Source organism: Mycolicibacterium insubricum (assembly GCF_010731615.1).
GTDB classification, from domain to species: domain Bacteria; phylum Actinomycetota; class Actinomycetes; order Mycobacteriales; family Mycobacteriaceae; genus Mycobacterium; species Mycobacterium insubricum.
In genome coordinates, this window is the sequence record NZ_AP022618.1 from 3,774,277 (window position 1) to 3,831,354 (window position 57,078).

Annotated in this window: 56 protein-coding genes, 1 tRNA gene and 1 pseudogene (2 of these 58 cut by a window edge); 26 read left to right on the plus strand and 32 right to left on the minus strand. The window is 69.6% G+C overall.

From position 1 onward, the window contains the following. A protein-coding gene (locus tag G6N16_RS17750; RefSeq protein ID WP_133052971.1) for a DUF7064 domain-containing protein crosses the window boundary here: on the minus strand, positions 1-260 show its 5' portion. It extends 685 nt beyond the left edge of the window; the window shows 260 of its 945 coding nt (coding positions 1-260); the start codon lies at positions 258-260; the stop codon falls past the left edge of the window. A gap of 109 nt (positions 261-369) precedes the next feature. Continuing rightward, positions 370-732: a DoxX family protein gene (locus G6N16_RS17755; protein WP_083032303.1), complete on the minus strand. Its 363-nt coding sequence runs from the start codon at positions 730-732 to the stop codon at positions 370-372. 240 nt (positions 733-972) lie between these two features. Between G6N16_RS17755 and G6N16_RS17760 the strand changes: the two genes are divergently transcribed. Continuing rightward, a complete protein-coding gene (locus tag G6N16_RS17760) occupies positions 973-1,770 on the plus strand; it encodes a sigma-70 family RNA polymerase sigma factor (RefSeq protein ID WP_234805945.1) in 798 nt (265 codons plus the stop codon). 17 nt (positions 1,771-1,787) lie between these two features. Here G6N16_RS17760 and G6N16_RS17765 read toward each other — a convergent pair whose 3' ends face one another. From G6N16_RS17765 to G6N16_RS17775, 3 genes are all read right to left on the minus strand, one after another. After that, a complete protein-coding gene (locus G6N16_RS17765; RefSeq protein ID WP_083032301.1) occupies positions 1,788-2,285 on the minus strand; it encodes a hypothetical protein in 498 nt (165 codons plus the stop codon). Continuing rightward, entirely contained in the window at positions 2,282-2,884 is a 603-nt protein-coding gene (locus tag G6N16_RS17770) for a TetR/AcrR family transcriptional regulator (protein ID WP_083032300.1), read from the minus strand. The genes G6N16_RS17765 and G6N16_RS17770 overlap by 4 nt, the downstream gene beginning before the upstream one ends. Positions 2,885-2,999: 115 nt before the next feature. Next, positions 3,000-3,686: a TetR/AcrR family transcriptional regulator gene (locus tag G6N16_RS17775; protein ID WP_083032298.1), complete on the minus strand. Its 687-nt coding sequence runs from the start codon at positions 3,684-3,686 to the stop codon at positions 3,000-3,002. A gap of 178 nt (positions 3,687-3,864) precedes the next feature. Between G6N16_RS17775 and G6N16_RS17780 the strand changes: the two genes are divergently transcribed. Beyond that, complete coding sequence (locus G6N16_RS17780; protein ID WP_083032297.1) at positions 3,865-5,418, plus strand: LVIVD repeat-containing protein; 1,554 nt, start codon at positions 3,865-3,867, stop codon at positions 5,416-5,418. Further along, on the plus strand, positions 5,415-6,068 hold the full coding sequence (locus G6N16_RS17785) for a DUF305 domain-containing protein (protein ID WP_083032295.1): 654 nt from the start codon (positions 5,415-5,417) through the stop codon (positions 6,066-6,068). The genes G6N16_RS17780 and G6N16_RS17785 overlap by 4 nt, the downstream gene beginning before the upstream one ends. Before the next feature lie 4 nt (positions 6,069-6,072). Here the strand turns inward: G6N16_RS17785 and G6N16_RS17790 are convergent, their stop codons facing one another. The 5 genes from G6N16_RS17790 to G6N16_RS17810 all read right to left on the minus strand — a co-directional run bounded on the left by G6N16_RS17790 (position 6,073) and on the right by G6N16_RS17810 (position 12,322). Continuing rightward, on the minus strand, positions 6,073-7,221 hold the full coding sequence (locus G6N16_RS17790; RefSeq protein ID WP_083032294.1) for an acyl-CoA dehydrogenase family protein: 1,149 nt from the start codon (positions 7,219-7,221) through the stop codon (positions 6,073-6,075). Between the two features lie 49 nt (positions 7,222-7,270). After that, entirely contained in the window at positions 7,271-8,401 is a 1,131-nt protein-coding gene (locus G6N16_RS17795) for a thiolase family protein (RefSeq protein WP_083032292.1), read from the minus strand. 52 nt (positions 8,402-8,453) lie between these two features. After that, positions 8,454-9,668: a CaiB/BaiF CoA transferase family protein gene (locus tag G6N16_RS17800; protein ID WP_083032291.1), complete on the minus strand. Its 1,215-nt coding sequence runs from the start codon at positions 9,666-9,668 to the stop codon at positions 8,454-8,456. An 18-nt stretch (positions 9,669-9,686) separates the two neighbouring features. Then, positions 9,687-10,853 (minus strand): acyl-CoA dehydrogenase family protein, encoded by a 1,167-nt coding sequence (locus G6N16_RS17805; RefSeq protein WP_083032289.1) that lies wholly within the window; start codon positions 10,851-10,853, stop codon positions 9,687-9,689. A gap of 173 nt (positions 10,854-11,026) precedes the next feature. Further along, positions 11,027-12,322: an amidohydrolase family protein gene (locus tag G6N16_RS17810; RefSeq protein ID WP_083032288.1), complete on the minus strand. Its 1,296-nt coding sequence runs from the start codon at positions 12,320-12,322 to the stop codon at positions 11,027-11,029. Between the two features lie 278 nt (positions 12,323-12,600). On the opposite strand from G6N16_RS17810, the gene G6N16_RS17815 reads away from it, so the two are divergent. Genes G6N16_RS17815 through G6N16_RS17845 form a run of 7 tightly spaced genes read left to right on the plus strand, consistent with a single transcriptional unit; the run spans position 12,601 to position 18,472 of the window. Then, complete coding sequence (locus tag G6N16_RS17815) at positions 12,601-13,146, plus strand: carboxymuconolactone decarboxylase family protein (protein ID WP_083032286.1); 546 nt, start codon at positions 12,601-12,603, stop codon at positions 13,144-13,146. A 4-nt stretch (positions 13,147-13,150) separates the two neighbouring features. After that, on the plus strand, positions 13,151-14,485 hold the full coding sequence (locus tag G6N16_RS17820; protein ID WP_083032284.1) for an SRPBCC family protein: 1,335 nt from the start codon (positions 13,151-13,153) through the stop codon (positions 14,483-14,485). After that, complete coding sequence (locus tag G6N16_RS17825; RefSeq protein WP_083032283.1) at positions 14,478-14,822, plus strand: hypothetical protein; 345 nt, start codon at positions 14,478-14,480, stop codon at positions 14,820-14,822. Before G6N16_RS17820 ends, G6N16_RS17825 begins: the two co-directional genes overlap by 8 nt. Before the next feature lie 2 nt (positions 14,823-14,824). Continuing rightward, positions 14,825-16,102, plus strand: coding sequence for a metal-dependent hydrolase family protein (locus tag G6N16_RS17830; protein WP_163787918.1), 1,278 nt, complete (start codon positions 14,825-14,827; stop codon positions 16,100-16,102). Further along, positions 16,099-16,542, plus strand: a complete 444-nt coding sequence (locus G6N16_RS17835) for a nuclear transport factor 2 family protein (RefSeq protein WP_083032279.1) — start codon at positions 16,099-16,101, stop codon at positions 16,540-16,542. The genes G6N16_RS17830 and G6N16_RS17835 overlap by 4 nt, the downstream gene beginning before the upstream one ends. Then, positions 16,539-17,663, plus strand: a complete 1,125-nt coding sequence (locus tag G6N16_RS17840; protein ID WP_083032278.1) for an acyl-CoA dehydrogenase family protein — start codon at positions 16,539-16,541, stop codon at positions 17,661-17,663. The genes G6N16_RS17835 and G6N16_RS17840 overlap by 4 nt, the downstream gene beginning before the upstream one ends. Positions 17,664-17,710: 47 nt before the next feature. Further along, positions 17,711-18,472, plus strand: a complete 762-nt coding sequence (locus tag G6N16_RS17845) for an acyl-CoA dehydrogenase family protein (protein WP_083032329.1) — start codon at positions 17,711-17,713, stop codon at positions 18,470-18,472. Between the two features lie 79 nt (positions 18,473-18,551). Here the strand turns inward: G6N16_RS17845 and G6N16_RS17850 are convergent, their stop codons facing one another. Further along, complete coding sequence (locus tag G6N16_RS17850; protein ID WP_163787919.1) at positions 18,552-19,211, minus strand: TetR/AcrR family transcriptional regulator; 660 nt, start codon at positions 19,209-19,211, stop codon at positions 18,552-18,554. Positions 19,212-19,388: 177 nt separating this feature from the next. Here G6N16_RS17850 and G6N16_RS17855 point away from each other — a divergent pair, with 177 nt between their 5' ends. After that, positions 19,389-20,399: an acyl-CoA dehydrogenase family protein gene (locus tag G6N16_RS17855; protein WP_083032921.1), complete on the plus strand. Its 1,011-nt coding sequence runs from the start codon at positions 19,389-19,391 to the stop codon at positions 20,397-20,399. Between the two features lie 3 nt (positions 20,400-20,402). Beyond that, positions 20,403-21,581, plus strand: a complete 1,179-nt coding sequence (locus G6N16_RS17860) for an acyl-CoA dehydrogenase family protein (protein WP_083032919.1) — start codon at positions 20,403-20,405, stop codon at positions 21,579-21,581. Positions 21,582-21,706: 125 nt separating this feature from the next. On the opposite strand, the gene G6N16_RS17865 is transcribed toward G6N16_RS17860, so the two are convergent. Genes G6N16_RS17865 through G6N16_RS17880 form a run of 4 tightly spaced genes read right to left on the minus strand, consistent with a single transcriptional unit; the run spans position 21,707 to position 25,870 of the window. Next, the gene (locus G6N16_RS17865) at positions 21,707-22,471 is read right to left on the minus strand and encodes an enoyl-CoA hydratase/isomerase family protein (protein WP_083032918.1); all 765 of its coding nucleotides are present in this window, start codon (positions 22,469-22,471) and stop codon (positions 21,707-21,709) included. A 1-nt stretch (position 22,472) separates the two neighbouring features. Then, the gene (locus G6N16_RS17870; protein ID WP_083032916.1) at positions 22,473-23,561 is read right to left on the minus strand and encodes an acyl-CoA dehydrogenase family protein; all 1,089 of its coding nucleotides are present in this window, start codon (positions 23,559-23,561) and stop codon (positions 22,473-22,475) included. Continuing rightward, positions 23,548-24,453, minus strand: a complete 906-nt coding sequence (locus G6N16_RS17875) for an acyl-CoA dehydrogenase family protein (protein ID WP_083032915.1) — start codon at positions 24,451-24,453, stop codon at positions 23,548-23,550. Before G6N16_RS17875 ends, G6N16_RS17870 begins: the two co-directional genes overlap by 14 nt. Beyond that, a complete protein-coding gene (locus tag G6N16_RS17880) occupies positions 24,431-25,870 on the minus strand; it encodes a class I adenylate-forming enzyme family protein (RefSeq protein WP_083032913.1) in 1,440 nt (479 codons plus the stop codon). Before G6N16_RS17880 ends, G6N16_RS17875 begins: the two co-directional genes overlap by 23 nt. 177 nt (positions 25,871-26,047) lie before the next feature. Between G6N16_RS17880 and G6N16_RS17885 the strand changes: the two genes are divergently transcribed. Then, a complete protein-coding gene (locus tag G6N16_RS17885; RefSeq protein ID WP_083032911.1) occupies positions 26,048-26,362 on the plus strand; it encodes a 2Fe-2S iron-sulfur cluster-binding protein in 315 nt (104 codons plus the stop codon). Positions 26,363-26,372: 10 nt separating this feature from the next. Here the strand turns inward: G6N16_RS17885 and G6N16_RS17890 are convergent, their stop codons facing one another. After that, positions 26,373-27,404: a CaiB/BaiF CoA transferase family protein gene (locus G6N16_RS17890; RefSeq protein ID WP_083032910.1), complete on the minus strand. Its 1,032-nt coding sequence runs from the start codon at positions 27,402-27,404 to the stop codon at positions 26,373-26,375. 4 nt (positions 27,405-27,408) lie between these two features. Continuing rightward, the gene (locus G6N16_RS17895) at positions 27,409-28,365 is read right to left on the minus strand and encodes an LLM class F420-dependent oxidoreductase (protein ID WP_083032908.1); all 957 of its coding nucleotides are present in this window, start codon (positions 28,363-28,365) and stop codon (positions 27,409-27,411) included. A 162-nt stretch (positions 28,366-28,527) separates the two neighbouring features. Between G6N16_RS17895 and G6N16_RS17900 the strand changes: the two genes are divergently transcribed. From G6N16_RS17900 to G6N16_RS17915, 4 genes are all read left to right on the plus strand, one after another. Continuing rightward, entirely contained in the window at positions 28,528-29,355 is an 828-nt protein-coding gene (locus G6N16_RS17900; protein ID WP_083032907.1) for an SDR family oxidoreductase, read from the plus strand. 70 nt (positions 29,356-29,425) lie between these two features. After that, complete coding sequence (locus tag G6N16_RS17905; RefSeq protein WP_234805983.1) at positions 29,426-30,064, plus strand: TetR/AcrR family transcriptional regulator; 639 nt, start codon at positions 29,426-29,428, stop codon at positions 30,062-30,064. Positions 30,065-30,110: 46 nt separating this feature from the next. Beyond that, complete coding sequence (locus G6N16_RS17910) at positions 30,111-32,555, plus strand: lysylphosphatidylglycerol synthase transmembrane domain-containing protein (protein WP_163787920.1); 2,445 nt, start codon at positions 30,111-30,113, stop codon at positions 32,553-32,555. Between the two features lie 6 nt (positions 32,556-32,561). Continuing rightward, positions 32,562-33,470: an alpha/beta fold hydrolase gene (locus tag G6N16_RS17915; RefSeq protein WP_083032903.1), complete on the plus strand. Its 909-nt coding sequence runs from the start codon at positions 32,562-32,564 to the stop codon at positions 33,468-33,470. Here G6N16_RS17915 and G6N16_RS17920 read toward each other — a convergent pair. Then, positions 33,421-34,644 (minus strand): NAD(P)/FAD-dependent oxidoreductase, encoded by a 1,224-nt coding sequence (locus tag G6N16_RS17920; RefSeq protein WP_083032902.1) that lies wholly within the window; start codon positions 34,642-34,644, stop codon positions 33,421-33,423. The genes G6N16_RS17915 and G6N16_RS17920 overlap by 50 nt on opposite strands. A gap of 141 nt (positions 34,645-34,785) precedes the next feature. Next, positions 34,786-34,866, minus strand: a tRNA-Leu gene (locus tag G6N16_RS17925). A gap of 69 nt (positions 34,867-34,935) precedes the next feature. Here G6N16_RS17925 and G6N16_RS17930 point away from each other — a divergent pair. Next, positions 34,936-35,343: a hypothetical protein gene (locus tag G6N16_RS17930; RefSeq protein ID WP_083032900.1), complete on the plus strand. Its 408-nt coding sequence runs from the start codon at positions 34,936-34,938 to the stop codon at positions 35,341-35,343. Beyond that, positions 35,340-35,693, plus strand: a complete 354-nt coding sequence (locus G6N16_RS17935) for a DUF3817 domain-containing protein (RefSeq protein ID WP_083032899.1) — start codon at positions 35,340-35,342, stop codon at positions 35,691-35,693. The genes G6N16_RS17930 and G6N16_RS17935 overlap by 4 nt, the downstream gene beginning before the upstream one ends. Positions 35,694-35,704: 11 nt before the next feature. On the opposite strand, the gene G6N16_RS17940 is transcribed toward G6N16_RS17935, so the two are convergent. Then, complete coding sequence (locus tag G6N16_RS17940) at positions 35,705-37,132, minus strand: MFS transporter (RefSeq protein WP_268948448.1); 1,428 nt, start codon at positions 37,130-37,132, stop codon at positions 35,705-35,707. A 72-nt stretch (positions 37,133-37,204) separates the two neighbouring features. On the opposite strand from G6N16_RS17940, the pseudogene G6N16_RS17945 reads away from it, so the two are divergent. Continuing rightward, positions 37,205-38,272 (plus strand): annotated as a pseudogene (locus G6N16_RS17945) (acyltransferase family protein); the annotation flags it as partial. Positions 38,273-38,325: 53 nt separating this feature from the next. On the opposite strand, the gene G6N16_RS17950 reads toward G6N16_RS17945, so the two are convergent. From G6N16_RS17950 to clpS, 8 genes are all read right to left on the minus strand, one after another. After that, positions 38,326-38,934, minus strand: coding sequence for a non-canonical purine NTP pyrophosphatase (locus G6N16_RS17950; RefSeq protein ID WP_083032897.1), 609 nt, complete (start codon positions 38,932-38,934; stop codon positions 38,326-38,328). A 4-nt stretch (positions 38,935-38,938) separates the two neighbouring features. Continuing rightward, the gene (gene rph / locus G6N16_RS17955) at positions 38,939-39,718 is read right to left on the minus strand and encodes a ribonuclease PH (RefSeq protein ID WP_083032896.1); all 780 of its coding nucleotides are present in this window, start codon (positions 39,716-39,718) and stop codon (positions 38,939-38,941) included. 32 nt (positions 39,719-39,750) lie between these two features. Beyond that, positions 39,751-40,548, minus strand: a complete 798-nt coding sequence (locus G6N16_RS17960; protein WP_083032894.1) for an MBL fold metallo-hydrolase — start codon at positions 40,546-40,548, stop codon at positions 39,751-39,753. A 67-nt stretch (positions 40,549-40,615) separates the two neighbouring features. Next, positions 40,616-41,437: a glutamate racemase gene (gene murI, locus G6N16_RS17965; protein WP_083032893.1), complete on the minus strand. Its 822-nt coding sequence runs from the start codon at positions 41,435-41,437 to the stop codon at positions 40,616-40,618. Continuing rightward, positions 41,434-42,078: a rhomboid family intramembrane serine protease gene (locus G6N16_RS17970; RefSeq protein WP_083032891.1), complete on the minus strand. Its 645-nt coding sequence runs from the start codon at positions 42,076-42,078 to the stop codon at positions 41,434-41,436. The genes murI and G6N16_RS17970 overlap by 4 nt, the downstream gene beginning before the upstream one ends. A gap of 56 nt (positions 42,079-42,134) precedes the next feature. After that, the gene (locus tag G6N16_RS17975; RefSeq protein WP_234805982.1) at positions 42,135-43,274 is read right to left on the minus strand and encodes a P1 family peptidase; all 1,140 of its coding nucleotides are present in this window, start codon (positions 43,272-43,274) and stop codon (positions 42,135-42,137) included. Then, positions 43,271-43,852: an oxidative stress transcriptional regulator AosR gene (gene aosR / locus G6N16_RS17980; RefSeq protein ID WP_083032890.1), complete on the minus strand. Its 582-nt coding sequence runs from the start codon at positions 43,850-43,852 to the stop codon at positions 43,271-43,273. The genes G6N16_RS17975 and aosR overlap by 4 nt, the downstream gene beginning before the upstream one ends. A 7-nt stretch (positions 43,853-43,859) precedes the next feature. Next, positions 43,860-44,156 (minus strand): ATP-dependent Clp protease adapter ClpS, encoded by a 297-nt coding sequence (clpS, locus tag G6N16_RS17985; protein ID WP_083032888.1) that lies wholly within the window; start codon positions 44,154-44,156, stop codon positions 43,860-43,862. A gap of 154 nt (positions 44,157-44,310) precedes the next feature. Between clpS and G6N16_RS17990 the strand changes: the two genes are divergently transcribed. The 4 genes from G6N16_RS17990 to glgB all read left to right on the plus strand — a co-directional run bounded on the left by G6N16_RS17990 (position 44,311) and on the right by glgB (position 52,157). Continuing rightward, positions 44,311-46,284 (plus strand): ATP-dependent DNA helicase, encoded by a 1,974-nt coding sequence (locus G6N16_RS17990; protein WP_234805981.1) that lies wholly within the window; start codon positions 44,311-44,313, stop codon positions 46,282-46,284. A 62-nt stretch (positions 46,285-46,346) separates the two neighbouring features. Further along, positions 46,347-47,777, plus strand: coding sequence for a neutral zinc metallopeptidase (locus tag G6N16_RS17995; RefSeq protein WP_163787921.1), 1,431 nt, complete (start codon positions 46,347-46,349; stop codon positions 47,775-47,777). Between the two features lie 93 nt (positions 47,778-47,870). Beyond that, the gene (locus G6N16_RS18000; RefSeq protein WP_083033395.1) at positions 47,871-49,946 is read left to right on the plus strand and encodes an alpha-1,4-glucan--maltose-1-phosphate maltosyltransferase; all 2,076 of its coding nucleotides are present in this window, start codon (positions 47,871-47,873) and stop codon (positions 49,944-49,946) included. 9 nt (positions 49,947-49,955) lie between these two features. After that, a complete protein-coding gene (gene glgB / locus G6N16_RS18005) occupies positions 49,956-52,157 on the plus strand; it encodes a 1,4-alpha-glucan branching protein GlgB (RefSeq protein WP_083033397.1) in 2,202 nt (733 codons plus the stop codon). Between the two features lie 75 nt (positions 52,158-52,232). On the opposite strand, the gene G6N16_RS18010 is transcribed toward glgB, so the two are convergent. Both G6N16_RS18010 and G6N16_RS18015 read right to left on the minus strand, forming a co-directional pair. Further along, the gene (locus tag G6N16_RS18010) at positions 52,233-53,150 is read right to left on the minus strand and encodes a tetratricopeptide repeat protein (RefSeq protein ID WP_083033399.1); all 918 of its coding nucleotides are present in this window, start codon (positions 53,148-53,150) and stop codon (positions 52,233-52,235) included. A 66-nt stretch (positions 53,151-53,216) separates the two neighbouring features. After that, the gene (locus tag G6N16_RS18015; protein WP_083033419.1) at positions 53,217-54,395 is read right to left on the minus strand and encodes an acetyl-CoA C-acetyltransferase; all 1,179 of its coding nucleotides are present in this window, start codon (positions 54,393-54,395) and stop codon (positions 53,217-53,219) included. A 90-nt stretch (positions 54,396-54,485) separates the two neighbouring features. On the opposite strand from G6N16_RS18015, the gene mce reads away from it, so the two are divergent. Further along, positions 54,486-54,950, plus strand: a complete 465-nt coding sequence (gene mce, locus G6N16_RS18020) for a methylmalonyl-CoA epimerase (protein ID WP_083033400.1) — start codon at positions 54,486-54,488, stop codon at positions 54,948-54,950. A 44-nt stretch (positions 54,951-54,994) separates the two neighbouring features. Here mce and G6N16_RS18025 read toward each other — a convergent pair whose 3' ends face one another. After that, positions 54,995-55,297 (minus strand): Rv1322 family protein, encoded by a 303-nt coding sequence (locus tag G6N16_RS18025; RefSeq protein ID WP_083033402.1) that lies wholly within the window; start codon positions 55,295-55,297, stop codon positions 54,995-54,997. 85 nt (positions 55,298-55,382) lie between these two features. On the opposite strand from G6N16_RS18025, the gene G6N16_RS18030 reads away from it, so the two are divergent. Then, positions 55,383-57,002 (plus strand): adenylate/guanylate cyclase domain-containing protein, encoded by a 1,620-nt coding sequence (locus G6N16_RS18030; RefSeq protein ID WP_083033403.1) that lies wholly within the window; start codon positions 55,383-55,385, stop codon positions 57,000-57,002. Here G6N16_RS18030 and nucS read toward each other — a convergent pair whose 3' ends face one another. Next, a protein-coding gene (gene nucS / locus G6N16_RS18035; protein WP_083033405.1) for an endonuclease NucS crosses the window boundary here: on the minus strand, positions 57,003-57,078 show its end. Its footprint extends 596 nt past the window's final position; only the last 76 of its 672 coding nucleotides appear in the window; the start codon falls outside the window, past its right edge; it ends in the stop codon at positions 57,003-57,005.

The following is a 57,078-nucleotide window of genomic DNA, read 5'->3' on the forward strand; positions in this document are numbered from 1 at the left end:
TTGGGGTCGTTCGGCACCGCGGCCCGGAAGTCGTTGAGCGCGACGGTCGGCCGTCCGGGACCGCAGATCAGCCCGTTGACCCAGGCCTGACCCTCGTTCGGGTACCAGCCCAGCCGGATCCAGCCACCGATGCCGGCCGCGGGATCGGCGAAGTCGAAATACCAGCTCTCGTTCCACAGTGCGTCGCCGGGCGCCGGATGCGCGAGCTCATCGGTTTCGTTGGGCAGCAACGGTTCATCGGAGTCGACCGGTTCGGTCACAGTGGAGTCCTCCTCGGCCGGGGCAGTTGCGACGCGGCGCAGCACGCGTGACAAATCTAGCGCGGTCTGTCACTGCGGCGTGGCAAGAGGCGCCCGCTGAGCCCCCGACTCAGCGTTCGATGGCCAGCGCTGCCAGGTAGACGGTGGACGCGATCGCGAGCAGTAGGTACAGGCCGGGGAAGGCCATGTTGTAAAAGACGCGGGCCCGGATATGGGTGACAACGGCACCGGTGAAGAACAGGACCAGTCCGGTTCCGGCCGCGACGCCGAGCCACGGAACCGCGAAGAGGCCGACGGTCAGCCCCATGGCCCCGGCCAGCTTCAACGTCGCAAGGTAGGGCAGGGCGCCGACGGGCACGTGCACCTCGGCGGAGTTCTGCAACACGAAGCCGGCCCGACTGTAGTCGGCGACGGCGATGAGCGCGTTGGCGGCGATGCACACGATCGTCGCGACGAACAGCGCCGTGGTCATGCGCTTCGCCTGACCGCGACGGTGTATGAACGAAACATCGGGTCGTGGTCGGCGGAGATTTGTCGGGATGTGCTGCGGAATCGGGTGTTCGGTACGCTCATGGCGGCTGCCTCCTCGGAATTCGGTCCGTCGGAAATGAGATCGGTCGTCTCACCTGTACCGACGTCCCGAACCCCGGAAAGGTGACATGTGGTGGTCCCGGTCTCAGATTTCGAAGCGGTCCGGCCGCAGTTGACCGCGATGGCGTTCCGCATGCTCGGTTGCCTCCAGGACGCGGAGGACGCGGTGCAGAGCACGTGGATCAAGGCGTCCGTCACGGTAGGCGAACGTCCGCGCAACCCCGCCGCATGGTTGACCACCGTGCTGACCAGGGTGTGTCTGGATCAGCTGCGCACCCGTAGCCGGCGGCCGGAGGAGCCCCTGTTCGCGGATTTGCCACCCGCCGAGGTGTTCGCGGCCGACGAGCGCTACCTGCAGCGGGAGTCGGTTTCCCGCGCGCTGATGGTGGTGCTCGACCGGCTGACACCGGCGCAGCGCGTCGCATACGTTCTGCACGACCTGTTCGGTATGACCTTCGCGGAGGTCGCCGACGTTCTCGGCACCAGCCCGGCCAGTGCGAAGAAGCACGCGAGCCGTGCGCGCGGACGACTCCAATCGCCTGCGTCCGCTGCGCCCGCCGCCCCCGCCGTCGTGGACGCGTTCCTCACCGCGGCCGGCGGCGGCGACCTGAACCGGATGATCGCTCTGATGGCGGACGGTTGCGTCCGGGTCGTCGATCCGGCTCTCGTCCCACCCCGCACACCGACCGTCGTCACCGGCGCCCGCGCGATTGCCGAGGAAACCGGACTGTTCGCCGCGCGCATCCGAGCCGGCACCTGGGTCCTCACCGACGGATGCCCGACCTATGTCCTGGCCCCCGGCGGCCACCTGCTCGCCGTCGTCGACATCACGCTGGACGACGAGCGGGTTGTCCGCATCAACATCCGCCGAGCACCCCCGAACGCGGCATTCGCGCTTGCCGCCCCGGGCGACGGGTAGGGGTGATTCAGGAACCGTCAGGCCGGCACCAGGTCCGCGACGACGGGAAAGCACAGGGCGGCGCTGCGGAACGTCTCGACCGATCCGGGCTCGGCCGTGGTGTTGGCCGCGGCCAGCGCCTGGGACTTGAAGGCCTTGGCCGCCACCGTCAGCCGGTGTTCGACCGAGCCCACGCTGCGGTCGAGTTCGCTGGGCCAGAAGTCGCCCCACAGGGTCACCTCGGTGCCGCCGTGCTCGAGCGCCTGGCGCACGCCTTCGCGGATGCGGGCATCCGAGCCATACAGCTCGCCGGCCACAGCCAGCGCATTCGGATGGGTACCGGCCGGCCCGTGGACCAATTCGGTTTCCAGATCGGCGATCTCGGCGCCGAGAATCTCCAGCGGACGCACGTCACCGGCGTCGGCGAGCATCACCCGGACGTCCCAGCCGGCCATCACCCGGTCGAACATCCAGCCACCGGCGGCCGCAACGGCGTCGGCGACCGTGGCGGCGACGACGTCGAGCCGGTACCTCACGATGCGTCCGGTGCGAACTCCCTCGCCAGCGATGTCGCGTACTCCCGCAGTGTTTCCTGCAGCGGAACCGATGGATCGAGCAGCCATGAAATTTCCAATCCGTTGACGAGGGACACAATCTGCACGGCCTTGACGGCCGGGTCGAAATCATTGCGGTAGCGCCCGCTGGCCTGCGCGTCGGCGATCAGGTCGGTGATGATCCGGACGGCGGCGCGCTGACGGGCCAGTAGCCGGTCGTGCAGGGGCGCGTCGGGCATCAGGTTTTCCACCAGCAGCACCGAGTAGGTCCCGACCAATTCGGGAGCCCGTTCCACCCGGTCGCCGGCGCGGGCGATCTGCACCAGCAGATCACCGGACCGGTCCGAGTGCGCGAGGTCGTCGGCGTCGCGGGCGTCGACGACGGCGTGCAGCAGCTGCTCCTTGGAATCGAAGTGGTGCAGCAGTCCGGCCGCGCTCACCCCGGCCTCCCTGGCGATCTGCGCCAGGGTGGTGTTGCGCCACCCGTTGCGGGTGACCAGGCGCTGCGCAACGTCGAGGATCCGCTGTTTGCGGTCCTCACCCTTGGCGAGCAGCGTCGCATAAGGCCTGGCAGAGGTCACGGGGCTGGTTGTCCTCCGGTCGAATGAACCTACTTAATGAACGTACAGTAGGTTAGATCTCCCGTTGTGGCAAGCGTCACTTTCAGCACCGACTTCCCGCCCCTGCTTCCGGAGGCTACGTCCCGCCGGAGCGGAGGATCTGGCGGATCTGCCCGTCGAGTCGGTCGACGTCGGTGACCACCGGCATTCCGTGCACGAAGGTCATCATCACGCCGCTGATGTAGGTGAGTACCAGCACGGCCTGCTCATCGGCCGATGCCACCGGCACCGCCCCGTCGCTCGAACCCTCACCGGCCTGCCACTGAGCCACCGCATCGCGGGCCAGTCCGTAGAGCCGGGTCCCGAAGTCCAGGAATTCCTCGGCCAGGGTGGGGTCGTTGCGGCCCAGCAGCATCAGCTCGAGGCGGGCCCGGGTGCGGGTCAGCCACGGCTCCGTGCCGGACAGCATGACCAGCGCCGCCAACCCGCGGGTTCCCGAGTAGCCCGACGACCCGTCGTCAGCCAAGTTCATTGCGGGCGGTCCCGGCTCCGAACCACCCAGGTCCACCGCGGGCGGTCCCGCCTTCGCTCCGGCTCCGCCGGCACTCGCTACGCTCGCGCCAACTCCGCCTGCGCTCGCCGAACCACCGAGTTCGGTCAGCATCGACAGATCGGCCACGTCGAGTTCGACGACTCGGGCCGCAATGGCGTGCAGCAGCGACTGCCGGGTCCGGAAGTAGTAGGAGGCGGTTCCGGCCGGCAGGCCGGCTTGGGCATCGACCTTCGGATGGCTGAGTCCGCGGGACCCGTGGTTGCCCAGCAATGCGATGCCCGCATCGGCGATCTGACGTCGCCGCTCGGCTGAATTGTATCGTCTACGTGCGGTAATGCGGTCAGTATACGACTCGCGGCCGGCCCGGCCGGGCTCGGCCGGGTGGCGGTGTGCACCGTATTCCGCCGTTGATTCCTCTAATCTTATAGAGGATTGCTATCGTCGGCGGATGCCGACAAACTTCGCGCCGATACCGACGGGGCGACCCGTCGGCGCCGTTCGCACCGTCGCGCTGCGACTGGCGGCGACCATCATGCTGACCGGCTTCGGGACCGGTCTGGCGCACGCCGCACCGGCCGATGATTTCGACGCCGATCACGACATCTGGCCCACCGCGGTCGCCCCCGCGCACTGCCGCAGCACCGACCGCACCGAGACCGGTCTGCAGGGTGAGGTGACGGTGGAAGACCGGGACTCGGGGCGTAGCAAGGCGGGATACAACTGCAACATCGACCTGCTCGGCCAGCTGCAGGGCACCGGCGCGGGGTGGACCAGCACGTCCTACCGCAACTGCATCTACGTCGGGTCGACCTTTCCGCACACCGACGGCGTCGCCGTCATCGACGCCTCCGATCCCGAGCACCCGGTCCAGACCGCGGTACTGACCGAGCCCGCGATGGTCAACGGAACCTGGGAGTCGTTGAAGGTCAACGAGAAACGCGGGCTGCTGGCCGGCACCGGGGTGCCGTTCGTCTTCGGCCTGGGCTACATCTCGATCTACGACATCGCCACCGACTGCGCGCACCCGCGCCTGCTCAACGAGGGCCGCGGATCGCTGCCGGGCGTACGGATCCCGATGTTCACCCACGAGGGCGGCTTCTCCCCCGACGGCAACACCTATTGGGCCTCGGGCCAGGCGTGGGCCAGTGCCGTCGACGTCAGCGACCCCACCGACCCGACCGTGCTGTGGAGCGCGCCCGCCGGCCTGGGCAGCCACGGCATGGATTTTAGCCCCGACGGCGAGACCATGTACATGGCGACGCTGGCCGGGCTGAACATCCTGGACACCAGCGCGATCCAGGACCGGGCCTCCCCCGGGGTGACCATGCACCAGCTGCTGCCGATGCGCGGCTGGAAGCACTGGCACGACGGGATGATCACCCAGCACGCCATCCCGGTCACCTACGACGGCGTGCCGTACCTGTTCGCCACCGACGAGGCCGGCTCGGGCGGCGTCAAACTGTTCGACGCGTCCGACCTCGCGGACCTGCGGCTGCGCAACACCATCAAGCTGGAGATCAACCTGCCGCAGAACGCCGACCGCTGGGCGGCGAGCTCATCGAGCAGCGGGTTCTTCGGCTACGACGCGCACTACTGCAGCGTCGACCGGCGCACCGATCCCCGCGCGCTGGCCTGCGGCTGGGTGCAGTCGGGCATCCGGGTGTTCGACGTCCGCAATCCGGACCGGATCCGGGAGATCGCCTACTTCAACCCGCCGGCCCAGACCGGCCGCAACGACGAGCTGCCCAACTCCCAGCACGTCCGCTTCGGCGGCATCGTGGTGCCCCCGCTGAGCGGGACCGTCGCCATCGCCAAGGCCATCCTCAACGGGGATATCAACGGCGACAACATCGTTCGCGACGGCCGGATCATCGGGCTGGACCTGTCGGCGGACTGGTGCATGTCGCCGCCGGAGTTCCGCGACAACCTGCTCTATGTCACCTGTTCGGACAACGGCTTCCTGGCGTTGCGTCTGGACCCGGCCGTGTACCCGCCGCGGTGAACACCCGCGGCTCGTTGACCCGGCTGCTCGCGCTGCTGGTCGCCGTGGGCCTCGGCGCCGGGGTGACCCTGCTGGTCACCGGAGGACGCGAGACGCCCGCCGCACTGCTGTCGGATACCGATATCGGCTTCGCCCAGGACATGTCCGGGCACCACCAGCAGGCGGTGACGATGTCGGACATGCTCAGCACCGACGCCTCCCCGGACTCCCGGGCACTGGCCGAAGGCATCCGCTTCCAGCAACTCACCGAGATCGGCGTGATGACCGGCTGGCTCCAGATGGCCGGCGCCCCGCCGCAATCACCGCACCCGATGGCGTGGATGCACACCGGCGGCACCGAGCACTCCGGGCACGGCAGCGGCGAACACGGTTCCGGCGCGCACACCATGAGCATGCCCGGACTCGCCTCGGCCGAGGATCTCAAGCGGCTGCAGCGCAGCACCGGCCACGACAACGAGGTGCTGTTCCTTCAGCTGATGAGCCGCCACCATCAGGGCGGGATCGAGATGGCCGGCTATGCGGTCCAGCGCACGCACAACGACGCGGTCCGGCGCGTTGCCGCGGCGATGATCGACGAGCAGACCCAGGAACTGCAGCTGATGGCGATCATGCTGAAAAGCCGTGGCGCCGAGCCACTGGCGTATCCGTGATCGGCTAAAGACCCAGGTCCTTGGCGATCATCACCTTCATCACCTCCGATGTTCCCGCGTAGATGCGGGTGACCCGGGCATCGGTGTAGAGCCGCGCGATCGGGTACTCCATCATGTAGCCGTAGCCGCCGAACAGCTGCAGACAGCGGTCCACCACCCGGGCCTGCATCTCGGTGCAGAACAGCTTCGTACGCGCCGCGTCGGCGCCCGACAGCGCGCCGTCCACATGTTCGGCGACCGCGGCGTCGAGCATGGTCTGGGCCGCCTCCACCTCGGTGGAGCACGCGGCGAGCTCGAACTTGGTGTTCTGGAACGACGCCACCGGCGTCCCGAAGGCGGTGCGGCTCTTGGTGTAGTCGATGGCGGCATGGATGGCCGAGCGGGCCTGGGCCACCGCGCCCACGGCCACGGTCAGCCGCTCCTGAGCGAGGTTGTGGCCCAGGTAACCGAACGCCTCGTCGACCTCACCGAGGACGTTGGCGGCCGGCACCCGGACGTCGGAGAAGGACAACTCGGCGGTGTCCTGGACCTTACAGCCCATCTTGTCGAGCTCGCGTCCGCGTTCGAAGCCCGCCATGCCCTCCTCGACGACCAGCAGGGTCAGCCCCTTTCGCCGGTTGTCCGGATCGGTGGAGGTGCGGGCCACGACGATCACCAGATCGGCCTGCATGCCGCCGGTGATGAAGGTCTTGGCCCCGTTGAGGATGAAGTCGTCGCCGTCGCGTACCGCGGTGGTGCGCATGCCGGCCAAATCCGATCCGGTGCCCGGCTCGGTCATCGCGATCGCGGTGAGCAGGCTGCCGTCGGCGAGGCCGGGAAACCAGCGGCCACGCTGTTCGGCGTTGGCGTAGCGCAGGAAGTACGGGAGGATCACCTCCAGTTGGGTCCGGACCGTCGAAAGGGTGACCAGCGCGCGCGACGCCTCTTCCTGCAGCACCACGTTGTAGCGGTAGTCGTCCTGTCCGCCGCCACCGTATTCCTCCGGGATGGCCATCCCCAGGATGCCGGTCTCGCCGAGCTTGCGGAACGCCTCGCGCGGCATCCGGCCGGTCTTCTCCCACTCGGGGTAGGCCGGCACCACCTCCTTCTCGATGAAGTCGTGGGCGAGCTGCCGGAAGGCCTCGTGGTCCTCGGTGAACAGGGTGCGGCGCATGGCTTCTCCTCGATGCGGGCGGTGGCGAGCGGTTCGGATTCGGCGGGGCTCAGATGAGCTCGACGATGGTGGCGTTGGCCGTCCCGCCGCCCTCGCACATCGTCTGCAGTCCGTAGCGGATGTCGTTGTCGCGCATGTGATGGATCATCCGGGTCATCAGCACCGCGCCGGACGCGCCGAGCGGGTGACCCAGCGCGATCGCACCGCCGAGCGGGTTGAGCCGCTCGGGGTCGGCGCCGGTGTCGGCGAGCCAGGCCATCGGCACCGGCGCAAACGCCTCATTGACCTCGAAGACGCCGATGTCGCCGATGCCCAGACCGGCGCGGGCCAGCGCCTTCCGCGTGGCCGGGATCGGCCCGGTCAGCATCATCACCGGGTCGGCGCCGGTGACCGCGCCGGTGACGTAACGCGCCAGAGGGGTCAGGCCCAGTTCGGCGGCCTTCTCCTCGGTGGTCACCAGCAGGGCGGCGGCCCCGTCGGAGATCTGTGAGGAGTTGCCGGCGTGGATGACGCCGTCCTCGGCGAACGCCGGTTTGAGACCGGCCAGCTTCTCGGCGGTGGTGCCGCGGCGGATGCCCTCGTCGGCGTCGAGTCCGTCGACGGCGACGATCTGCTCGGCGAAGGCACCGCGGTCGGCCGCGGCGGCGGCCAGCTCATGGGAGCGCACCGAGTATTCGTCGACGGCAGCGCGGTCGAAACCCCAGCGCTGGCAGATCAGTTCGGCGCCCAGGCCCTGGTTGAACTGGAATCCGTCGTAGCGGGCCAGCGCCTTGGGGCCGAACGGCATCCCGGTGGACCGGGTCGCCCCCAGCGGTACCCGGCTCATCACCTCGACACCCCCGGCGACCACCACGTCCTGCATGCCGGACATCACCGCGGCGACCGCGAAGTCCAGTGCCTGCTGACTGGAGCCGCAGGCCCGGTTGACCGTCACCCCCGCAATCTCCTCCGGCCAGCCGGCCGCCAGCACCGAGTACCGGGCGATATTGCTCGACTGGTCCCCCACCTGGCCGACGCAACCCCAGACCACGTCGTCCACGACCGCCGGGTCGATGCCGGCGCGGTCGGCCAGCTCGTTCAGCACCAGTGCCGACAGGTCGGCGGCGTGCTGTTCGGCCAGGGCGCCGTTGCGCTTTCCGATGGGTGTCCGCACGGCGGCGGCGATGACGGCTGCTGGCATCAGTTCACTTCGCTTTCAGGAGGATTCGGTCTTGGTCACGCTCTGGATCGGATCAGTGGTAGGCCGGGCCGACGGCGCCGGCGGCGCGCAGCGCGGCGATGCCGTCGTCGTCGAAGCCGAGTTCGGCCAGGATCTCATCGGTGTGCTCACCCAGGCCGGGTACCGGGGCCATGGGATGGGTGAAGTCGCTGATCACCGGTGGCGGCAGCAGCGCGGAGATCGTTCCGTTGGGGGTGTCGACGGGCCGCCAGCGGTCCCGGGCGGCCAACTGCGGATGTTCGATCACCTCGCTGGGCACGTTGTAGCGGGAGTTCCCGATCCCGGCGGCGTCCGCGGTGGTCTGGATCTCGGCGAGATCGTGTTCGGCGCACCAGCTCCGGATCGCCGCATCCAGCTCGTCGCGCCGCGCGCAGCGATCGGAGTTGGTGGCGAACCGTGGATCGTCGGCCAGATCCGGCCGCTCGATGATCTCGCGGGCCAGCCGCTGCCATTCCCGGTCGTTGGTGGTGCCCAGTACGACGGTCTGGCCGTCGCGGGTACCGAACGAACCGTACGGCGCGACCGCCGGGGAACTCATCCCGAGCGGGGTCTGGTCGATACCGGAGTGCTGGGTGTAGGTCAGCGGGTAGCCCATGATGTCGGTCATGGTGTCGAACAGACTGACCGCCACCGACGGCATCGGCGCCCCGGCGGCCGGGAAGCCGCCACGGGCCCGGCCCAGCAGCAGCGCCATGATCGACAACGCCGAGTACAGGCCGGTGGAGATATCGGCAACCGGCGGACCGGGTTTGGCGGGCGCACCGGGGCTTCCGGTCACCGCGCACGCCCCCGACTCGGCCTGCACCAGCAGATCGTAGGCGCGTTTGTGCGAGATCGGGCCGCCGGGCCCATAACCGTCGATCTCGCAGGCGATCAGGTTCGGGTGCCGAGTACGCAGATCCTCGGGGCCCAGGCCCATCCGGGCGGTCGCGCCCGGGGCGAGGTTGGACACCAGGGCGTCGGCTCCGGCCAGCAGCCGGTGCAGGACGTCCCTGCCCTCGGGCGCCTTGAGATTGAGCGTCAGCGACTGCTTGCCGCGGTTGGCCCACACGAAATGCGCGGCCATGCCGTTGACGACGGTGTCGTAGTCGCGGGCGAAGTCCCCGCCGCGCGGGTTCTCCACCTTGATCACCCGGGCGCCGAAGTCGGCGAGCACCCGGGTGCACATGGGCGCGGAGACGGCCTGTTCCAGGGCGACGACGGTGATTCCGGAAAGCGGTGCGGTCACGGTGAACGGCTCCGGCGGTCAGTAGCTGCGGGGCAGGCCGAGCACGTGCTCGCCCAGGAAGTTCAGGATCATCTCCTGGCTGACCGGGGCGATCTTCATCAACCGGGATTCCCGGAAGTAGCGGGACACGTGGTACTCCTCGGAATACCCCATACCTCCGTGCAACTGCAGCGCCCGGTCGGCGGCGCCGAACCCGGCGTCGGCACACAGGTATTTGGCGGTATTGGCCTCGCGCCCACAGGGTTTGCCGTTGTCGTAGAGCCAGGACGCCTTGCGCAGCACGAGTTCCGCGGCGTCGAGGCGGGCCAGTGAATCGGCCAGCGGGAACTGCAGGCCCTGGTTCATGCCGATCGGCCGATTGAACACGTGGCGCTCGTTGCCGTACTTGACCGCCTTCTCCAGCGCGACCCGGCCGATACCGAGCGCCTCGGCCGCGATCAGCATCCGCTCGGGGTTCAGGCCGTCGAGGATGTAGCGGAAACCTTGGCCCTCCTCGCCGACCCGGTGTTCGACCGGCACGATGAGGTCGTCGATGAACACCTCGTTGGAGGCGACGGCGTTGCGGCCCATCTTCTTGATCGGGCGGATGTCGACGTGCTCGGGGTCCAGGTCGGTGAGGAACAGCGTCATGCCGTCGGTCTTCTTCGCGCACTCGTCACGCGGGGTCGTCCGGGTCAGCAGCAGGATCTTCTCCGACTCGCCGGCCTTGCTGATCCAGACCTTGCGCCCGTTTACCCGGTAGTGGTCGCCCTCGCGCTTGGCGAATGTGGTGATCCGCGAAGTATCCAGTCCCGCACCGGGTTCGGTGACACCGAAGCAGACGTGCAGGTCGCCGTTGACGATCCGCGGCAGGGTGGCGGCCTTGAGTTCGTCGGAACCGTGTTTGACGACGGGCTGCATGCCGAAGATGTTCAGGTGGATGGCGCTGGCGCCGTTCATCGCCGCGCCCGAGCGGGCCACCTCCTCCAGCAGCAGGGTGGCCTCGGTGATGCCCATGCCGTGGCCGCCGTATTCCTCGGGGATGGTCATGCCGAGCCAGCCGCCGGCGGCGATGGCGTCGTAGAACTCCCTGGGGAACTCGTGGGCGAGGTCCTTGTCCATCCAGTAGTGGTCGTCGAAGCGGGCGCACAGCTCGGCCACCGACCGACGGATCAGCTCCTGGTCCTCGGTGAGCTCGAAATTCATTCCGCCGGACACTGTCTACTCCTTAATCGTTTCCGCCCCCGACGCACACGCCGGTGAGCCTACTCATGGCGAGCGTGCGCGTCCCCGGGTGTCGTACCGGGGACACGCACGCTCGTACCATCTGGGGCGGCGTGTCGCACCGGGGACACGCACGCTCACGCAAAGACTGTGCGCTACTTGGCCCCGGTGATCGTCTTGGCGTTGACCTGGAAGTCGGCGAAGGTACCGCCGGCACGTTCCTTGTGCTGAGACAGCGCCTGAATCGACACGTCGTGCCCCTCGACCGTGGAGCGCAGCGCACCGACCGTGCACTGCTCGCGCGGGATGTGCGCGAACGGGTCGAAATGGTAGAGCCGCATGGCGTTTTCGTGGGTGATCTTGTTGATCTCGTAGTCGGCGAGATTGTTGTCGCTGAACACCCCCCACAGCTCCTCAGGGGCGTGCGGCCACATCGAGTCGCTGTGCGGGTAGTCCATCTCCCAGCAGATGTTGTCGATGCCGATCAGGTCCCGGTTGGCCACCCCGACCGGATCGGAGATGAAGCAGGTCATGAAGTGCTCACGGAATACCTCCGAGGGCAGCTTGCCGCCGAAGTCCTGATGCGTCCAGGTGGAGTGCATCTCGAAAGTGCGGTCCACCCGGTCCAGGAAGTAGGGGATCCAGCCGGTGCCGCCCTCGCTCAGGGCGATCTTCAGCGTCGGGAAGGCCTTGATCGGTGCCGACCACAACAGGTCGGCGGCGGCCTGCACGATGTTCATCGGCTGCAGGGTGATCAGCACGTCCATCGGGGCGTCCGGGGCGGTGATCGCCAGCTTGCCCGACGAGCCGATGTGCACGTTCATCACGGTCTCGGTGTCCACCAGCGCTTCCCACACCGGCCGCCAGTACTCCAGGTCGTGGAACGACGGGTACCCCAGGGTCGACGGGTTCTCGGTGAAGGTCAACGAGTGCACGCCCTTCTTGGACACCCGGCGGATCTCCTCGGCGCACAGCACCGGGTCCCAGATGACCGGGATCGCCATCGGGATGAACCGTCCCGGGTGCGCCGCGCACCACTCGTCGATGTGCCAGTCGTTGTAGGCCTGCACCAGCGCCAGCGAGAACTCGGCGTCCTCGGTGGCGAACAACCGGGCGGCGAAACCGGGGAAGGACGGGAAATTCATCGTCGCCAGCACGCCGCCGGCCGACATGTCCTTGACCCGCTCGGCCGCGTCGTAGCAGCCCTTGCGGATCTCGTCGAGGCCCTGGGGCTCCAGGCCGTACTCCTCCTTGGGCCGGCCGGCGACTGCGTTGAGCGCCACGTTGGGGATGACGGTATCCCGGAACTGCCAGGTGTCACTGCCATCGGGGTTGTGGACCAGCCGCGGCGCATCGTCGGCGTACTTCGCCGGCAGGTGGTTCTTGAACATGTCCGGCGGCTCGATGATGTGGTCGTCCACGCTGATCAGGATCATGTCGTCTTTGTTCATGACGGTTCCTCTCTGGGCACATCTGGCAGCTCTGGGTTCTCCGAAGTAGGTAACTAGCTTCTCATACCGAGAGAACCAACTCACGAAAACATTTGATTTCGCACGTCAAGCGGTACGCGAGGACCGGTTTGAGGGTGTTTGCCGCCCGTCCGGCGGCCACCCGGGCCAAACCCGAGATTGACCAAATCACAAGTTCGTGGAAATCTGTTATTCGTCTATGAGAATATGATTCTCATCTACGAGAAGGAGGGCCCGTGTCCGGGAGGACCCCGTCGGCGGTGCTGTTGGCGCCGCTGCCCGCTGAAGCCTGGGGCGAGGAGGTGCAGCGCGCACTGGCGCCCATGCTGCCCGCCGCCCGGCGCAATCCCGACGGCGCCGGCAACGCACTGGCCACCATGGTCCACCACCCCGCGCTGACCAAGGCGTTCCTCGGGCTCAACGTGCACCTGCTGTTCGGTTCCACCCTGCCCGAGCGGCTGCGCGAACTGGCCATCCTGCGGGTGGCCGCCCGCGGCGACGCCGCCTACGAATGGCACCATCACGTCGACATGGGCCGGCAGGCCGGACTGACCGACGCCGACATCGCCGGCATCCGGACTGGCACCGCGACCGACGAGTTCGACCAGACCGTGCTGAGAGCCGTCGACGAACTCGAAGACGACCACCGGATCTCCCCCGACACCTGGGCCGCACTCGGCGCCCGGTTCGACGATCAGCAGCGGATGGACCTGATCTTCACCGTCGGCACCTATCGCACGCTCGCGTGCGCCTTCAACACCTTTGGCATACAGCTCGACAACCCGACCGCTCACGAAACGAGGTAACCCCATGGCGCATTTTCCGAAACCAGCCGTCGGAAGCTGGACCGAGAACTGGCCGGAGCTGGGCACCGCTCCGGTCGACTACACCGACTCGATCGACCCCGAGCAGTGGAAACTGGAGCAGCAGGCCATCTTCCGCAAGCTGTGGCTGCACGTCGGCCGCGTGGAGCGCCTGCCCAAGGCTGGTAGCTACTTCACCCGGGAGATGCCGTCGGTGGGCCCGGGCACCTCGATCATCGTCAACAAGGACAAAGAGGGCAACATCCACGCCTTCTACAACCTGTGCCGCCACCGCGGCAACAAGCTGGTGTGGAACGACTACCCCGGCGAAGAAGTCTCCGGCAGCTGCCGCCAGTTCACCTGCAAGTACCACGCCTGGCGCTACGCGCTCAACGGTGACCTGACGTTCATCCAGCAGGAGGACGAGTTCTTCGACGTCGACAAGGCCGACTACCCGCTCAAGCCGGTGCGCTGCGAGGTCTGGGAAGGCTTCATCTTCGTCAACTTCGACGACGACGCCGAACCGCTGGAGGACTACCTGGGTGATTTCGCCAAGGGCCTGCAGGGTTACCCGTTCCACGAGATGACCGAGCACTACAGCTACCGCGCGGAGATCAAGTCGAACTGGAAGCTGTTCATCGACGCGTTCGTCGAGTTCTACCACGCCCCGATCCTGCACATGAAGCAGGCGACCCCGGAAGAGGCCGCCAAGCTGGCCAAGGTCGGATTCGAGGCGCTGCACTACGACATCAAGGACCAGCACTCGATGATCTCGTCCTGGGGCGGCATGAGCCCGCCCAAGGACCTCAGCATGGTCAAGCCGATCGAGCGGATCCTGCACTCGGGCCTGTTCGGCCCGTGGGACCGGCCCGACATCAAGGGCATCCTGCCCGACGAGCTGCCCCCGGCGGTCAACCCGGCGCGCCAGCCCACCTGGGGCCAGGACTCCTTCGAGTTCTTCCCCAATTTCACACTGCTGCTGTGGGTTCCGGGCTGGTACCTGACCTACAACTACTGGCCGACCGGGGTCGACAGCCACATCTTCGAGGCCAACCTGTACTTCGTACCGCCGAAGAACACCCGCCAGCGCCTGAGCCAGGAGCTTGCCGCGGTGACGTTCAAGGAGTACGCGCTGCAGGACGCCAACACCCTGGAGGCGACCCAGACCCAGATCGGCACCCGGGCGGTCACCGAGTTCCCGCTCTGCGACCAGGAGATCCTGCTGCGCCACCTGCATCACACCGCGCACAAGTATGTTGACGCCTACAAGTTGGAGCAGGCGGCCAAGGGTGCCACCGCCAACGCCACCAACGGTTGCCCGAAGGAGACCGCACATGTCTGATGTCGATACCCGCCTGCTGCCGGAACCCTTCGCCGACCTGGAGCGTTTCAGCGACTGGATCCTGGCCACCGAACCCGAGCGCTACGCCAAGCGGCTGTCCTCGTCGATGGCCGAGATGCAGGAGCTCTACGACGCGGGCATGGCCCGGCTCGAGGAGATCATGGTCTACCTCGACGAGCGTTTCCCGCTGCACGGCATGCCCGACGACGCCAAGCGGCTGATGCACCTGATGCAGTCGGTGGTGATGGTCAGCTTCCCGGTCGAGGTCTGGAAACAGCCGCGGGTGCTCGACAGCGGCGCGGCCTGGGTCGAAATCGTGCAGGAGCCGGTGGTCTAAGGGTGTCGGACGCGAAACGAGCCGGCGGCCCCAAGCGGCTGACCCTCAAAGCGGCCGGACTGCTCGACGTCGATGCCGGGGCGATCATTCGCCCCGGCATCGTCGCCGTCGAAGACGATCGGATCGTCGGGATCGGCGGCGACGGGGTCGACCCGGCCGCCCCGGTGATCGACCTCGGCGACGCCGTACTGCTGCCCGGCCTGATGGACATGGAAGTGAACCTGCTGATGGGCGGCAAGGGCGAGAACCCGGTCCTGTCCCAGGTCCAGGACGATCCGGCGACCCGGGTGCTGCGCGCGGTGGGCAATGCGCGGCGCACCCTGCGGGCCGGATTCACCACCGTCCGCAACCTCGGTCTGTTCGTCAAGACCGGCGGCTACCTGCTGGACGTCGCGCTGGGCAAGGCCATCGACGCGGGCTGGATCGAGGGACCGCGGGTGGTTCCCGCCGGGCACGCGATCACCCCCACCGGCGGACACCTGGACCCCACCATGTTCGCCGCGTTCATGCCCGGCGTGCTGGAGCTGACCATCGAAGAGGGCATCGCCAACGGCGTCGATGAGATCCGCAAGGCGGTGCGCTACCAGATCAAGCACGGCGCTCAGCTGATCAAGGTGTGCTGTTCCGGCGGCGTCATGTCGCTCACCGGAGAGGCGGGCGCGCAACACTATTCGGACGAGGAACTCCGCGTCATCGTCGACGAGGCGCATCGGCGCGGCCTGCGGGTCGCCGCGCACACGCACGGCGCCGAAGCCGTCAAGCACGCGGTAGCCTGCGGCATCGACTGCATCGAGCACGGCTTCCTGATGGACGACGAGGCCATCCAGATGCTGGTGGACAACGACCGATTCCTGGTCACCACCCGCCGGCTGGCCCAGGCTATGGACGTCTCCAAGGCACCGAAGGTGCTGCAGGACAAGGCTGCCGAGATGTTCCCGAAGGCCGAAACCTCGATCAAGGCGGCGTACGAGGCCGGGGTGAAAATCGCCGTCGGCACCGACGCACCGGCGATCCCGCACGGTCGCAACGCCGACGAACTGGTCACCCTGGTGGAATGGGGTATGCCGGCCGATGCCGTGCTGCGCGCGGCCACCGTGGTCGCGGCAGACCTGATCAACGTGACCGACCGCGGGCGCCTGGCGGCCGGGCAGGTCGCCGATATCATTGCCGTGCCCGGCGATCCGCTGGCCGACATCACCGTGACCCGAAACGTCAACTTCGTCATGAAGGGTGGAACCGTGTACCGAAACGACCTGTCCCCCAACGGAGGCGCACAGTGAGCGACGACCGCCGGCCGAGTCGCATCGAGGATCTGGTCGAGATCCAGCAACTGCTGGCCAAGTACGCCGTCACCATCACCCAGGGCGACACCGACGGTCTGATCAGCGTTTTCACCCCAGACGGCACCTACAGCGCATTCGGTGACACCTACACGCTCAACCGGTTCCCGGTGCTCGTCGACGCCGCGCCCAAGGGCCTGTTCATGACCGGCACCGCGCTGGTCGACCTGGAGGAGGGTGCCGACACCGCCACCGGAACCCAGCCGCTGTGCTTCATCGAGCACTCCCGCCACGACATGCGGATCGGCTACTACCGGGACAGCTACCTGCGCACCGAGGACGGCTGGCGGCTGAAAACCCGTGCCATGACGTTCATCCGGCGCAGCGGCGACCACGACCACGGTCGCCCGCACGCAATCGGGAGACCCGAAGCCGGATGACCGATCCCCTGCACGAGCCCGCCGCGTTTCGCACCGCGCTGCGGGCGTGGCTGGCCGACAACGATCTCACTCCACCCGAGGATCACACGCTCGCCGGTCACATGACGCAGTTCGCCCGGGTCATGCGGGCGCTCTACGACGGCGGCTGGGGCCGCTACGGCTGGCCGGAACACGCCGGGGGGCTCGGCGGTCCGGCGATACTGCGCGCCATCGTGGGTGAGGAGATCGTCGGCCGGCGGCTGGCCGAGCCCGGACCGTACTCGATGATCGAGGTCCTGGCGCCGACGATGATCGACTACGCCTGCCCCGAGCTGGCCGCCGAGATGCTGCCGAAGATGCTCTCCGGCGCCGAGCAGTGGTGCCAGGGCTTCTCCGAACCCGGCTCCGGCAGCGACCTGGCCTCGCTGACCACCAGGGCCGTGCAGCAGGGCGACAAGTACATCGTCAACGGGCAGAAGGTCTGGACCAGCTTCGCGCAGTTCTCCCACCGCTGCATCCTGCTGACCCGCACCGGCGACGCCGGCACGCCGAATCACCAGGCCATCACGGCGTTCTTCGTCGACATGGACTCCCCCGGCGTCGACGTGCGCCCGCTGCACACCATGCACGGTGTCGACGAGTTCTGCGAGGTGTACTTCGACAACGTCGAGGTCGACGCCTCCCGGATGCTGGGCAGGCCCGGCGACGGCTGGCAGTTGGCCATGGACCTGCTGCCCTATGAGCGTTCGACCTGCTTCTGGCAGCGGATCGCCTACCTGTATTCGCGGTTCGACGCACTGATCGCCGAGGTCTCCGACCAAGGGGCCGGCATCGACGACGAGATGGGCGAGACCTATCTGGCGCTGCACACGCTGCGGTGCCGGTCGGCGGCCACCCAGAAGCGACTGGCGCAAGGCCACCGGCTGGGGCCGGACACCTCCATCGACAAGGTGCTACTGGCCGCCGCCGAGCAGCGGCTCTACGACACCGCCCACGACCTGTTGCCCGGCGTCATCGAACTCGAAGATTCACCGTGGCGCACCGAGTACCTGTATTCGCGGGCCGCCACCATCTACGGCGGCACCGCGGAGGTGCAGCGCAACATCATCGCCCGGCGGCTGCTGGATCTGGGTAAGGAGTGAGCGTGACCGATCTGGACGCCGGTTCCCTCGGGCTGCTCGAGGACGCGATGCGCACCTGCATGGCGAACGCCTCGGGCCCTGAGCTCGACGCCGCGCTGGCCGAATTGGGCTGGGCCGACATGCTTTCCGAGGTGCCCGATATCGCGGTGCCGTTGGTGTTCCGGCTGCTCGGCGAGACCGGGGCGCACGCCTCTGTGCTCAACGACGTGCTGCTGGAGACCATCGGCGGACTCCCCGGGGGCACGCCGCCGATGCCGTTCGCCGGCGGCCACTGGGTGGTGTGGGAACGCGAGGACACCCAAGCGCCGGACAACCCGACGCTGGGCGGGCTGCCGCTGCGCCGGGTCCCCGACGGGGAACTCATGCGCATCGGCGAGGCCCGCCGGGCCCTGGGCTGGTGGCTGGTGGGATCGGCGCGGGCGATGCTGGCGCTGGCCCGCACCCATGCGCTGGACCGTGTGCAGTTCGGCAGGCCGATCGCCGGCTTCCAGGCGATCCGGCACAAGCTCGCCGAGACCCTGGTGGCCATCGAGGGCGCGGAGGCGACCCTGAGCCTGCCTGACACCGACAGCCCGGATTTGACCGCGATGCTGGCCAAGGCCGCCGCCGGCAAGGCCGCGCTGACCGCCGCCAAGCACACCCAGCAGGTGCTGGCCGGGATCGGCTTCACCGCCGAACACGACCTGCACCATCACATCAAGCGGGCGCTGGTCCTCGACGGCCTGCTGGGCAGCTCCCGGGAACTGACCCGCAAGGCCGGCGCCGGGCTGCGGGCCCGTCGTTCGGCACCCCGGCTGGCCGAGCTCTGACACCCCGGCGGAATCACCGGCGATAGCGGAGGCCGCCCACGAGGCGACGGTGGTTCTCGCTGACCCAGAACCTTGTTCTCTAGCTAGCTGAGGCGGCGAAACCCAGCGCGCAGAAGCTCCACACCTCGTCGGCGGTGATCGGGTGGATCTCCTCTTCCTCGGCCGGTGCCGAGGACTGCGCGGTGAACATCACCGTCTGCATCGTCATCGCCGCGACTCGGCGCGGATTGACGTCCGAACGCAGCTGGCCGGCCTCGGCGGCCTCCTCCATCAGCTCGGTGAACAACACCAGCAACGGGGCGTGAGCAACGCGCACCTCGGTCGGATGCGAGATCAGCAACTGGGGGGCGAAATCGGTGAACAACGGGCGCTTAGCCGACGGATCCGGCCGCGACAGCTCAAAGAGCAGCTCAATTGCGACCTTCAACCGGGCCAGCGGCTCCTCCTGGCCCGATGTCGCGGCGCGGATCTGATTGGCCGCACGGCTGAGCGCATCCTCGAACAGCGCCAGCAGCAACTCATGTTTGCCGTCGAATTGGAGGTAGAAACTACGCAGTGACTGCCGGGACCGGTCGACGACTTCCTGCACGGTGAAATCCGTGCTGCCCTTCTCGGTGATGATCGCCTGGGCGGCGTCGAGGAAGCGCTGCACGCGCTGGGCGGCACGCAGCTTGGCGGTCTTGATGGACCGCTCGACGGCGCGCTGCTTCCAGGCCGGTTCTTCGCTGGGGCTGCTCATCTGAGGCCCGAATCGCGGCGACGTGCAATGTACATGGACAAACTGTAACGGACAATAGGTCTACTTAGGGGGTCCTCGGCCGCATTGTGACGCAGATTTCGAGATTCTTCCTACCACATGAGGAGAATGTTATTCTCCGATGGTTATTCGACCGGCGACCGACGAGGTGAAATCCGAATGCTCCTGGAGCTCGATTCCGACCAGCGATTCTGGCGCGACACGGTGCGCGACGCGCTGGCCAAGGAATGCCCCGCCAGCCTCGTTCGCGCCGTCGCCGAGGACGGTGCCGACACCACGGCGCTGTGGCAGACCTACGTCGACATGGGGTGGACCGAGCTCACCGACGCGTCGGAGACCGTCGAACTCGGATTGCTGGTCGAGGCGCTCGGCGCCGCGAGCGATCCCACCCCGTTCCTGGCCACCCTGACCCAGTTCAGCCCGCTGGCCGGCGACCGGATCGATGCCAAACTCTCCGGCGCCGCGGTCTACGACGGTGTCACCGCGGCCCGCACCGCCGACGGCTGGGTGCTCGACGGCACCTGCCGGCACGTCCTCGACGGCGACCGCGCCGACCGGCTCGCCGTGCTCACCCCCGCCGGGGTGTTCATCCTGGGCTCCGATCAGGTGACCGCCCGCCGAGTGCAGGTGTTCGACCCAGTACTGCACGTCGCCGAGGTGACGCTGGCCTCGGTGGCGGTGCCCACCGAGGCCCGGGTGTCCGGGGTGAACGTCGAGCGCGCCCGGGAGCTCGCGCTGACCGGGATGGCGCTGACCGTGGTCGGTTCCTGCCAGCGGATCCTGGACCTGGTCCTCGAACACGTCGGGTCCCGCAAGCAGTTCGGCGTGCTGATCGGGTCCTTCCAGGCCGTCCAGCACAAGGCCGCCGATATGCACGTCGCCATCGAGCGGGCCCGCGCGCTGGCCTATTTCGCCGCGCTGACCCTGGCCGAGGGGGACCCACGCAGTCGGATGGCGGCCATGATGGCCAAGGCCGGCGCCGGCGAGTGCCAGTCGCTGGTGTTCAAGCACGGCGTACAGCTGTTCGGCGCCATGGGGTTCACCTGGGAGAACGACGTGCAGTTCCCGCTCAAGCGGGCCAAGGCCGGCGAGCTCATGCTGGGCGGCGCCGCCGAGCACCGCGCCCGGATCACCGAGGAATCACTGGCCGCGGCACGAGCGGGGGCCTGAGCCGTGCAACTGACCTTCGACGCCGACGTCGAGGCGTTCCGCGACGAATTCATCGCGTTTCTCGACGAGTACCTGCCCGACGAGGCGGTCACCGACCAACGCTCGGAATCGACCGCCGACGTGCCGCCGTGGGCCCGGGACTGGCAGCGCGTCCTGTTCGACCACGGCTGGCTGGTGCCCGGCTACCCGCCGGAGTTCGGTGGCCGCAACGCCAACATCCTGCAGCAGTACGTGTGGAACCAGGAACTGTGCCGCCGGCGGATCTATCAGTCCTACAACCCGCAGGGCGTCGGCATCATCGCCGCCTCGCTGCTGACCTTCGGCACCGAGGAACAGAAGCGGCGCTGGGCCGTGCCGATCCTACGCGCGGAAATGACTGCGGCACTGGGCATGAGCGAACCCAACGCCGGATCGGATCTGGCCGGCCTGCGCACGTCGGCGACGCTCACCCCCGACGGGGATGCGTTCATCCTCAACGGCCAGAAGGTGTGGACCTCCGGTGCCCACGACGCCGACGTGATCCTGGCCTTCGTGCGTACCGACCCGGATGCGCCCAAGCACAAGGGCATCAGCGTGCTGGTGGTGCCCGCCGACACCGAAGGCGTGGTGCGCCGGCCGTTCCCGTCCTGGTGCGACCGCGAGGACATCGACTTCAACGAGGTCTTCTTCACCGACGCCCGGGTGCCCGCCGAAAATCTGGTCGGGCCACTCAACGGCGGCTGGGGAGTGGCCAACGGATCGCTGGGCCACGAACGCACCCTGCTGTGGATGCTGTTCGCCGACCGGCTCGACCAGCTGATCGCCGACTACAGACCGGCCACGGTGCTGGAACGCGACCAGTACGCCACGCTGCTGATGGACGCCGCCGCGCTGCGGTTGTTGGGCTCGGCGGCAATCGCCCGCGAGGCCCGCGGTGAGCAGGACACCCAGAGTCTGTCGGTGCTGAAACTGCTTGGATCCGAGTCGGTTCAGACCCATTCCGAGCACGCGCTGGACGCCGCCGGGATCGACGGGCTGCGCCATCCCAACATCACCTCCAGCTACGCACCGTTCGGTGAGGACGACGCGTCGACCAGTCTGTTCGAACGGCTGCAGCGCACCTTCGGCGGGACCATCGCCGGTGGCACCTCGGAGATCCAGCGCAGCATCATCGCCCAGCGGATCCTCGGCCTGCCGCGCTGACGGCCCGCCGATCGCGAACGGCCGATTGGCGCACGAGCGGCCATCCAGGAACACAAAAACCCAGGACGGCCCGACCCGAGGCGGACGCCACGGAGCCTTCGTGCAGTAACTGGCCACTCGCCGGATTACTTCTTGGCGATCAGCCCGTCGACGATGCGGTTGAAGTCGGCGGTGCCGAAGGAGACGTACTCGCTGAGGTTGGCGTAGTCCAGCGAGGTGGTCACCGACCGTTCCAGCTGCATGTTCATCAGCCGCTTGGTGGCCTCGACGGCCTGCTGCGGCTGCTTGAGGATGCCCCGGGCGCATTCGAGGGCCGCGGCCACCGGATCTGCCACCACGTGGTTGGCCAGGCCCAGCTCGAGTGCCTTCGCCGCGGGGATCTTCGCCCCGGTCAGCGCGTACTCCTTGGCCTGCAGGAAGCTGATTTGCGTCGGCCAGACCAGCGGCCCGCCGTCGGCGGCCACCAACCCGATCGACACGTGCGGGTCGGCGAAGAACGCCGTCTCGGCCATGTAGACGACGTCGGACATGGCGGCCAGGCTGCAGCCCAGGCCGACGGCCGGCCCGTTGACAGCGGCGATGATCGGGATCCGGCACCGGATCATGCCCAGCACCAGGTCGCGGCCGTGCTTGATGGTCTTGGTGCGCAACGCCTCGTCACGGCGCAGCTCGTCGAGGTAGTTGAAATCGCCGCCGGCCGAAAACGCCCGGCCGGCACCGGTGAGCACCGCGACCCGCGCCCCGGCGTCCTCGTTGAGCTCGTTGAACAGGTTCGCCAGGCCGACGTGCAGGTTGTCGTTGACGGCGTTGAGCGCATCGGGCCGGTTCAGTGTGATGATCCGCAGCGGCCCGTCGGCCGCGACGTCGATTTCTTCTGGCATTCCATACATTTCAGACTCCCAATCCCAGGATGCGTGAGGCGATGATGTTCTTCTGAATCTGCGAAGTTCCGCCCATGACGCTCTGCGCCCGGCTGTACAGATAGGAGTTGAACAGTTCGGTGTCGGCGGTCCCGGTCACGGCGAGCGCGGCGTGTCCCACCGACTGGTCCACCCAGGTCATCAGCAGCTTGTCGATCGAGCCGTTGGAGTTGTGGGTGATGCCGTCCAGCTGTTCGGACAGCCGGCGCCGCACGTGGTGGGTGAGCATCTCGGTCTGCACCGCCGCCCAGGCCAGGTCCTCGGGGACCGATCCCTCGCAGCGGGCGGCCATCTGGCGCACCAGCTTGCCGTACCGGGCGGCGTAGCCCAGCGTCGAGGGTTCCCGCTCGTGGCCGACCACGGTCATCGCCAGCGCCCAGCCGTCACCGGGTTCGCCGACCATGTTGGCCGCCGGCACGGTGGCGTTGTCGAAGGCGACCTGCCCGAATTCGGTGGTGATGCCGTTGATCATCTCCAGCGGGCGCTGGATCACCCCGGGCTGGTCCATCGCCACGATGAACGCCGAGATGCCCTTGTGCCGCTTGGCTTCCGGGTCGGTCCGGGCCAGCACCAGGCACCAGTCGGCGACGTCGGAGTAGCTGGTCCAGATCTTGTGGCCGTTGATCACCCACTGGTCGCCGTCGCGGACGGCGGTGGTGGTCAGCGACGCCAGATCCGACCCGGCACCGGGCTCGGAGAACCCCTGGCACCAGCGTTCGGTGCCGTTGATCATGCCGGGCAGGAAGCGTTGCGCAATCTCCTTGCTGCCGTGGTGGCCGAGCCCGACGACCAGGTAGCCCAGGCTGGGCCGCGGCGGGGCGCCGTAGCGGGCCAGTTCCTCGTCGAGGATGACATCGTAGACCGGGGGCAGCTCCTGGCCGCCGTACTCCTTGGGCCAGGTCACCCCGAAGAACCCGCCGGAGTACAGCGCGCGGTGCCACTCGCCCTGGCGGGCCCAGTACTCGTCGCCGGACGTCGGGAATTCCTTGGCGTGCACCGAGAGCCAGTCCCGCAGCCGGGCGCGGAAGGCGGCCTCGTCGGCCGAATCACGAAAGTCCAAGATCGATCTCCTCCAACTTGACGGGCCACAGTTCGGTCGAGGTGAGCGCCCGGCGCAGGTAGACGTGCGCCAGGCATTCCCAGGTGTTGCCGATTCCGCCGTGCACCTGGATCGAAGTCTCGCACACCGTGCGAGCCGCGCGTGCGCAGTACAGCTTGGCCACCCGGGCCGCGCGCAACGCCTCGGCCGGGGTGAGTTCGTCGACCGCCCACGCGGCGTGGCGCAGGATGCTGATCGAACCCTCGACCAGGGTGGCGGCCTCGGCCAGCAGGTGGGCGACGGCCTGATACGAACCGATGGTCTTGCCGTACTGTTCGCGGATCTTCGCGTAGTCGACCGCCAGGTCCAGCGCGCCGCGGCTCACCCCGACCAGGTCGGCAGCGGTGATCACCAGCGCGAGCGCCTGCCAGCGGGCCGCGGCGTCGTCGTCGATCGCGCCCACCTCGGCCAATTGCGTTGCCGTGGCCCGGGTCCGGGTGAGATCGGCACCCGCGACGGAGTCCCCGACGGATCCGGCGAGGACCCGGGAGCCGTCCACCGCGACCGCGACACCGGCGCCGCGGGCATCGAATGTTTCGCCGCCGACCACCACGGTCAGGCCGGCGGCGGGATCCAGGCCGGCCAGCCGGTAGGCCTCGTCGGCGAGCACCGGGCCGGCAAACGGGGCATCGACCAGGCCGCGGCCGAACTCCTCGGCGACGATGGCGACCTCCACCCCGGAGGCGCCGTCGGAACGCAGTGCGCACCAACCCGTTCCGGCGAGCTGGCGGTCCAGCCGCTCGATCCGTGCGGCGTCGGCGAGTTCGGCGACTGAGGACGGGCCCAGGTCGTCGGCCAGCTTGGCGGCCGCGTTGCGCAGCTGCTGCTGTTCACCGGTCAGTCGGACATCCATGGCTCTCCTTCAACACACGACGCAACACCTTGCCCGAGGGCAGGCGCGGGATTTCGGAAACGAAGACGATTTCGGCGGGCCGCTTGTAGGACGCCAGCCGCGCGGCCACCAGGTCTTGCAGTTCACCGGCGCTGACGTCTGCGCCGGGAAGTGTGGCAACCGCGGCGATCACCTGTTCCTGGCCGGTCAGCGCCGGACCGTCGGTGTCCGCGACCGGCACCGGCGCGCCGAACACCGCGCAGTCGGCCACCGCGGGGTGGGCGTGCAGCACCGACTCCACCTCGGCCGGGGCGACCTGGAAGCCGCGGACCTTGATCATCTCCCGGGTGCGGTCGGTGATGCGCAACCAGCCGTCGGCGTCGAGTACCCCGATGTCGCCGGTGCGGTACCAGCCGTCGACGATCACCTCGGCGGTGGCCTCGGCGGGCAGATAGCCGGCCATCAACGAATCCGCTCGGGCCCAGATCTCCCCAGGGACACCGGGTTGGACCTCGGCGCCGGTTTCGGTGGACCGGATGCGCAGCGCCACCCCCGGCGCGGCGCGTCCGACGGTGTCCAGGCGCCCGCTGCCGAGTTCGTTGCAGGCCAGCACGGGCAACTCGGTGGCACCGTAGCCGGTCATCCAGGTGACGCCGGTGCGCGCGGTGACGGCCTCGGCGACCGCGGGGGTGATCGGGGTGGCGCACCACATGATGTAACGCAGCGAGGACAGGTCGTAGCGTTCCAGATCCGGGTGGGCGGCGATCGCCAGCGCGATGGGGGCCACCGCCATCTCCACGGTGATCCGGTCGGCGGCGATGCCGGCCAGCAGCTCGTCGACGTCGAACCGGCGACGCAGCCGCACCCAGCCGCCCGCGTCCAGCATGGCGGCGATGTTGAGCAGCCCCAGGATGTGCGACGGCGGCGTGACCACCTGCATCCGGTCGGCCGCCTGCAGACCCAGGACGGTGCGCCAGTGCTCGACGCCGGCGGCGAACGACCGGTGGGTGTGCCGGACCGCCTTGGGGGTTCCGGTGGTGCCCGAGCTGAACACCAGCACGGCCTCGGCATCGGGATCGGCGGCGAAGGGGGCGGGCCCGGCGACCGGGGTGATCGGTTCGTCGAGGTGGCGCATCGCCCTCAGCTCGGCCAGCGCCGGGTGGTCACCGACGGCGGCCACCGGTTCGGTCAGCGCCAGCGCGTGGGCCACCTCGCGGTGCTTCCAAGCCGGGCTGAGCAGCACGACGGCCGCCCCGGCCCGCCAGATCCCGTAGAGCGCCATCACGAACTCCGGCCGGTTCGACGACATCAGCGCGACCCGGTCGCCGGGGCGCACGCCGCGGTCGGCGAGTTCGGCGGCGAACCCGGCGATCAGACCGTCGAGCTCACCGCGACGGTACTGCCGCTCGGCGCCGGCGAGAACGACCGGGTCGGGCATCGGTCCTCCTGGTCGGTGTGTGCCGGGGCGGCGGGAAACTCCGGATGAGAATACTATTCTCGTTGGAGTAGAATACACGTACCATGGTGGTGGTCGCGCCGCCTGTGGCACCCGGGGTGGCACGTTCCCCGGGACTCGGCGCGACGCCGCCGACAGCATGTCGAGAGGTGTGAATCCATGACTTCACCGGCTTCGGGTGACACCGCGGTGGCGACCGGCCGACCCGAGGTGACCGTGCACCTCGACGGTCGAACCGAGACCATTGCCGCGCAGCCGGGTGAGACCATCCTGGAATCCGCGCGCCGCGCGGGGCTGACGCCGCCGTTCTCCTGCGAGGCCGGCAACTGCGGCACCTGCATGGCGGTGCTGCGCGAGGGCACCGCGACCATGCGGGTCAACGATGCCCTGGACGACGACGAGGTCGAGGAGGGGTACGTACTGACCTGTCAGGGCGTCCCGGACTGCACCGTCGTCGTCGACTACGACTGCTGACCGCGCCCGGTCAGCCGTGCTCGCCGAGCGCGGGCGCGCGCCGGTAGTCCGGTACGTACCCGTCCATCCCGATGCTGCACCGCACCTGCCGGTACGGCCCGGCCTGCACGACGGCCTCCGGCGTGGCGTCCAGCGCCTCGCCGAGCGTGCGCACCGCGGCCGCCGGGATCCCGCGCGGGCGCAGCCGCGTTTCCCAGTTCGCCGCCGTGTCGGTGGCCAGCACGGCCGAGACCGCGGCGATCACCGGATCGCGGTTCGCGGCCCGCTCGGCCATGGTGTCCCAGCCGGTCAGCCCGGTCTCCGCGCACAGCGACCGCCAGAATCCGTCGTGCGTGACGAACAGCGCCAGGTAGCCCTGGGCCGTCGGGAACAGTTGCGCCGGAACGTAGAACGGGTGCGCGCCGAACGGTCGGCGGGCCGGTACGACACCGTCGTCGAGGTACCCGGCGGCGTGATAGTTGAGCTGGGACAACATGACGTCGCGCATGCTGACGTCGACCTGCCCGCCGCGACCGGAGTAGATCTGGGCGACCAGCCCCAGCGCGGCGGTCAGCCCGGTGGAGTTGTCCACCGAGGTGTAGCCGGGCAGCGTGGGCGGCCCGGCGGGATCGCCGGTCATCGCCGCCACCCCGGTCAGCGCCTGGATCACGTAGTCGAACGCCGGGTCGTCACCGCCGTTGAGCCCGAATCCGGTCAGCGCCACCGCGACGATCGACTCGTTGTACTGCCGCAGCGCGTCGTAGGTGAGCCCGAGCTTGCGGATGGCCGACGGCTTCAGGTTCACCAGCAGCGCATGGGATTCGGCCACCAGCTCCCCCAGCCGGTGCCGGCCCGCATCCGAGGCCAGGTCCAGAACGATGCTGCGCTTGCCGCGGTTGAGGCTGGCGAAGTAGGTGTCGGACACCTGGCGGGAGATGTCACCGGCGGGCGGCTCGATCTTGGTCACCTCGGCGCCGAGATCGGCCAGCATCAGGGTGGCGTACGGCCCGGCCAGCACGGCACCGACCTCAAGGATCTTGATGCCCGCGAGTGGTCCGGTCACGGCCCTAGCGTAGTTGGGCGGCCAGTTCCGCGATCACCTCGCGGGTGCGGTACTTCGACGCGATGAGCTCATCGCGATTCTCCCCGATCGGCAGCAGCCGCACCGACAGATCCGTCACCCCGGCGTCGGCGAACTGCTTGAACCGCGCCAGGATCGCCTCCTCGTCACCGGCCGCGCACAGATCGCCGACGTTGCGGGCGTCGCCGCGATCGAGCAGCTTCTGATAATTGGGCGAGGTTTCGGCCTCTGCCAGGATCCGGTTGGCGCGGTCCTTGGCCTCGTCGATACGCGAGTTCTCGCACAGGCAGACCGGGATACCGGCGATGATCCGCGGCGCGGGGCGCCCGGCGTTCTCGGCGGCCTGGTTGATGCGCGGGGCGATGTGGTCGCCGATGGAGCGCTCGTCGGCCATCCACAGCACGGTGCCGTCGGCGTACTCACCGGCCAGCCGCAGCATCACCGGGCCCAGGGCGGCCAGCAGCACCGGCGGGCGGACCTCGGCGCCGAGTGCGGTCGGGTTGTGCACGGTGAAGGTGCCGTTCTCGACGTCGACGGGCCCGGGTCCGGACATCGCGGCGTTGAGCACCTCCAGGTAGTCGCGGGTGTAGCCGGCCGGCTGCTCATACGGCAGGCCGAGCATGTCGCGGATGATCCAGTGGTGGGACGGCCCGACGCCCAGCGCCAGTCGCCCACCCGCACCGGCGTTGACCGAAAGTGCCTGGCGGGCAAGTGCGATCGGATGCTGTGCCTGCAGCGGGACGACGGCGGTGCCCAGCTCGATACGGCTGGTGCGGTTACCCATCAGGCTGACCATCGTCAGGCAGTCGAAGTCGTCGGGCACCTGCGGCATCCAAGCGCTGTCCAGGCCGGCCGCCTCGGCCCATTCGATGTCGGCGAGGAACTTGGCGACCTTGCGGTTCATGTCCCCGCGCTCGGCACCGATCATCACACCCAGACGCATCTGCGACCCACTCCTTTGCCTCGCCCGGCGCAGCCGTCGTCAACCCGGCGGGCGGCGCCGGTGCACCCGCTCCCGGTGATAACGTACTTGCAGAAAAAGAGAATGCCAATACCGCTGGATGCAAGCCTGCTTCTGGCGGCGTTTCGATTCCCGGGAGGCACCATGCCGTCGCTGCAGGACCGCACCATGATCATCTCCGGCGCCAGCCGCGGCATCGGCCTGGCGATCGGGCTGGCCGCCGCCCGCCAGGGCGCGAACGTGGTCCTGCTGGCCAAGACCGCCGAACCGCATCCCAAGCTGCCCGGCACCGTCTACACCGCCGCCGCCGAGATCGAGGCCGCCGGGGGCCGCGCCGCCGCCGTCGTCGGCGACGTCCGCAAGGAGGACGACGTGGCACGTGCGGTGGCGGTCGCCGTCGAGACCTTCGGCGGGGTGGACATCTGCGTCAACAACGCCAGCGCCATCTTCACCGCCCCCACCGAGGAACTGTCGGCCAAGCAGTTCGACCTGATGATGGACATCAACGTCCGCGGCACCTTCCTGCTGACCAAGGCCGCCATTCCGCACCTACGCCGCTCGCCGAACGCCCACGTGCTGACGCTGTCGCCGCCGATGAACATGAATCCGTACTGGCTGGGCCTGCACCCGTCGTACACCCTGAGCAAGTACGGCATGACGCTGCTGGCGCTGGGCTGGGCCGCCGAGTACGCCGAGGTGCCGATCGCGTCGAACTGCCTGTGGCCGCAGACCTATATCGCCACCGCCGCGGTGACCAACCTCGCCGCCGGCAACGACGACATGCTGGCCCGCTCCCGTCGGCCCGAGATCATGGGCGACGCGGCCGCCGCCATCCTGACCCGGCCCGCGGCCGAGGCCACCGGCAACTGCTACATCGACGCCGACGTGCTGACCGAGGCCGGGCGGACCGATCTGTCCGGCTACGGCGGCGGCGACAACCCCATCCTGGACCTGTTCCTGGACGCCGAATAGGCGAGTTCCCCCGACGGCAACGCCGAGAAAGCTATTCTCGGTTCGTGCAAACGAGCAGGTGGTCGGCGTGGTGACCGATACGACGGCGCTCGCCGAGGACGTCCACACCGACGAGGTCGAGCGGATCCTGACCGCGGCCGTGCGGGTGATGGAGCGCGTCGCCCCGGCCGCACCGAAGGTCAGCGACATCATCGCCGAGGCCGGTACCTGCAACAAGACTTTCTACCGGCACTTCACCAGCAAGGACGACCTGATCCTGGCGGTGGTGCGCCGGGGCACCGCCAGGGTGGCCGCCGGGCTGGCGGCCGACATGTCCCGCGAGGCCCGCCCGGAAGACCAGGTGGCCACCTGGGTATCCGGACTGCTGGCCCAGATCACCGACCCGCGGCTGTTCACCCTGTGCCACGCCACCATGGCGCAGATGTCGGCGCCCGCGCAGAACCGGCTCAATCCCGACAGTGTCATCGGCCCCGAGGGCACCGACACGATGGCGATGGCGCCGCTGCGGGACCTGCTGTCAGCTCCGTTGCAGCAGATGGGCCGGCCCGATCCCGAACGCGACGCCGACGCGGTGTTCGACGTCACCATGGGGACCCTGCGCCGGCACATCGGCTCCGGGCACCGACCACCGGCCGCCGACGTCGAGCATCTGGTCGGGTTCTGCCTGGGCGGCATCGGGGTGGCGGTTCCCCAGCGTCGGGTCGACTAAGTTAGCTCGGGAGGCAAACCCGCCGAAACCGAGAGAGCCCTGGCCGATGCGAGTTGACGGACGCGAGATCGCGGTCTCCGGCAAACTCCTGCCGCCGTGGAACCGTCGTACCAACGCGCTGATCCGACTGGCGCTGTCGGCGGCTCTCCTCGCCCTGATCATCATCAGCTCGATGGTCACCCGCAACGACTGGGAGGCCCTGGAGAAATCCATCTCCGGCATCGTGGGGGTGCTCACCCCCACCCAGTCGAACCTGGTGTACCTCGCCTACGGCGTCGCCATCCTGGCGCTGCCGTTCGTCATCCTGATATCGCTGATCGCCGGCCGGCAGTGGAAGCTGCTCGCCGCCTACGCCGCGGCCGGGCTTTTGGCCGTCCTGTCACTGTCGGTGAGCGGCAAGGGTTTCGCCGCGCCGCAGTGGCATTTCGACATGGACGACCGGCTGCACACCGTGCTCAGCCAATTCCTCGACGACCCGCGCTGGATCGCGCTGCTGGCCGCGGTGCTGACGGTTTCCGGGCCCTGGCTGCCGGCGCGTCTGCGACGCTGGTGGTGGACGCTGCTGCTGGCCTTCGTGCCGATCCACCTGGTGGTCAGTGCGATCGTGCCGGCCCGTTCGCTGCTGGGGCTGGCGGTCGGCTGGTTCATCGGCTCGCTGGTGGTGCTGGTGGTCGGCACCCCCGCGCTGGAGGTGCCGCTGGACAGCGCGGTGCGGGCGCTGGCCCGCCGGGGCCAGATAGTGACCGCGCTGACCGTCATCCGCCCGGCCGGCCCGGGCGCACTGGTGCTGCAGGCCACCGGCGTCCAGGGCTCGCTGACCGGCGCCCCGGCCGAAGCGGCCGACCCGGCTCCGGACGCGAACCCGTCCACCCCCTGCCAACCGGTCCCCGGCGCGGCGCTGCTGGAACTCTACGGGCCCAACCAGCGCAGCGGCGGCCTGCTGCGCCAGTTCTGGCGCAAGATGCGGCTGCGCACCGACGAGAGCGCGCCGCTGCACGCGTCGATGCGCCGCGCCGTCGAGCACCGGGCTCTGATGTCGGTCGCCATCGGCGCCCTGGGGCTGGCCAACACCACCACCATCGCGCTCGCGGCCCTGGAACGCGGCTGGACCCTGTATGCCCGCACCCCGGCCCGCGGAACCGCCATCACCCGCAACGTGCCACCGGCGCGGGTCTGGCAGGCCCTGGCCGACCTGCACGCCGGCCAGATATCGCACGGCGATCTCCGGATGAGCGAACTGAGCGTTCTCGACGACGGGAAGGTGCAGTTCGGCGGGTTCGGCAAGGCCGAATTCGGCGCGACCGACATCGCGTTGCAGTCCGACATCGCCCAACTACTGGTGACCAGCACGGCGCTCTACGGCGCCGAACCCGCGGTGTCCGCCGCCATCGAGGTGTACGGCCGTGACAGCGTGCTCGACGCCTCGCGCCGGCTGACCAAGGGGGCCATGCCGGTCCGGATCAAGACCGCGGTGCCCAACGCCGGGGACCTGATCACCGCCGCGCGCGACGAGGTGAAGAAGCAGACCGGCGCCGCGGCGATCCAGACCGAGAACATCGCCCGGTTCACCCGCTCGCAGATCATCCAGCTGGTGCTGCTGGTGGCACTGGTGTACGTCGCCTACCCGTTCCTGTCCACGCTGCCGACCTTCTTCACCGAACTGCGCACCGCCAACTGGTGGTGGGCGCTGCTGGGACTGGGTGTCTCGGCGTTGACCTACCTGGGTGCCGCACTGTCGCTGTGGGCGTGCGCCGACGGGCTGGTGAGCTACCGCAACCTGACGATCATGCAGGTGGCCAACACCTTCGCCGCCACCACCACGCCCGCCGGTGTCGGCGGCCTGGCGCTGAGCACCCGGTTCCTGCAGAAGGGCGGGCTCGGCGCGGTGCGCGCCACCACCACCGTCGCACTTCAGCAGACGGTGCAGGTGATCACGCATCTGGCGCTGCTGGTGGTGTTCAGCGTCGCGGCCGGAACCACGGCCGACCTGTCGCATTTTGTGCCGTCGGCGACGGTGCTGTACCTGATCGGCGGTGCCGCACTCGGTGCGTTCGGCACCTTCCTGTTCGTACCGAAGCTGCGCCGCTGGCTGGGCACCGCGCTGCGCCCCAAACTCAAGGAAGTGCTGGCCGATCTGGTCGACCTCGCCAAGGAACCGAAACGTCTGGGGCTGATCGTGCTCGGCTGTGCGGCAACGACTCTCGGCGCGGCCCTGGCACTGTGGGCCAGCGTCGAGGCGTTCGGCGGCGACGTGTCGTTCGTGACGGTCACCGTGGTCACTATGATCGGCGGCACCCTGGCGTCGGCGGCGCCCACCCCTGGCGGCGTCGGTGCGGTGGAGGCCGCTCTGATCGGTGGGCTGGCTGCATTCGGCGTGCCGATGGCGGTGGCGGTGCCCGCGGTGCTGCTCTACCGGATCCTGACCTGTTGGCTGCCGGTATTCGTCGGCTGGCCGGTGATGCGCTGGCTGACCCGCAACGACATGATTTGACCGCGAGTGACCACCTTCAATCACAGTCAGGGTGTCCATGACTGGGTACCCACCCGCGACGGCCGTCACCTCTACGCCCAGGTGCTGGCCGGGCCCGAACCACCCACCGTGGTCTTCGAATCCGGCTCCGGGGCGACCCGGTCCTACTGGGCGCAGGCCCAGCAGGGAGTCGCGACATTCGCCCGCGCCGTCGTCTATGACCGTGCGGGACTGGGCCATTCCGAACCCGACCCCGCGGGCCGGACGCTGGATCGGATGGCCGACGACCTGCTCGACGTGCTCGACCACTTCGGTCCCGGACCGTTCATTCTGGTCGGCCACAGCGCGGGCGGCCCGATCGTGCGGCTGGCCGCCTCCCGGCGCCCCGGCATGGTCGCCGGGCTGGTTCTCGTCGACCCGACCGACGAGGACGCCGACGTGCTGTTCAAACCGCCGTTCCGGATCGGTGAGCGGATATCGATCGCCGCAGGCAAGGTGCTCGCCCGGCTCGGCCTGCTGCGGCGACTGTTCGCCGGGCAGCTGGCCGCCATGCCCGACGAGGACGCCCGCGAGGACCTGCGCCACGAGGGTTTCGGCTACAACGTGCTGGAAACCCAGCAGCGCCAGGCCCGCACGTTCCTCGACGAACTGAAGAAATGGCGCAAGCGGCCCCCGGATCTTCGCGACATCCCCGTCACGGTGATCTCCGGCGGCAGGCTACGGGTCGACGGTATGCCCGAGCACATCCGGGTGCGGATCAATCTGGCGCACAGCTACCGGGCGGCGCAGTCCCCGCGCGGCCGGCACGTCGTCGCGCAGCGCTCCGGGCACAATATCCCGCTGACCGAACCCGAGGTGATCGTCCGCGAGGTCGCCGAGATGGCGGCTACCGCAGCGGGTCGAACGGGGCGATGGTCGGGTCGATCTCGCCGGTGACGATCTGTGTGGCCAGCATCTTGCCGGTGGCCGGGCCCAGGACGATGCCCCACATGCCGTGGCCACCGCCGACGTACACCCCCGGCGCACGGGTCGCACCGACCAGCGGCAGCCCGTCGGGGGTGACCGGGCGAGCGCCCACCCATTCGTCGCGGCGGTCGTCGAGATCCACCCCGGTCATCAGCGCGCGGGCCTGGTTCACGATGGCCTGGATCCGGCGGGGCTGTGCGGGCTCGTCGGGCCTGCGAAATTCCATCGTCCCGGCGATCCGGAACCGGCCCCGGTACGGCGTGCAGGCAATTCGCTGTTTCGGTAGATACAGCGGATGCTCCACGGGAACATCGGTTTTCACCGTGAAGGAATAGCCCCGGCCGGCCTGCACCCGGGTCCGCACACCGAGCGTGCGGGCCAGTCGCGGCAGCCAGGCACCGGTGGCGATCACCACCGAGTCGGCCGCCAGACGTTCCCCGGTGTCCAGCAGCACCGCCGGACGGGGTCCGCCGACGACGTCGGTCACCGCCGACCCGGTGCACAGCTCGGCCCCGCGCGCCACCACCGCATCACCGAGGGCCGCCAGATACGGACCGGGCTCCAGGAACCGCTGGCCGTCGAGCCGGTAGGCCGTCGTCACCGTCTCGGACAGGACCGGGCACAGTTCGCGGGGGTTCGGCAGCGGTGTCAGCGGCACGTCCTGGCCGTGCCGTCGGGCGCCGTCGATCTCGCGGAGGAACCCCGCGTCGTCGCCGGGGCGCGCGAATGCGATGACGAACGGACCCGCGTGGGTTCGCGACAGCACTCCCCCGGCGCCGAGTTCGTCGTAGCAGGCCAGGGCGATCCGGTCGATCGGCGTCAACGCGGCCATCGCGCGCTCCCAGGACCGACGGGTGCCGTGCGCGGCGAACCGGGCCAGAAACGACCACAGCGGGACATCCACCCGGATCGGAATATGCAGTGCGGCATCGGGATCCAGCAATGCCCGGGGCCCGTAGGACCACAGGCTCGGATCGGCCAGCGGGATCGTCTTGCCCGGACTCAGCCAGCCGGCGTTACCCCACGATGACCCGGCCGCCACCCCCTCACGGTCGATCACCGTGACATCGACGCCGCGTTCCTGCAGATACCAGGCGGTGGCCAGGCCGACCATCCCCGCACCGACCACGATCGAACGGGCCATGGAACCCCCTCGCGAGACGAGTGCTGCCACTGTCCATCTCAGCACACTGTCGGGGCCCCGGCAGGGCGTCGGACCTACGGCGACCAAGGCCGTCCCGACGCGACACCGCGTGCCACCCATGACCCGGCCCACCACAACAAGTGCGCGAGGGGGGACTTGAACCCCCACGTCCGAAGACACTGGAACCTAAATCCAGCGCGTCTGCCATTCCGCCACTCGCGCGCGACACCTCAGGGTATCTGGTACCGGCTCGATTCCTGCCGCCGCTGGCGCGGACGGTACGGTCGATAGGTGTCCACCACCCGTCGCCACCGGCCCGCACTGATCGTGCTGGCCCTGCTGGCCGCGTGCGGGTGCCTGGCCCTGGGCTGGTGGCAGTGGACACGTTTCGAGTCGAGCTCGGGCACCTTCCAGAACCTCGGCTATGCATTGCAGTGGCCGGCGTTCGCGGCGTTCTGCATCTACGCCTACCGCAAGTTCGTCGTGCTCGAGGAGAACCCGGAGCCCGCGCCGTCGCCGCAGCGCCCGACGGAGATCCCCGCCGACCTGCTGCCGTCGCGCCCGACGGCCGCCTCCGTCACCGCCGACGAGGACCCGACGCTGGCCGAATACAACCGCTACCTCGCCGAGCTGGCCGCGCGGAACGACGCCGCGGGCCGCACCGGTACAAAGACCCCGCAGGACAGGACCACCGCATGAGCAGCAATGAATCCACTCCCCCCGCCGGGGCAGCGACCGTCGAATCCATTCGCAAGGCGCTGCTGCCCTACCGGGTGCTGGCCTGGACGACGGGTGTGTGGCTGATCGCGCTGTGCTGGGAGATGTACCTGGCCTATGTCATGCACGACCCGAACCCGCCGAAGTGGATCGGCGTGGTGCACGGTTGGGTGTACTTCGCCTACCTGCTGGCCACCGCCAATCTCGCGGTGAAGGTGCGCTGGCCGATCGGCAAGACCATCGGGGTGCTGCTGGCCGGCACCATCCCGCTGGTCGGCATCATCGTCGAGCATTTCCAGACCCAGGAAGTCAAGGAACGCTTCCAGCTCTGAGGCCGCGCGGGTCAGTCGTCCGCCAGGGCCGCGACCGGGTCGGGGATCAGGGCGGCCAGCGCGGTGGCCGCCGCACCGACGGCCGCGGCCACCCACAGCCCGAGGTGAAAGCCCGCGAGTGACGGCGCGGTGTGCACCCCGGAACCGACCGGCGGCGCGACCACCATCGCCGCCAGGATCGCGCTGATCACCGCACTGGAGATCGAGGTGCCCATCGACCGCGACAGCGCGTTGATGCCGTTGGCGGCGGCCGTCTCGGTGATCGGCACGGCCGCGTTGATCAACGCCGGCAGCGAGGCGAAGCCGAAGCCGACCCCGATGCTGACGATCACGTTGAGCAGGCCCACCAGCGCCGCCGAGCCCAGCATCAGCGGCCCGCACAGGTAGCCGGCGGTGATGATCGCGCAGCCCAGGACCAGGCAGAATTTCGGTCCCCGACGGGCGGCGACGGCCGCCGAGGCCGACGCGCAGACCATCATCGCCAACCCGCCCGGCGCCATCCACAGCCCGGTGCCGGTCAGCGACTGGCCCAGGCCGTACCCGGTCTCCGCGGACAGTTCCAGGATCTGCGGCGCGATCAGGCTGAGCGCGAACAGCGCGAACCCCATGCAGATCGACGACAGATTGGTCAACAGCACGGGGCGCCGCACGGTGGTGCGCAGGTCGACGATCGGCGACTCGATCCGCAGCTGCCAGAGGGCGAAGACGGCGAAGATCCCCAACGAAGCGACGAACATCGACACCGTCACCCGGTCGGTCCAGCCCCACGTCGACCCCTTGGAGATCGGCAGCAGCAGCGTCACCAGCCCGGCGGCCAGCAGCACCGTGCCCAGCGGGTCGAAGCGGCCCGTCGACACCGCGGGCACCGCCGGGATCAGCAGCACGAACAGCACCAGCGCCAGCGCGCCCAAAGCACTGGACAGCCAGAACAGCGCGTGCCAGTCGTAGTGCTGGGCGATGATCGCCGACAACGGCAGCCCGAGGGCCCCGCCCACGCCCAGCGAGGAGCTCATCGTGCCCATCGCCGATCCGACCCGGTCGGGCGGCATGACCGCCCGCAGCACCGCGATGCCCAGCGGGATGATCGGCATGCCCAGGCCCTGCAGACCCCGGCCGAGCACGAAGGGCACCAGCGTGCTGCTCAGCGCACAGATCAGCGATCCGGCCAGCAGCCCGACGGCGCAGACGATCAGCATCCGCCGGGAGCCGTAGATGTCGCCGAGCCGCCCGAACACCGGGGTGGCCACCGCCGCGGTCAGCAGCGTCGCGGTGATCGCCCAGGACGCGTCGGGGGCGTCCACACCGAGCAGCACCGGCAGCGACGGGATGACCGGGACGATCAGCGTCTGCATCAGGGACACGCCGATACCGGCGGCCGAGAGCACCACGACCAGCACCGTCGGATGCTCGCTGCCCAGGCTGGCCCGACGGGAGGTCACGAGGGGGCAGCGTACACGTCGGTTAGCTTCGCTTACTAAGCTGCGCCGACCGGCGTGGATAGAATCGCCGCCATGACCGCCGGCCCGCCCGTCCGGGATGGTGCGCTCACCGGGCTCCGCGCGCTGGCCGCCATCCTGGTCATCGGCACCCATTCCGGCTTCATCACCGGGATGCTGTCGCACGGCTACCTCGGCCACGTGTTCGGGCGCCTGGAGATCGGCGTGCCCATCTTCTTCGCGCTGTCCGGTTTCCTGCTGTTCCGGCCGTGGGTGATCCGGGCCGCGGCGACCCGCGACGGGCAGCGGGCACCCGCGCCGTCGGTGCGCCGCTACGCGCGGCGACGGGTCCGCCGCATCATGCCGGCCTACCTGGTGACGGTGCTGGTCACCTTCGCCGTGTTCGCCGTCTACACCCCGGGACCCAATCCCGGCCAGACCTGGCCCGGCCTGCTGCGTTATCTGACCCTGACCCAGATCTACGCGAGCAACTTCATGGCTCGCTATCTGCACACCGGGATGCCGCAGATGTGGAGCCTGGCCGTCGAGGTGTCCTTCTACCTGCTGCTGCCGCTGCTGGCGTATCTGCTGCTGGGCCGGCGGCGGGCCTGGCGCCCGGCTGCGGTGCTGTCCGGGATCGCCGCACTGGCACTGGTCGAACCGGTCTGGCTGATGCTGGCGAACGCGACCCACGTGCTGCCGGACGCCGCCGGCATGTGGCTGCCGGCGCACCTGTCCCCGTTCGCCGGCGGCATGGCCCTGGCGGTGCTGCAGGTCACCGGCGCGCACTGTCGCGCGCGGTGGGCTCTGCCGGCGGCGTGCGCGGGGTTCCTGCTGATCTCCGGCTCCTGGGCGTTCGGTTCCTACCTGGGGCCCACCCACTGGTGGCAGCCGGTGGTCTCGGCGGCCGCCTACGGACTGATCGCCACGCTGATCGTGGCCCCGCTGGCCCTCGGCGACCGCGGTTACTGGCATCGGCTGCTGAACCTGCGGCCGGTGGTGTGGGTGGGCGAGATCTCCTACGAGATCTTCCTGCTGCACGTCATGGTGATGACCCTGACCATCGGCCTGCTGTTGCGCTGGCCGCCGTTCACCGGGCCGGTGGCGGTGCTGTGGGCGCTGACCCTGGCGTTGACGATTCCGCCGGCCTGGTTGCTGCACCGGTGCACCGCACCCCGCTCACTGCGCGAGGCGGATCAGGCCAGTTTGCGCAATGCGGGCAGCAGCAAAGCCAGCGCGCGGCCGCGGTGCGACGCCGCATCCTTGGCCTCCGGGCTCAGCTCGGCCGCCGAGCAGGTGCCGCCGTCGGGCAGGAACACCGGGTCGTAACCGAAGCCGCCGGTGCCGCGGGGTTCGCGCGCAATGGTGCCGCGCCACTCGCCGCGCACGGTGACCTCATCGGCCGGATCGGGCCCGGTCACCAGCGCGCAGGCCGACACGAACGCCGCGCCACGGCGCTCCTCGGGAACGTCGGTCAGCTGCGCGAGCAGCAGCCAGTAGTTGGTGACGTCGTCACCGTGCACCCCCGCCCAGCGCGCCGAGAGCACCCCGGGCATGCTGTTGAGGGCGTCCACACTCAGCCCGGAATCGTCTGCGACACAGGCAATTCCCGTTGCGGCGTAGCCGTCGCGGGCCTTGGCCAGCGCGTTCTCCTCGAACGTCGCCCCGGTCTCGGGGGCCTCGGGATACTCGGGTACGTCGGCCAGCGACAGCAACTCCAGGCCGACGATGCCCGCGGTGTCGAGCACCCGGCGCAGCTCGGTGAGTTTCTTGTTGTTGCGGCTGGCGACCAACAGTCGGGTCACCGGCTCAGCTTCCGAACGCCTTCTTCGGTGCCGGCCCCTCGGGCAGCACCCCCGGGTACGGCAGTTCCAGTGCGGCGCGCTGGATTTCGAAGAGCTGATCGCAGGCGCCCAGCGCCGCATCCAGCATCTTGTCCAGGGTGGACCGCGGGAACGTCGCACCTTCGCCGGTGCCCTGCACCTCGACGAGGGTGCCGGTGTCGGTGGCCACCACGTTCATGTCCACCTCGGCGCGGGAGTCCTCCTCGTACGGCAGGTCGACGCGGACCCGGCCGTCGACCACGCCGACGCTGACCGCCGCGATCGCACACGACAGCGGCCGCGGGTCCGACAGCTTCCCGGCCGCGCCGAGGTAGGTGACGGCGTCGGCCAGCGCGACATAGGCGCCGGTGATGGCCGCGGTGCGCGTTCCGCCGTCGGCCTGAAGGACGTCACAGTCGATGGAGATGGTGTTCTCCCCCAGCGCCCGCAGGTCGATGCAGGCCCGCAGGGAGCGCCCGATCAGCCGGCTGATCTCCTGGGTGCGCCCGCCGACGCGGCCGCGTACCGATTCGCGGTCGGAACGGGTGTGGGTCGCCGCCGGCAGCATGGCGTACTCGGCGGTCAGCCAGCCCAGGCCGGAGCCTTTGCGCCAACGGGGTACGCCGTCGACGACGCTGGCGGTGCACATGACCCGGGTCTGACCGAACTCGATCAGTACCGAGCCCGCCGGATGCGAGGTGAATCCACGGGTGAGGGTGACCGGACGCAGTTCATCGTCGCTGCGGCCGTCTTCGCGACTGGACACCCGCCAACACTAACCGGTGGTTCGGCAGCTACTTACAACCGCGCCCCGCGGGCGGCCCGGGTGGCGGCCGCGATCACGTCGAAGGCCTCATCGGGGACCACCGCGTGCACGGCACCGTCGAATTCGGCCTCGGCCTCGGCGAGCACCGCGTCCCGCGAGGTCCACGGCGGGATGTGGGTCAGCAGCAGCTCCCGCACGCCGACTTCCCGGGCAATCCGGCCCGCTTCGGTACCGGACAGGTGCAGGTCCGGCGGGTTGCCCGGACTGTGCGTCCACGACGCCTCGCAGAGGAAGACGTCGGCGCCGCGGGCCAGCTCGTACACCGCGTCGCAGATGCCGGTGTCGGCGCTGTAGACGAACACCGCCCCGGACGGATCGGTGAACCGCATGCCATACGACGGAGCGGGGTGGGTCATCAACCGCACCTCGACCTGCAGCGCCCCGTACTGGAAGACCTGCCCGTCGTGGAAGGAGTGCAGGTCGAAGATGTCGCGGAAATCGTCGAGCTCGTCGCCGTGCGGCGAGGACGCCGCGGCCAGCCGCGACCAGGTGTCGGGCGGCCCGTGCATCAGGGCCTTGCCGGTCGGCTTGTTCGGGTGGTAGCGCCGCCACACGAACAGTCCGGGCAGGTCCAGGCAGTGGTCGGCGTGCAGGTGCGACAGGAAGATGTTGACGACACCGGGATCGACGTGGCGTTGCAGGGCGCCCAGAACCCCGCCGCCGAAGTCGATCACCAGCGGCTCGGTGTCGGGAGCGGTCAGCAGGTACCCCGAGGCCGGGGAATCCGGTCCGACGACGCTGCCGGAACAACCAAGCACAGTGATGCGCACCTCATCAGCTTGCCATGCTCCCTGGCCCAATACCGCAAACTCCGCCGCAATAAACCCGCGGCGCGGTTCAGTGCGCCCCGGGGACTCGGTGCGCCGGTTCGACGCCGGTGATCGACGGTCCGAGGAACCGGGCCGCCAGCGCCAGGAACGCGTCCGGATCGCCGGTCGCCTCGAAGCGCCGGCCCGGCGCGGGCGCGTCGTGCGGACGCAGCAGGTCCGCCTCGGTCAACACCCGCAGCAGGTCCTTGGCCGTCTCCTCGGCGCTGGACACCAGCGTCACCTCGTCGCCGACGACGAGCTGGATCAGCCCGGCCAGCAGCGGATAGTGGGTGCAGCCCAGTACCAGCGTGTCGACGCCGGCGCGCTGCAGCGGCTCCAGATACCCCTCGGCCAGGCCCAGCACCTGACGTCCGCTGGTGACCCCGCGTTCGACGAAGTCGACGAACCGGGGGCAGGCGACGGCGGTGATCTCGGTGTGCACCGCCGCGGCGAACGCATCCTGGTAGGCACCCGAGGACACCGTGGCGGCGGTCCCGATCACCCCGACGCGGCCGTTTCGGGTGGCGGCGACCGCACGCCGCACCGCGGGCAGTATCACCTCCAGCACCGGGACGTCGTAGCGTTCCCGGGCGTCGCGCAGGCACGCCGCCGAAGCGCTGTTGCACGCGATGACCAGGGCTTTGACCCCGCGGTCGACGAGGTCGTCCATGATCGCCAGGGCGTGGGCGCGGATCTCCGCGATGGTCAGCGGGCCGTACGGCCCGTTGGCGGTGTCACCGACGTAGATCATCTCCTCGTCCGGCAGCATGTCGATGATGGCGCGGGCCACCGTCAGCCCACCGACGCCCGAGTCGAACACCCCGACCGGGGCGTAGCGGTCCGCGGTCACTGCTGCACCGGGCGTTTCTGCGCGCGGGCCGTGCGTTCGGGCCCGGACAGCAGATACGCCGCGACGACGCCGGCGATCGCCCCGCACAGGTGGCCCTGCCAGGAGATGCCGCCGCAGGTGTTGAGGTCGGGAACCACCCCGAGCAGCAGGGAGCCGTAGAGCAGCGCGACCAGCACCCCGACGACGATCTGCCACGGTTTGCGGACCCACCAGCCGAATACGATCAGAAACGTCAGCCAGCCGAAGATCAGGCCCGAGGCGCCGATGTGCACGGTGTTCGGGCATGACGGCAGCGCACCGATCAGCCAGGTGCCCAGCCCGCCGAGCAGCCAAATGATGGCCGTCGCCGCGAGGCATCGACCCATCCCGATGAGCGTCATCAGGAAGCCGAGCACCAGCAGCGGGATCGTGTTGGCAAACAAGTGGTTCCAACTGCCATGAAGCAGCGGGGCGAACAGGATGCCAGACAGGCCGTCGCGCTGCAGCGGCCGGATGCCGTCGGCGTCCAGCCGCCCGCCGCCGAGTTGGTCGATGAACTCGATGACGTAGAGCACCGCAACGAAGCCGAGGACGGTGGCACCACCGGTCTGCCACCCGGGCCGCTGCTGCGGCGCGTCGGGAACCGCGGGTGTCTTCGCCATCGGCGCTGCGACCGCCTTTGCTCGTGGGGCTGCGCACTCGTGGGGCAGCGTGAGATTCAGGCTACCGGCGCGGCGTCGGCGCCGAACACCGCCGGCAGCAGATCGGCGTAGCAGGGCACCCCGGCCACGCCGGTCGCCGCGGCGACCCCGACGAGCACCGCGCGGGCCAGCGCGTCGGCGGCGGCGGCCCCGACGGCGGCCAACAGTCGGGTCTGCGGATCCAGCTGCGGCGGGGTGTCCGGATCCGGTTCCACCTCGATCGCACCGGTGGCCAGCGCGAACACCGTGTCCCCGTCGACCGGGGTGTGCGCCGGCCGGATCGAGTGGGCCAGCCCGTCGTGGGCGGCGATGGCCATCCGGCGGCAGGCGGCGGGCGTGAGAGCGGCGTCGGTGGCGACGACGGCGATGGTCGTGTTGAGCGGCGGATTCGACGAGCGGCGTCTTTCCGCGAGGAAGAGGTCCGACGGGGGCTGCAACGGGTTGTGTTCGGCGTCGCGGGCGGCGTAAGCGGCGATCTGGTCGGCGGGCGGGGTCGCCAACCCCAGCACCCGGGTCAGTTCGGCCATCCACGGCAGCCCGGTGACCGGGTCGACGACGGCTCCGGCGCTGTTGACCACCACGATGGCCCCGACGGTCACCCCGCCGTACTCCGGGCCCAGGCGCACCGACGCGGTGCCCACCCCGCCCTTGAGCACCCCGGACCGGGCGCCTACACCGGCCCCGACGGTGCCGACGGCGACCGTCGTCGCGGCGGCGTCGGCCGCGCTCCGGCCGAAGTCCGCGGTCGGGCGCTGCGCCCAGCCGCCGACGGGCAGGTCGAAGATCACCGCGGCCGGCACGATCGGCACCAGCCCGTTCTCGATGGCCACCCCGCGGCCACTCTCCTCCAGCCAGCCCATCAGCCCGTCGGCCGCGGCCAGTCCGTAGGCGCTGCCACCGCACAGCGCGACGGCGTCGACGTAGCGCACGCTGTTGGCCGGATCGAGCAGGTCGGTCTCCCGGGTTCCCGGAGCCCCGCCGCGGCAGTCGACCGCGCCGACGGTCCCCGGCGGGGTGAGCACCACCGTCACCCCGCTGGCCCATCCGCTGCCCAGGGTCGCATCGGGATCCAGCCGGTGATACTGGCCGACCCGGATGCCGGCGACGTCGGTGATGGCGCCCTGCGGCAGCCACCTCGTTTCACCCGGGGTCCTCACGCCGGCTTCCCCATCAGACACAGCACCAACAGCTCCTGCAGTGTGGTCAACCACTGGTAGACGTCCAGGTGCCCGGCCATCGGGTGGTTCGACGATAGCCGGGCGGGCCCGTCGGGACCGATCTCCAGGATGGCGCCCAGCGCCAACCGGATGTCGTTGACGGCGGCGATCCACGCCTCGGCGTCATCGGTGGTCAGCTCCAGCCGGCCGCCGTCGCGCGGGCAGGTGCCCAGCATCCGTTGCGCCGCTTCGCGTTTGGCGGTGATGATCTCCGGCTCGTGCAGGATCCGCAGCGCCGTGTTGACACTCTCCGGGTCCGGGTCGCCCGGGCCGGCGGCGGTGGGACGGTAGAAGTCCGGCAGCAACCGGCTCATGGTGGCGTCGGCCGGCGGCGCCGGGTTGCCGGTGCGGATACCGGTCAGCTCGGCGAGCTCGTCGGGCGGCGCGGCCGCCTCGCGGTCGTCGAGCATCGCCAGCACCGAGGTCGCCAGGTCGTGCAGCAGCGCACCCTCGTGGGGCTCCAGCACCGACCGGAAGCGCACACCGTCGGCGGTCTGCACCCGTTTCCATCTGCGCACGCCGGGCTCAGCGATCCTGCTGCATGCTGGCCCACAGACCGGCCGCGTGCAGCCGGGCGACGTCGGCCTCCATCGATTCGCGCGCCCCGGCCGAGACCACCGCCTTGCCCTCGTGGTGGACCTGCAGCATCAGCTTGGTGGCGTGCGGTTCGGAGTAGCCGAACACCTTTTGGAACACGTAGGTCACGTAGTTCATCAGGTTCACCGGGTCGTCCCAGACGATGGTCACCCAGGGGGCATCCACGGCGTCGACGTGTTCGGCCTCACGCTGATCGGCCGGCTTGGTCGGTGCGGACGCAGCCATGCCGACAGGATAACGCCGATCGCAACAGCCGATAAGTCCAAGTGTGCGTTAGCGTCACAGGATTGCGCCGCGCACATCCCCCGGACGACGCAAATCCCCCGAACGAGGAGTCACCACGGCCGAGGTAGCGGTAGCCGAGCTGCTCGACGCCGCCGTGGCCGCGCTCGGCGGCAGCCGCCGCGACGGCCAGCGGCAGATGGCCGAGGCCGTCGAGCAGACATTCCGCACCGGCGAGCACCTGGCGGTACAGGCCGGCACCGGCACCGGCAAGTCGCTGGCCTACCTGGTTCCGGCGCTGGCAGCGGCCGCCGACGGCAACGGGCCGGTGGTGGTGTCGACGGCGACCATCGCCCTGCAGCGCCAACTGGTCGACCGCGATCTGCCCCGGCTGACCGAGGCGCTGGCCCCGGTGCTGCCCGACCAGCCGCGGTTCGCGCTGCTCAAGGGCCGCGGCAACTACCTGTGCCTGAACAAACTGGCAACCGGGACCGCCGAACACGAAGAAGACGCCCCACAAGAGGAGCTGTTCTCCCCGGTGGCCGCCGGCGCGCTGGGCCGCGAGGTGATCCGGCTGACCGAGTGGGCGTCGGACACCGAGACCGGCGACCGTGACGAGCTGCGGCCCGGTGTCAGCGACCGGGCCTGGGCGCAGGTCAGCGTCTCGGCGCGGGAGTGCCTGGGACCGTCGCGCTGTCCGTATGCCCTCGACTGCTTCTCCGAGCGGGCGCGCGCGGAGGCCGGGCGCGCCGACATCGTCGTCACCAACCACGCCCTGCTGGCCATCGACGCCATCGCCGACGCGTCGGTACTGCCCGAGCACGCCCTACTGATCGTCGACGAGGCCCACGACCTGGTGGACCGGGTGACCGGGGTGGCCACCGGCGAACTGACCGCCACCACGCTGGGCACCGCCGTGCGCCGGGGCGGTCGCCTCGTCGACGCCGAGATCTCCCAGCGCCTGGACGCCGCAACCGCGACGCTGCTGGCGTTGATGCACGACCTGGAGCCGGGCCGCATCGACATCCTCGACGAGGAGCTCGGCACCGCGCTGACGGTGCTGCGCAACGCCGTCAACGCCGCCCGCTCGTCGATCGACACCGCGCCGTCGGACCCCAAGGCCGCCGCCGCGCGGACCGAGGCCGTCGCCGCGCTGGCCGATGTCGGCGACACCGCCGACCGGATCCTGGCGTCGTTCGGCCCGGCCATCGCGGACCGTTTCGATGTGGTGTGGCTGGATCGCGACGAGATCCGCGGGAGCACCAGGGTCACGCTGCGCGTCGCGCCGCTCAGTGTCGCCGGGCTGCTGCGCTCCCGGCTGTTCGCCGACACCACCACCGTGCTGACCTCCGCGACGCTGACCCTCGGTGGCTCGTTCGACGCGATGGCCCGCGCCTGGGGCCTGGCCGACACCGGGTCCGAGGCGGCACCGCGCTGGCGGGGCCTGGACGTCGGGTCGCCGTTCGACCACGCGAAATCCGGCATCCTCTACATCGCCGCGCAGCTGCCCGCCCCGGGCCGCGGCGGGCCCGACAGCCCCGAAGCCGCCGCCCAGTTCGACGAGATGGCCGAGCTGATCGACGCCGCCGGTGGCCGGACGCTGGGCCTGTTCTCCTCCACGCGGGCGGCCAGGGCCGCCGCGGAGGCGATGCGCGAAAGGCTGGACACCCCGGTGCTGTGCCAGGGCGAGGACGCCACCGCGCTGCTGATCGAGAAGTTCGCCGAGAACCCGGAGACGTCGCTGTTCGGCACCCTGTCGCTGTGGCAGGGCGTCGACGTGCCCGGGCCGTCGCTGTCGCTGGTACTCATCGACCGGATCCCGTTTCCCCGGCCCGACGATCCGCTGCTGACGGCCCGGCAGCGCGCGGTCACCGCCCGCGGCGGCAACGGCTTCATGGCCGTGGCGGCGAGTCACGCCGCGTTGCTGCTCGCCCAGGGGGTCGGCCGGTTGCTGCGGCGCGCCGACGACCGCGGGGTGATCGCCGTGCTGGACTCCCGGCTGGCGACGGCCCGCTACGGCGGCTTTCTGCGCGCGTCGCTGCCGCCGTTCTGGACCACCACCGACGGCGAGCGGGTCCGCGGCGCGCTGCGCCGGCTGCGCGGCGCGCCGGAAACGCCGGGTGGCCAATGAGGACCCCGCCCGGCGCCCGGGAACTATCGTTACCGTTTTCCCGGCGTCGAGAGGGGGCGGCCATGCGCCGATCCGTCCTGTGCGCCGCGCTGGCCGCCGTCCTGGCGGTGTCGGGGTGCACCGAGCGGGTCGACGGGCAGGCCGTCTCGGTGTTCGCCGACCCGTTCAAGGTCGCCGGGATGCCCGCCACCGACGGGCCGACTGGGCTGCGGGAGAACCCCAACCCGCCCACCCGCACGGTGGAGGGCACCGACCACGGCCAGATCGACCTGATCGGTGCGCAATCGGTCAGCGATATCGAGCAGTACTGGGAGTACGCGTTTGCGGACCTGACGACGGGCACCTTCAGCCCGGTCGGCACGGTGTATTCCTGGGACGCCCGGCAGTACGCCGGGCAGTTCTGCACCAGTGACACCTACGGACTGGTCAACGCCGGGTTCTGCCGGGTCGACGACAGCATCGGCTGGGACCGAGGGGTGTTGTTCCCCGCGCTGCGCAAGACCTACGGCGATATGGCGATCACCATGGTTCTGGCCCACGAGTACGGCCACGCCGTGCAGAAACAGGCCCAGCTGGTGGGCCGCAGCACGCCGGTACTGGTCGCCGAGCAGCAGGCAGACTGCCTGTCCGGGGCGTACATGCGCTGGGTGGCCGAGGACCGTTCGCCGCGTTTCACGCTGTCCACCGGCGACGGCCTCAACGACCTGCTGCTGACCATGATCTCGTTTCGGGATCCGCTGCTGAGCGAGGCCGACGTGGCAGCCGGCGGCACCGGTGACGAGCACGGCTCGGCGTTCGAGCGGATCTCGGCGTTCCAGTTCGGCTTCACCGACGGCCCCGCGGTGTGCGCCTCCATCGACGCCCAGGAGATCAAGGCCCGCCGCGGCAATCTGCCGCACGAACTGCAGCAGAACCAGACCGGCGACTGGCCGGTGACCGAGGAGTCGATCCGGGCGGTCTTCGACGCGATGACCATCCTGTTCCCGCTGGACAAACCGCCCACCATGAGCACCCAGGCGTCCGACGCGGCGACCTGCTCCGATGCCCGGCCGAGTCCGCCGGCGTCGTTCTGCCCGGCCACAAACACCATCTACGTCGACGTGCCCGGGATGCAGAAACTCGGCACCCGCGCCGACGACGTCAGCACGCTGTCCGGTGACAACACCGCCTATTCGGTGCTGATGTCGCGCTACCTGCTGGCGCTGCAACAGCAGCAGGGCCTGTCGCTGGACCGCGCCGAGACCGCGCTGCGCACCGCGTGTCTGACCGGGGTGGCGACCGCCAAGCTCGCCCCCGGCGTCGACACCCCCGGCGGGCACACTCTCAAGCTCGCCGCGGGTGATCTCGACGAGGCGGTGGCGGGTCTGCTGGCCAACGGCCTGGTGGCCAGTGACACCAACGGCGACACCATCGCCGCTGGGTTCTCCCGGATCGCGGCGTTTCGCGCCGGAGCGCTCGGCGACCAGGGGCTGTGCCTGCGCCGCTACCAGTGAGCCGTCGCACTTGCTGCGCCGGGCGCGCCGCCGCGCACTACGGTGGGTTCGGGACGGTATTGGTTGAGCACCCGACGAGAACGGAGCCCCAGGTTGCCCGGTCGCATCGAAATCGATGAGGTTTCCCCGGTGGTGTCCTGCGGCGAGTATCCCGCCAAGGCCGTCGTCGGCGAGGTCGTCGCCGTGCGTGCGACGGTGTGGCGCGAGGGCCACGAGGCCGTCGCCGCCACCCTGGTGGTGCGCTATCACGGTCCGCACTATCCGCAGTTGGTATCCGCCCCCGCCGGGCTGGTGCTGCCGGACGCCCCGGCACCACAGCCGGACACCGACCGGGTCAAGCCGTTGTCGGTGCCGATGGTCGCGGGCGGGCAGCCGGACACCTTCGAGGCGCTGTTCACCCCCGATGCTGTCGGGCTGTGGACGTTCCGGGTGGACGGCTGGGGTGACCCGGTGACCGGCTGGCGCGCCGCGGTGACCGCCAAGCTGGCGGCCGGCCAGTCCGAAGCCGAACTCGACAACGACCTGCTGGTCGGCGCCACGCTGCTGGACCGGGCGGCGGCCGGGGTTCCGCGCGGCTCCCGCGAACCGCTGCTGGCGGCGGCCACCGCCCTGCGCACTCCCGGTGACCCGTACACCCGCTCGGCGCTGGCATTGTCGGAGCAGGTCGCCGAGTTGCTGCGGCGCCATCCGCTGCGCGAGTTGGTGACCCGCGGCAAACGCTTCGGGGTGTGGGTGGACCGGCCCGCGGCCCGGTTCTCCGCCTGGTACGAGATGTTCCCGCGCTCGACCGGCGGTCGCGACGACGCGGGCAACCCGGTGCACGGCAGTTTCGCCACCGCGGCCGCGGCGCTGGAGCGGGTGGCGCAGATGGGCTTCGACGTGGTGTACCTCCCGCCGATTCACCCGATCGGGAAGGTGCACCGCAAGGGCCGCAACAACTCCGTGACGGCGGTGGCCGACGACGTCGGGTCGCCGTGGGCCATCGGCAGCGACGAGGGCGGTCACGACGCCGTGCATCCGCAGCTGGGCACCATCGACGATTTCGACGACTTCGTGGCGACCGCGGCCGGGCTCGGCATGGAGGTGGCCCTGGACCTGGCGCTGCAGTGTGCGCCGGATCACCCCTGGGCCAAAGAGCACCGGCAGTGGTTCACCGAACTGCCCGACGGCACCATCGCCTACGCGGAGAATCCGCCGAAGAAGTACCAGGACATCTACCCGCTGAACTTCGACAACGATCCCGCCGGCCTCTACGGCGAGGTGCTGCGGGTGGTGCTGCACTGGGTTTCCCACGGCGTCAAGATCTTTCGGGTCGACAACCCGCACACCAAGCCGCCGAACTTCTGGGCCTGGCTGATCGCCGAGGTCAAGGACCGCCATCCCGAGGTGCTGTTCCTGTCCGAGGCGTTCACCCGCCCGGCCCGGCTCTACGGGCTGGCCCGGCTGGGGTTCACCCAGTCCTACAGCTACTTCACCTGGCGTACCGCCAAGTGGGAGATCACCGAGTTCGGTGAGCAGATCGCCGAGCACTCGTATGAGGCCCGGCCGAACCTGTTCGTCAACACCCCCGACATCCTGCATGCGAGCCTGCAGCACGGCGGCCCCGGTATGTTCGCCATCCGGGCGGCGCTGGCCGCCACGCTCAGCCCGCTGTGGGGTGTGTATTCCGGGTTCGAGCTCTACGAATACCAGCCGCTGCGTGAGGACTCCGAGGAGTACCTGGATTCGGAGAAATACGAGCTGCGGCCCCGCGATTTCGCCGCGGCACTGGACCGCGGCCAGTCGCTGGAGCCGTTCATCGCCCGGCTCAACGAGATCCGCCGGCTGCATCCGGCGCTGCACCAGCTGCGCACCATCTGCTTCCACCACGTCGACAACGACGCCCTGCTGGCCTACAGCAAGTTCGATCCGGCCACCGGCGACGCGGTGCTGGTGGTGGTGACGCTCAACGCATTCGGGCCCGAGCAGGGCACACTGAGCCTGAATCTGGCAGCCCTGGGCATGCACCCCTACGACCGGTTCTGGGTGCGCGACGAGGTCACCGGAGCGGAATATCAATGGGGCGAACACAATTACGTTCGCCTCGAGCCGCAACACGCCGTGGCGCACATCGTGAACCTGCCGCACATTCCCGTCGAGACCCGCGACCGGCTCTACCGCGACCGCTAGGAGGATCCGATGAGCCAGATCGATTCCAGCCCGGCCCTGCGCCCCGAGGCGTCGGAGCTGCGCCGCCTGCTCGACGGCACCCACCACGACCCGCACGCCATTCTCGGCGCGCACCCCGAGGGGCGGCGCACCATCATCCGGACGCTGCGCCCGCACGCCACCGCGGTGTCGGCGCTGATCGGCGGCCGGGAGTATCCGCTGGACCATGTGCAGGGTGGCCTGTTCGCCGCCGCGGTGGACATCGCCGATCTGATCGACTACCGGTTGCAGGTCAGCTATCCGGGTGCCGACGGCGTCACCGATGTGCACGTCGTCGCCGACGGCTACCGGTTCCTGCCCACCCTCGGCGAGGTCGATCTGCACCTGTTCTCCGAGGGCCGCCACGAGCGGCTCTGGGAGGTGCTCGGCGCGCACCCGCGCAGCTTCACCACTCCGGACGGCGCCGTCGAGGGCGTCTCATTCGCCGTGTGGGCGCCGAATGCCAAGGGCGTCAGCCTGATCGGCGAGTTCAACGGCTGGAGTGGCAACGACGCGCCGATGCGGACCCTGGGCTCGACCGGGGTGTGGGAGCTGTTCGTCCCCGGCTTCGCCCCCGACGGTCTGTACAAGTTCCGGGTGCACGGCGCCGACGGGTCGGTCACCGACCGGGCCGACCCGATGGCGTTCGCCACCGAGGTCCCCCCGCACACCGCGTCGCGGGTCACTCAGAGCCACTACCGGTGGAACGACGAGGACTGGCTGACCGGGCGGGCGAGCCGCAACCCGGTGTTCGAGCCGATGAGCGTCTACGAGGTGCACCTGGGGTCCTGGCGCCCCGGCCTGAGCTACCGCGAGCTGGCCGCGCAGCTGACCGAATACGTTCTGGCCCAGGGGTTCACCCATGTGGAGATGCTGCCGGTCGCCGAGCATCCCTTCGGCGGCTCGTGGGGCTATCAGGTGACCTCGTACTACGCGCCGACGTCGCGGTTCGGCAGCCCCGACGACTTCCGCTTCCTGGTCGACACCCTGCACGGCGCCGGCATCGGGGTGATCATGGACTGGGTGCCCGCGCACTTCCCCAAGGACGCCTGGGCCCTGGGCCGGTTCGATGGCACCCCGCTCTACGAGCACGCCGATCCCCACCGCGGCGAACAACTCGACTGGGGCACTTATGTTTTCGACTTCGGCCGGCCTGAGATCCGCAACTTCCTGGTGGCCAACGCACTGTACTGGTGCCAGGAGTTCCACATCGACGGGTTGCGCGTGGACGCCGTCGCGTCGATGCTCTATCTGGACTACTCCCGTCCGGCCGGCGGCTGGACGCCGAATGTGCACGGCGGGCGGGAGAACCTGGAGGCCGTGCAGTTCCTGCAGGAGATGAACGCCACCGTGCACAAGCTCAACGCGGGCGTCGTCACGGTGGCCGAGGAGTCGACGTCCTGGCCCGGCGTCACCCGACCCACCAGCCTTGGCGGGCTTGGATTTTCGATGAAGTGGAACATGGGCTGGATGAACGACACGCTCGGCTACATCGGCCGCGACCCGATCCACCGCAGCTTCCACCACAACGAGATCACCTTCTCGATGCTGTACGCGTTCAGTGAGAACTATCTGCTGCCGGTCAGTCACGACGAGGTGGTGCACGGCAAGGGCACCCTGTGGAGCCGAATGCCGGGCAACGACCACCAGAAGGCCGCCGGGCTGCGCAGTCTGCTGGCCTATCAGTGGGCCCACCCGGGCAAACAGCTGCTGTTCATGGGCCAGGAGTTCGGCCAGCGCGCCGAATGGTCGGAGGAGCGCGGCCTGGACTGGTTCCAGCTCGCCGAGCACGGCTTCTCCGGTGGTATCGCCCGCTTCGTCCGCGATCTGAACACCGTGTACCGGCAACACCCCGCACTGTGGTCCCAGGACACCCGCCACGAGGGCTACTCGTGGATCGACGCCAACGACTCGGCGAACAACGTGCTGAGCTTCCTGCGGTTCGGCGCCGACGGTTCGATGATGGCCTGCGTCTTCAACTTCTCCGGCTCCGAGCACGCCGCCTACCGGGTGGGACTGCCGCGGCCGGGCCGCTGGCGCGAGGTGCTCAACTCCGATGCCACCGGCTACAACGGGGCCGGCGCGGGCAACCTGGGCGGTGTGCAGGCCGTCGGGCAACCGTGGCACGGTCGCCCGGCCTCGGCGCCGCTTACCCTGCCTCCGCTCTCGGCCATCTGGCTGACGCCCGAGTAGCGGTTCGGCGAGTGCCGGCGGAGCCGGACCGACACCGGGACCGCTCGCAAATAATCACCAGCGGTTCGGCGAAGCTCAGTACAGCGCGCTGGCCAGATCCCGCCGGGCCCGGATGACGTCCGGGTCAGCGGGGTCGAACAGCTCGAACAGCTCCAGCAGCCGGGCCTTGACCCGGGCGCGATCGTCACCGGCGGTGCGCTTGACCGCGGCGATCAGCCGACCGAAGGCGCCGGCGGCGTCCTGGGACAGCAGCTGCACGTCGGCGGCGGTCAGCGCTGCCTCCAAGTCGCCGGGATCGGCGTCGGCGGTCGCGATGACGTCTGGGTCGGCGGCGCTGGCCCGGATCAGCCAGTCGACCTGGCGGATCGCGGCCTTGGCCTCGGCGTGGTTGGGATCGGCATCCAGGATCGCCTGGTAGGACGCACGAGCGGCCAGGAACTCCCCGGCGTCGAGCTGGTCACGGGCGGCGGCCACCGCCGGGTCCACCTGCTCGGGCTCGGCGCCCGCGGCTCCGGGCAGCTTGCCCGCGGTGGCCTCCAGCAGCGCGTCCACCCACTTGCGCAGTTCGGCGACGGGCTGGGTGCCCTGGAAGCTGGCGATCGGCTGACCGCCGGCCAGCGCGACGACGGTGGGGATGGCCTGCACCCCGAAGGCCTGCGCCACCCGCGGGGTGGTGTCGACGTTGACCAGCGCCAGCGACCAGCGGCCGCCGTCGGCGGTGACCAGCGCGCCGAGGGCCTCGGCCAGGGCGATCGCCGCGTCGCTGCGCGGCGACCACAGCAGCACCACCACCGGCACCTGGTTGGACCGGACCAGCACGTCCGGCTCGAAGTTGGCCTCGGTCACGGCGACGGCGGCACCCAGGCCGGCGGCGGTGTCCTCACCGGTCTGCGGCGCGGGCGGCTGCGTCGCGCGCTGCTTGAGGCCGGACAGGTCGACGGCACCGGCCATGGAGGCGGCCATCGCGGGTCGGGAGGGACGGGGTCGGGTCACGCGCCCAAGTCTGTCACGCCGCCGCGGGGCCCGGCCACACCACCGCCGGGCCTCCCTCGGCCTGCGTCAGCGGCGAACGATCAGGGCGTCGCCCTGACCACCGGCACCGCACAGCGCCGCCACGGCGTACTTGCCGCCGACGCGCTTGAGCTCCAACGCGGCGTGCAGCACGATGCGGGCGCCGGACACCCCGATCGGGTGCCCCATCGCGATGGCGCCGCCGTTGGGGTTGACCCTTGCCGGATCCACGCCCAGCTCCCGGGTGGAGGCCAGCGACACCGCGGCGAACGCCTCGTTGATCTCCACCACGTCGAGCTGGTCGACGGTGATGCCCTCGCGGGCGATGGCCTTCTTGATGGCATTGGCCGGCTGGGACTGCAGGGTCGAGTCCGGACCGGCGACCACCCCGTGGGCACCGATCTCGCACAGCCACTCCAGGCCCAGTTCCTCGGCCTTGGCCTTGCTCATCACGACGACCGCGCACGCGCCGTCGGAGATCTGCGACGCCGACCCGGCGGTGATGGTGCCGTCCTTGCGGAAGGCCGGACGCAGCTGCCCCAGCGACTCGGCGGTGGTGTCCGCGCGAATGCCCTCGTCCTCGGCGAACACGATCGGATCCCCCTTGCGCTGCGGGATCTCGACCGACACCACCTCTTCGGCGAACACGCCGTCCTTCCAGGCGGCCGCGGCCTTGCGGTGGGATTCGGCGGCGAACTCGTCCTGCTCCAGGCGGGTGAACTTGTCCTCGTCGTTGCGCTGTTCGGTCAGCGCACCCATCGGCTGGTCGGTGAAAACGTCGTGCAGGCCGTCGTAGGCCAGGTGGTCCTTGACCACGACGTCGCCGTACTTGTAGCCGGCGCGGGAATCCAACAGCAGATGCGGCGCCTTGGTCATGGACTCCTGGCCACCGGCGACGACGACCTCGAACTCACCGGCGCGGATCAGCTGGTCGGCCAGTGCGATCGCGTCGATGCCGGACAGGCACATCTTGTTGATGCTCAGCGAGGGCACGTCCCAGGGAATACCCCCGGCGACGGCGGCCTGACGCGCCGGCATCTGCCCGGCGCCGGCACAGAGCACCTGGCCCATGATCACGTAGTCCACCAGTGACGGGGAAACACCAGCCTTCTCCAGGGCGGCCTTGATCGCGATCCCGCCGAGGTCCGAGCCGGAGAAATCCTTCAGCGAACCGGAGAATCTCCCGATCGGGGTACGGGCACCAGCAACAATCACCGACGTCGTCATCGACATATCCTCCACAGCCTGGGTTTCGGGGCCGACCCGGAACCGACCCGGCCCGCGTCGCAATATCGGCCCTCAGGTTACCGTTAGGCCATGAGCACCGATCAGGTTGATGCACGTTCGGCCCTGACCCCCGACCTGGTGACGGCGATCGACCACGCCGGCATCGCCGTGCCGGACCTGGACGCCGCCAAGGCCTTCTACGTCGAGCAGCTCGGCATGGAGGTGCTGCACGAGGAGGTCAACGAGGAGCAGGGCGTGATCGAGGCCATGCTCGGCGTGCGTGGCACCCCGGCCGGCAGCACCCAGATCCAGCTGCTGGCGCCGCTGAACGAGTCGTCGACCATCGCCAAGTTCATCGACCGCAACGGCCCGGGCCTGCAGCAGCTGTGCGTACGCACCAGCGACGTCGACGCTCTGTCGGATCGGCTGCGCGCCGCCGGAATTCGGCTGCTGTATGACACCTCCCGCCGCGGCACGGCCGGCGCCCGGATCAACTTCATCCACCCCAAGGACGCCGGCGGGGTGCTGATGGAGCTGACCCAGCCCGCGGGCTAGTCACAGACCCCCGTTCGGTCCCAGCTTCCCCTCGCTGAACCGACCTAGGACCACCGGCGCGTCGGCCCCCGGTCGGCACGTTTGACCCAGCACGGCGAATGCCAGTGCCGGCGGTCGTCGACACCACCGGTCCCCCGATCGGCCGGCCACACCACCACGTGGGCCACTCCCGGGCGGATCTCGTGGTCGCAGCCTGGGCAGCGGTAGACCTTGGTGGCGCGTGACGCGGGGATCTTCTGCACCCGGTAGTCACCGCCGTCGTGGCCGGTTTCGACGACGGGATCGGGGCGCACGCTGCGACCGGCGGCCGGCGTCGGTGGCCGCGCGCGGGAATGTCTGCGCGCCATGTCCGCAGCCTATCGGGCACGGCGCGTGCGTGTCCGCGGCCGATCGACCTCCCACCCGGGGCACCCCGATTAGGCTGTCGCCTTGATGGATTCCCGAAATACGTTGGCACAGCGACTGGGTCACCTGCTGGAGCGGGTGACCCGGCAGAGCGGTCGGCTGCTGCCCGAGACGTCGGCCTACGGCTCCTGGCTGCTGGGTCGCGAGACCGAGCGCCCGGAACAACGGCGTGTCCGCATTCAGGTGATCCTCACCGGATTCCTGTTGATCAACAATCTTCTCGCCATCGGCGTGACCGCCCTGCTGGTGATCGTGGCGTACCCGAATCCGAACGTCTTCACCGCCGCACCGCGCTGGGTGACGCTCGGGTTGGCCCCCGCCTACTGCATCGGCGCGCTGGTGATCGGCTCGACCGTGCTCACCCGCCACGGACTGAAGGTGCTGAACTGGGCCATCGAGCAGCAACCACCCACCGCCGAGGATCTGCGCGCCACCATGCTCGCCCCGTGGCACGTCGCGGTGGTGCACATGATCGGGTGGGGACTGGGCGCCGTCGTGCTCACCACCGCCTACGGCTACTACGACACCTACTTCATCCCGCGGTTCCTCGGCGTGATCGTGGCGGTCGGGGTGATGGCCGCCAGCTTCTCCTATCTGGTCACCGAATTCACCCTGCGGCCGGTCGCCGCGCAAGCGCTGGTGGCCGGGGAGCCGCCGCGGCGACTCGCCCCGGGCGTCATGGGCCGGATCATGACGGTCTGGATGCTCGGCGCCGGCATCCCGATCATGGGTATCGCACTGTCGGCGTTCTTCGCCCTGATCCTGCGGAATCTGACGCTGACGCAGTTCACCGTGGCGGTGTTGCTGTCCTGCCTGGCCGCGCTGGTCTTCGGGTTCACCCTCATGTGGGTCGCCGTCTGGATCACCACCACCCCGATCCGGGTGGTGCGCGCCGCGCTCAAACGCGTCGAGGAGGGCGACCTGGACACCACCCTGGTGGTGTTCGACGGCACCGAGCTCGGGCAGTTGCAGCGCGGCTTCAACTCCATGGTGCACGGGCTGCGAGAGCGCGAGAAGGTGCGCGACCTGTTCAGTCGGCACGTCGGCCGCGAGGTTGCCGAGGCCGCCGAGGCCGCGACCACCGGCGAGATGACCCTGGGCGGCGAGGAACGCGACGTCGCCGTGCTGTTCATCGACATCATCGGCTCGACCATGCTGGTCAGCGGGCTGGCGGCGTGGGAGGTCGTCGCCCTGCTGAACCGGTTCTTCGCCGTCATCGTCGACGAGGTCGAGCTGCGCCACGGGTTGCTCAACAAATTCCAGGGCGACGGCTGCCTGGTGGTCTTCGGGGCTCCCAACGACCTTGAGCACCCCGAGGATGCGGCCCTGGAGACCGCCCGCGCGGTCTCCATCCGGCTGGCCCTCGAGGTCCCCGAGGTCGAGGCCGCGATCGCGGTGACCGCCGGCGATGTCGTCGCGGGCAATGTCGGGGCCCGGGAACGCTTCGAGTACACCATCATCGGCGAGCCAGTGAACGAGGCCGCCCGGCTGTGCGAGCTGGCCAAGACCGCACCCGGCCGGCTGATCGCCTCCGCCGACGCGGTCCGCGGCGCCTCCGAAGCCGAACAGGCGCACTGGACATTCGGCAATCGCGTCAGGCTACGCGGGCTGGAAGATCCCACCCAGCTGGCCACCCTGGTTCAGTAGTCAGAACAGCCGGTACTCGTTGCTGTCCATGCCCCGCATCTGATCGTAATCCAAGGTCACACAGCGGATCCCACGA

Coding starts and splice junctions, on each gene's coding strand:
- G6N16_RS17755 (WP_083032303.1), bottom strand. CDS start 732: ATGACCACGGCGCTGTTCGTCGCGACGATCGTGTGCATCGCCGCCAAC.
- G6N16_RS17760 (WP_234805945.1), top strand. CDS start 973: ATGGCGTTCCGCATGCTCGGTTGCCTCCAGGACGCGGAGGACGCGGTG.
- G6N16_RS17780 (WP_083032297.1), top strand. CDS start 3,865: ATGCCGACAAACTTCGCGCCGATACCGACGGGGCGACCCGTCGGCGCC.
- G6N16_RS17790 (WP_083032294.1), bottom strand. CDS start 7,221: ATGCGCCGCACCCTGTTCACCGAGGACCACGAGGCCTTCCGGCAGCTC.
- G6N16_RS17795 (WP_083032292.1), bottom strand. CDS start 8,401: ATGCCAGCAGCCGTCATCGCCGCCGCCGTGCGGACACCCATCGGAAAG.
- G6N16_RS17805 (WP_083032289.1), bottom strand. CDS start 10,853: ATGAATTTCGAGCTCACCGAGGACCAGGAGCTGATCCGTCGGTCGGTG.
- G6N16_RS17810 (WP_083032288.1), bottom strand. CDS start 12,322: ATGAACAAAGACGACATGATCCTGATCAGCGTGGACGACCACATCATC.
- G6N16_RS17820 (WP_083032284.1), top strand. CDS start 13,151: ATGGCGCATTTTCCGAAACCAGCCGTCGGAAGCTGGACCGAGAACTGG.
- G6N16_RS17825 (WP_083032283.1), top strand. CDS start 14,478: ATGTCTGATGTCGATACCCGCCTGCTGCCGGAACCCTTCGCCGACCTG.
- G6N16_RS17840 (WP_083032278.1), top strand. CDS start 16,539: ATGACCGATCCCCTGCACGAGCCCGCCGCGTTTCGCACCGCGCTGCGG.
- G6N16_RS17845 (WP_083032329.1), top strand. CDS start 17,711: ATGCGCACCTGCATGGCGAACGCCTCGGGCCCTGAGCTCGACGCCGCG.
- G6N16_RS17850 (WP_163787919.1), bottom strand. CDS start 19,211: ATGAGCAGCCCCAGCGAAGAACCGGCCTGGAAGCAGCGCGCCGTCGAG.
- G6N16_RS17855 (WP_083032921.1), top strand. CDS start 19,389: ATGCTCCTGGAGCTCGATTCCGACCAGCGATTCTGGCGCGACACGGTG.
- G6N16_RS17865 (WP_083032918.1), bottom strand. CDS start 22,471: ATGTATGGAATGCCAGAAGAAATCGACGTCGCGGCCGACGGGCCGCTG.
- G6N16_RS17875 (WP_083032915.1), bottom strand. CDS start 24,453: ATGGATGTCCGACTGACCGGTGAACAGCAGCAGCTGCGCAACGCGGCC.
- G6N16_RS17880 (WP_083032913.1), bottom strand. CDS start 25,870: ATGCCCGACCCGGTCGTTCTCGCCGGCGCCGAGCGGCAGTACCGTCGC.
- G6N16_RS17885 (WP_083032911.1), top strand. CDS start 26,048: ATGACTTCACCGGCTTCGGGTGACACCGCGGTGGCGACCGGCCGACCC.
- G6N16_RS17895 (WP_083032908.1), bottom strand. CDS start 28,365: ATGCGTCTGGGTGTGATGATCGGTGCCGAGCGCGGGGACATGAACCGC.
- G6N16_RS17900 (WP_083032907.1), top strand. CDS start 28,528: ATGCCGTCGCTGCAGGACCGCACCATGATCATCTCCGGCGCCAGCCGC.
- G6N16_RS17910 (WP_163787920.1), top strand. CDS start 30,111: ATGCGAGTTGACGGACGCGAGATCGCGGTCTCCGGCAAACTCCTGCCG.
- G6N16_RS17920 (WP_083032902.1), bottom strand. CDS start 34,644: ATGGCCCGTTCGATCGTGGTCGGTGCGGGGATGGTCGGCCTGGCCACC.
- G6N16_RS17935 (WP_083032899.1), top strand. CDS start 35,340: ATGAGCAGCAATGAATCCACTCCCCCCGCCGGGGCAGCGACCGTCGAA.
- G6N16_RS17970 (WP_083032891.1), bottom strand. CDS start 42,078: ATGGCGAAGACACCCGCGGTTCCCGACGCGCCGCAGCAGCGGCCCGGG.
- clpS (WP_083032888.1), bottom strand. CDS start 44,156: ATGGCTGCGTCCGCACCGACCAAGCCGGCCGATCAGCGTGAGGCCGAA.
- G6N16_RS17995 (WP_163787921.1), top strand. CDS start 46,347: ATGCGCCGATCCGTCCTGTGCGCCGCGCTGGCCGCCGTCCTGGCGGTG.
- glgB (WP_083033397.1), top strand. CDS start 49,956: ATGAGCCAGATCGATTCCAGCCCGGCCCTGCGCCCCGAGGCGTCGGAG.
- G6N16_RS18015 (WP_083033419.1), bottom strand. CDS start 54,395: ATGACGACGTCGGTGATTGTTGCTGGTGCCCGTACCCCGATCGGGAGA.
- mce (WP_083033400.1), top strand. CDS start 54,486: ATGAGCACCGATCAGGTTGATGCACGTTCGGCCCTGACCCCCGACCTG.
- G6N16_RS18025 (WP_083033402.1), bottom strand. CDS start 55,297: ATGGCGCGCAGACATTCCCGCGCGCGGCCACCGACGCCGGCCGCCGGT.
- G6N16_RS18030 (WP_083033403.1), top strand. CDS start 55,383: ATGGATTCCCGAAATACGTTGGCACAGCGACTGGGTCACCTGCTGGAG.